Source organism: Alistipes timonensis JC136 (assembly GCF_900107675.1).
GTDB lineage: Bacteria > Bacteroidota > Bacteroidia > Bacteroidales > Rikenellaceae > Alistipes > Alistipes timonensis.
In genome coordinates, this window is record NZ_FNRI01000013.1 from 1 (window position 1) to 57,263 (window position 57,263).

Below are 57,263 nucleotides of genomic sequence, written 5' to 3' on the forward strand. Positions count from 1 at the left end.
ATTTTTGCGTGTTAAAAAATATCGCTAAAAAAAGTATTCATCTTACTTGGTTGATGAATCTATTTTTCGTGATTAAAACTGTTCTTCATTTATCGTTACCACATTTTTTGAGTGTGAAATGAAGATTTCCTATAAAGAATGTATTTCAGAATCAGAAAATGTGGAAGATTCCAATTAAGGAGATAGTAGGTTTTTGAATGACAGAATAGACAGTTGCTCAAATCTGTCCTATGCAAACTGCTCAAAAGTGTCCTATATATACATTACCTACTTATACACTACCTATTAAAGTCGTACCGACCATGTACTACCACATCAAAGACCGCAGGTGATTCGATAACCGCAAACAGGCCAAAGAACATTACGGCGTAGCCTGTTTCCGAAAACTACTGCACTTAAAAGAGATTATATTTACGAACAATCAAAATTCCATTGCTAACGATGAATTATACCGTAATCCCCAAATCAATCGTGAATTTTCAGACAGGCAACAGTAAGCCTATTGATATTTACGTGTGAGCGACCATTAAATATTGCTCTAACTACAAGACGAACATTTCCCATGTAACAGAAGAAAAGCTATCCTTACTGACGGGACTGGATGAACGAACCATACGACGGAGCATTAAACGCTTAAAGGATGCAGGTTATCTGACCGTGCAGACTACCATTAAAGAAGATGCAGACAGAGGATTTATAAAACGTAATTCTTACTTTATAAAGCCCGTTATTAAAGACTATTTCTTTTTGGATAACAGTTTCTTTAAGAGGAACTATTCCGCCAAGATTGCAGGGCTTCTGCTCTTATTAAAGGCAATCTGCCTTAATAATACGGATGCCATTCAATGAAGCAACAGCCAAATTGCAAAGAGTATCGGTTTATCCCGTAATACAACAACTGCATTATTAAATGAGTGTCTGCAATTAGGGCTTATTAAGCCTATTTCTAACGTCTACGAACTGACGGCAGGCTGTTTTATCAATTCCTCTGTTAAAAAGACAGATGCAGGGATTTATAAGGAGATATGCGATTTCTGCAAGGTGAAAGGTGTTGCTGTTCCCAAGTGGGATAAACGGGCTATGTCGGTCTTGCTTACAAAGTATAATGCGGTAGGCTTATCGAGAACAGAGCCAATAAGCATAACCTACCAACTCAATAAACGATGCAAGAACTTACCCGAAAAGGTATCGTTGCCTTACTTTATAAAGGCTCTCGATATGCAGAAACAATATAATGCGGTTATAGAACAGGCAGAGCAAAACAAATTCGATAAGGAGGATTTCAAAGGTTTTGCATTTGAATAACAACCAGCAAATAAAGAATCCATATACAGCCCTCATGCTTACGCATGCAGGGCTTTTCCCATTTAATAAGAGAATGACATATTTTGCGGATATTCGATTTATATAGACCTTTTAATTGTGTTATTCATCTTTATATGGCGTGCCGTAGGCACTCACTCAATAAGCCCAAGATTATAAAAATTGCATATATACTGCCCACGAACAGATACATGAACTAAAGCCCCCTCCCCTTATCTAATGTGAAATCAATAAAAAAGCCATGAAAACATTGGACAAAAAGGCGTCAGAAATCCTGCGTGGATTACTGGCTCTGCAAACAACTAAAATCGACAATACGGACGGGGCTTATATGCCTGTTCATATCGAAATCATCGACCGAACAGACAAGTACAACCACATTTCGCTGGCTCATTACGGCCAACAGAATGGAGATGCCATGCGTGACCCTGAAATGATTATCGCCCTGCACAAAGAAAGCCAGCAATTCGTTCCCTACTATTACCGCAACGATTATATGGGTATGGAGCAGTACAGCGTTAGATGGACGGAAGAAGGTGTTTTGCTGAACCGTCGTTTGCAGGCAGACCACACCGTATTTGCTAATAAATGGTTACGCAACATAGCCACACAACAGCACCTATTATGACAGCACGGCGATTAGTGGAGAACTGCGTACTGACGAATCAAACCGCAGTCGTGGATGAAATGCTGAATAAGAATTTGCTACCAGCAGAGTATATCTATCCGTTCTTGGGTGATGTGATGGAATGGTGGTTGATTGATTCGTGGTTAGCAGAACGTCTGAAACGAGAGAACCAAGTAATCATTGAGGAATACGGTTGCTGTTGGTGGGGCAGGTTAGCGAGTGGACAAGCTATCAGCATGGATAGCGTGATACGGAAGATTGCAGGAGAGTAAAACTCGGCCTGCATATCGACATAGCAAAACTGCAAATTACAGAGATTAGGGGTATTGCAATTCCGAGAAGATTTTGCAACCTCTAATTTCTGTTTTTATGCTGGCGTAAGGTCGATAATTGGATGCAATGGTTAATTGCAAATATCAATATCTGACTACAAGCAAGCGTAACAACAAAATCTTCTACCTCAAGTTACGAATAACAAAGTTTTGAATCCATAAGCCGTGCTATTGCAAGGAAACTTTGTTTTGACGAATTTTGATATGGCAACAACACCCCATTGGTAAGATGTTTTGCATTTTCCGCTGAATATGCTACTTTTGCAGTAACATATTGAATACACGGAAAGTGTAGCTTGTTCCTTTAGAGTGAACGTAGGAAATTCAATCTGAAGAGGGAATTAGCTGACATCTTACCGCGTCATATCCATCAATGGATATAGGCGTGGTGTTGTTGCTTATTTTATCTTCAAGGTTTCCTACGACCTACTCTAATAGAATAAGTTTTCAGCACCACGCTTTCTATTTTTATATGAACCACTATCGAGGTGCGGATAGTAAGATTTGAAAACATTGTTTAACCTAATAAATCTTACTATGAAAAAACTATTTTTATTTGCATTGTTTGCAATGATTATTTGCAGTTGTTCTGAGAATGACACAGACGATGGTTCTGCATCTGTAAGAGGAATTTATCTTTCCATTAGCGATTTAACCTTTGAATCGAAAGGTGGAACAGAGGCTATTTGGCTTTATTATGATTATATTGGAACATTACCAGATACACAATGGAAATTGACTGGAGGGGATTCTTGGTGTACTCCATCTAAAACCAGCGGAGGAAATGAAGATCAAATTGTTTTCAAGGTCGCCGAAAATAATGATCCAGACGAACGAAATACAACATTTACATTTACGTGTGGGATAGTTACGACCAAACTTGTTGTAACGCAAAAGCAAAAGGATGCTTTAACTGTTACATCCTCTAAAATCGAGATGGACGCAACAGGAGGTGTTGCAGATATAGAGGTTAAAGCCAACATTAAATTTGAATACGAGATTGCTAGAGAATGCAGAGATTGGATTACCTACAAAGAAACCCGTGCTATGCAGGCCGCAACGCTTGCGTTTGACATTGCTCAAAACACGAGTATGGAAAAGCGAGAGGGAACAATAATTATCTCCAGCGGTGAATTGTCAGAAACCATTACTATCATTCAAGCAGGTGAAACGCCAATGATTGCAGTCACTCAAAATAAGTACGATGTTTCGAGTGATGGTGAAACTATTGAGATTGAAATAAAAAGTAATGTAGAATTTGAAATTACAAAGCCAACAGTTAATTGGATAGAAGAAAGTAAAACACGTACTATTACATCTGATAAAAAATACTTTACTATCTATGCCAATTCGACAACACAACCACGGACAGGAGAGATTGAGTTTGCCAATGCAGTACACAATCTTTCTACGAAGGTTACGATTAACCAAGCAGCAGTTTCATATACCACTGTTCATGTTTCTCAAAAAGGAACTTTAGAGTCTGAATTAGTCAACAAAGGTTTGGATAACAATAGTTTGGTGTCTTTGAAGGTTACGGGAGAATTGAATGACGAAGATTTCTTGTCGATTAAACTTATAATGCCTAATCTTAAAAATCTTGATATTGCAGAGGTGAATATAGCAGAGTTACCGACAAAGGCATTTTATGAATCAAAAAATGTCGAAAATATAATCTTACCCATTACACTTACTACGATAGGAACAGAAATGTTTGCTAGGAGCAATTTAAGAACAATCATTATTCCGAATAGCGTGACAGAAATTGGAAGATCGGCTTTTCAATTTAGCAAATTGACATCTATAAAAATTCCTACGAATGTGAAAACAATTGGAACCGATGCGTTCTCTTACTGCTATTCGCTGACTTCCATTAACATCCCTGCAAATGTGGAAACAATCGGAAAATCTGCATTTCAGGGTTGTTCTAAATTAACAACAGTAACCTTTGAAAAAAAATCTAATTTGAAAACGATTGGAGGAGGCTATAATTCCTCTTTGGCTTATACTGGTAACCCCTCTTACGATGGAGCATTTTCAGATTGCGTATCTCTTACTACTATAGAAATTCCCGCAAGTGTTGAAACAATTGAATCTGCTGCATTTAAAGGTTGTGCAGCCTTATCTGCTGTAACTTTTGAGAAAAATTCTCGTCTTAAAATTATCAAAGGAGGGTCTGTTTCTTATAAAAATGATTCTTATTGGGAGTCTCCTTATTATCATTATTCTTACGGCGCATTTTCGGATTGTGCATCTCTAACCTCTATTGAAATTCCTGCAAGTGTTGAAATAATTGAAACAGAAGCATTTTATGGCTCTGGGTTAATCACAGTAACCTTTGAGCAAAATTCTCAACTTAAAACTATCGGAGGTAAATATATCCATTATTCTGGCCCTAATTCATCTTATCGAGAATATTATTATGGTGCATTCTCTGAACTTAAAAATCTGACCACGGTAGATATGTCGGGTTGTGCTCAAGTAGAATTACTGGAAACTGGTGCTTTTTATTATAATCCAGCACTTCAATTGTTTAAAATTGGTACAACAACACCGCCTGCGTGTGGAAACAAGGCCTTTTACTACCTAAATTCAAATGCTGTACTTCAAGTTCCAGCAGGATGCGCTACTGCATATAAAACCGCATCGGGATGGAATGGCTTTGCAACTGTATCAGTTATTAAATAATAAGGTAAAATGGATACTAAAACAACTACGGTAAAGATTTTGGATAAACTATATATAAACCAAAATCTGATATGCTTGATTGTGAGTTTTATATTTTTATGTTACACTGCGGAACAAGGTGCTCACAGCCTTATTAATAAGGCGTGTTATATCTTTTTTGGTCTATCTTTAATTTCAGTACTTGTAAGCTTAATATTTTATACTTGTGAATACTGCTCCAAAAAACATTTTCTTAAAAGGTGCTACAAATTGCGATTGGAGCATAGACAAAAAATTGCACAACAAGGCCTGTTACCTGCTGATAAGATAGATTCTATTCTTAAATGTAATTAGAGGAACATTAGGACAAACTTGTGCAGACGGTCTATATATTAACCTTTTTGCACAAGTTTGTCCTTTTTATATTACTTGCATATTTCATAAATTTTTACTATATTTACATCATAATCAAAGATTTAATCACAATATAAATTTTAGCTAAAATGAAAAGAAAAACACCAAAAATTGAATGAGAGACAAAGACGGAGACTGTCGATGATATTCAGTACTCCTATGTTGCCAAAGCCGTAACTTACGCACGGGATTGCAATGTCTGTCTATTCGTAGGACGCAAAACAGCAGAACCTACACCATTGAAATTCATTTATTATTTTGAACTCGACATCGACCCTGAAAAGGATATGGCGATTCGATTTTGCAAACGAGGGCAAGATATAACAGGTTTCTCCTTTCAGTTAGACCCGCAAGATTGAAAGGCAGGCATTTTTGTACTTCCTTTATCTAATCTTATAACATTTCCCAAGTCCAACCACACCCTTAATCTCTTTGATGCCCATATAAAGAGTGATACGGTCATATTCGACTATACGACCAAAGAGGGCAAACAGAACGTATTTCAATTCCCACTCACGGGTTTCAACGAGAAATATTTAGAGCAATTCATAGATTAATATTTGAGAATCTAATAAAAAAGGATTGTGCATTAACAATCCTTTTTCATTTTTTATAGCTATTTACTATTTAAAGCACTTGAAATGCCTTCCATTATTACAGCTTTAACATCTTTGTTTGCATTAACAAGTTTTACTCTATGGACAAATATATTTGCGCCAAGTTCACTATATAAACGTCCAAAAATCTGTTTTGCACAAAGAGTTACCATTGCTATAATCGGCCCTAAATCAACCTCTATTATCTCGTTATCTTGTAACTCTGATTTTAATAAAGAATATATTTCTGCTCCAATAGCATCATTGCTAATAATAGGTGCATATTGAGATAAAGTTATGCGTTTCATATCTATGCAAATATCTTTGAAAGATCTTGATTATAAGATAAAATATCGCTAGGAGTTGCAGGGTTTTTTGTTGGCAAATATATATAAAATATTGTTCCCTTCCAATATCCAGTGTTTCCAACCCTAATTTGATTATTTTTTAATCTAATCATTTTCCCTTCTGTAAAAACTATTATTTCACCTCCTGCTTTCATTGATATTTCTTTAACCATCCACAACCCACATCCCATATGATTAGATTGTACTTTGGATGTTACATTTTTTTTAAATGCACTTTTCAATATTTTATCATTTGACATTCTGGGAAAGATAGGAGCTAATGATGAAATAATCCCACAGCCATTATCAGCGCATGCAATTTCTATTCCATTTTTGTTGCCTTTTGCCATTATTATTGATTTTTCATCATCAATAGCGTGGGTCCAAAAATTTAAAACAATTTCACTAAAACAATGAAAAATCATACTAACTGTTCTTTCCTCCTGATAATATGCTTTGATATTAGGCATATATTTAGTTGATAATGCAACGTTTAAATCATCCCCTCTCAATAATGCTTGTGGTGCTATAATAAAATTTCTAGTTTGCGCTAACTTTAGATTTTTATAGTCTTTATCTTTTAATCTAATCCCTTTTATTAGGGAGTAAATCAAGTCTGAACAACCATAGTCTTGTACAGCCGATGCTATATATGTATTATCGATATGTATAATAGGCTTATCAAAAATAGAATGTTTTAATGAATAATCCATAAACTTATACAACAATAAAATCCCTGCAATATCAATTTTTCGAGTTCTTATTAATTCCAAGCCTACATTTTTCAGAGCCGCATTATGCTTTGAAAATATATCTTGTATCTCCCATAAAAAGGCAGAAATTCCATCTTTGCATAAAATAGATGGGGTATAATATATTTTCATATGATTAGGCTGCTAATTTTTTAAATTTATCCATTAAATCATCGCATATCTTAACATCTAATTCGGTCCCATTTGTCCAGTCTAAGAAATCCTTTATTACGGTTATCTTTTCTTTATCTAGATATAAACTCCTAATTGTCATATGAGCTCTCAAAGTCTTTTTCGCATCTTCTACAATCTGCGTTTCATCTGGAAATAAACAATATGTTCTAATTGTCCACATAGTAGCATATACTTCTGTGCATAAATCTATTCTCATCTTTTCTTTATGCTGAAAACTAAATAATTTTTTTTCTCTATTTTTAATCCATATTGGAATAAATATATTTGCTCCAGTTGCCAATAAATTCATAATCAACAAAATAACGATCAAGGTGAAATTTTGTGTTCCAATATAATCAACCACCGAATCTATAAATTCTCTGTATGCATTGTGATGAGCCAAAGAGTCAACCACCATATCGAAATTTAAAGTGTCTTGTGATATAAAAAGTATCATAATCGCTTAATTTACTACACAAATATATAATTTATTATTAGAGTTTCAGAATTATTCGTATCAGTTTTTTATATAAAGACAAAAGCAACACAACATTCTTAAAAGGAGAGAGCAGGGAGGAGGGGAAAATTTTCCAGCGCGTTTTTCTCAACAGATACGAGGACAGACTTTGCAAAGGGGGCTTAAATATACCCCCTTTGCAATGTTTGTCCTCTTTCATTCAAATATAAGATTATCAACTAATTTACTATTGTTTAACCAGCATTGGCTTTATGTAAATGTGTCAACCAATGTGTCAACCGAACGAACCGCCAGCGAAAAAAGATTTCCCAAAATGAATGGAGGACTTGCAGGAATGATTTATTTATCATACATTTGCACTCGCAATTCAGCAAAAGGGGAGCTTAGCTCAGCTGGTTCAGAGCGTCTGCCTTACAAGCAGAGGGTCGGGGGTTCGAATCCCTCAGCTCCCACGAGGTACAGCCATCTTGGAAGATGGTTTTTTTATGCAGGGAGCATAGCTCAGTTGGTTTAGAGCGCCTGCTCGACAAGCAGGAGGTCTGCGGTTCAAATCCGCATGTTCCCACCGATGAAAAAAGTCTTTCAGGATTTCCTGGAAGACTTTTTTGTCGTTCAATCCTTATTCCCGAGCCGCTATGAATACCATTTGGATCGTGCTTCCCATCCTGATCGTGCTGATGTTCCAGCTCGGTATCGAACTCGACCGGCAGGCTTTCGCCGGAGTGTTCCGCCGTCCCGCGGCCGTCGTCGCAGGGTTGGCGGGCCAGTTGTTGGTCCTGCCGCTCATCGCTTTCGGCGTGGCCCTGGCGTTCCGCCTGCCGCCCGTGTGGTTTATGGGGCTGATGCTGATCGCCTGCTGTCCCGGAGGCAGTTCGTCGAACGTATTTTCGATGCTGGCCAAGGGCGACGTGGCTTTGTCGGTGACGCTCACGGCGCTGAGCAGCGTCATTACGCTCTTCACGATTCCGGTGGTGATGGGTTTCGCGGCGCGCTTCGTCTCCGTGCATACGGAGGCGGCTATCGAACTCCCGGCGGGAAAACTGCTGATGCAGAATATTGTCCTGCTGTTTCTTCCGATGGCCGCGGGAGCTTTGTTCCGTCATTGGCGTCCGGATGCGGCCCGGCGGGTTCATGCCCTGCTGGGGCATGTGGCCTTTCCGGCGCTGATGTTGCTGGCCGCGGTCTTTTTCGTGCAGTACGCTTCGGCGATCCTCGAAAACCTCGGGACGCTGGGGTTGGCCGCCGGGGCGCTCATCCTGTTGGCCATGGGTGCCGGGTCGCTGCTGGCCCGGATGTTCCGCCTCGGGCGGGCGGCACGCAGGACCATCGTCATCGAGGTCGGAATGCAGAACGCCGCGCAGGCCATTGCCATCGCCGCCTCGCCGCTGATCTTCGACAACGGTGAAATGGCCGTTCCGGCCATCGTCTACGCTCTGCTGATGAACGTCATCCTGCTCGTTTATCTGAAATTACTGCCGAAATATTCCGGCGGAACGGTGGCGGATTAGCTCCGATCGGCTATATTTGCACCATGAAACTCCTGAAAGTTGCGATGTTGTTTCTGTTCCTGTCGGCGGCGACGGCCGTGCGGGGACAGCAGGAGACTTATGCCGTCAGCGGACGGGTGATCGACCGCCTGAGCCGCCGCCCCGTGGCTTATGCTGCTGTGGTGCTGGCCGGGCAGGAGCAAAAAGGCGCTTCGACCGATTCGCTGGGTAAATTTCGCATCGAGCGGGTGAAGCCCGGCATCTGGCGGCTGGCGGTCTCGTCGGTGGGGTATAAGAGCGTCACGACACCCGAATATATGGTGTCGGCCGCCACGCCGTTCATCGAGGTCGAACTGGAGGAGGACGCCGAACGGCTGGAAGCCGTGACGGTGCGTCCGTCGCCGTTCCGGGCCACGGTCGAAAGTCCCGTGAGCCTGCGGGTGATCGGCCTGCAGGAGATCGAGAAGAGCCCCGGCTCGAACCGCGACGTGTCGCGCATCGTGCGCTCCTATCCCGGCGTGGCCTTTTCGCCTGTGGGTTACCGCAACGACCTGATCGTGCGCGGCGGCGGCCCCGCGGAGAACCGGTTCTACATGGACGGGATCGAGATTCCCAACATCAACCATTTCGCCACGCAGGGCGCCACAGGCGGCCCGGTGAGTATCGTCAATGCCGACCTCGTGCGCGAGATCAGCTTCTATACGGGGGCTTTCCCCGCCGACCGGGCCGGGGCGCTGAGTTCGGTGCTGGATTTCCGCCTGCGCGACGGCAATGCCGAAAAGCAGACTTTCAAGGCCACGCTCGGGGCCTCGGAGGTGGGGCTGAGCGGCAGCGGCCACATCGGCGACAAGACCACATACCTGTTTTCGCTCCGCCAGTCCTATCTGCAACTGTTGTTCAAAATGCTGGGGCTGCCGTTCCTGCCCAACTACATCGACGGGCAGGTGAAGGTCAAAACATGCCTTTCGGAGCGCGACGAACTGACGGTGCTGGCCCTGGCGGGCTTCGACAACATGAAACTCAATGTCGACGAGAAGGGCGAGGACGCCGAATACCTGCTGAGCTACCTGCCCCGCATCCGGCAGGAGACCTTCACGGTGGGGGCTTCGTGGCGCCACTATGCCGGCCGCCACGTGCAGACCGTGACGCTGAGCCACAACTACCTGAACAACCGCAATCTCAAATACCTGCGCAACGACGACTCGTCGGAGGACAACCTGACGCTCCGGCTGCGTTCCGTGGAGCAGAAGACCGCGCTGCGGGCCGAGAACCGCTCCTACCTGGGCCGCTGGACGGTCCGCGAAGGCGTCGAGGTGAACTATTCCGACTATACGAACCGCACGCTGCAACGGCTCTACACCGACAAGTCGCAGCTCTCGGATTACAACACGCGGCTGGGAATCGTCGGCTGGGGGCTTTTCGCCGGAGCCGAGTACGCCTCGGCCGACAAGCGTTTCACCGCCTCGGCGGGACTGCGGGCCGACGGGTGCGATTACTCGGGACGTATGGCCCGGCCGTGGAACCAGCTCTCGCCGCGCGCGTCGGTCTCCTATGCGCTGGCTCCGGCGTGGTCGGTCAGCGGCAGCGCGGGGCTCTACTACCAGTTGCCGGCCTATACGGCGTTGGGATTCAAAGAGGAGGGCGGGTTGGTGAACAAGTCGCTCGACTACATGCGGGTCGGGATTTTCAGCGCCGGCGTCGACTGGCGGCTGCGCGACCGGCTGATCGTCTCGGTCGAAGGTTTTTACAAGCGTTACGGGGATGTGCCCCTGTCGGTCACGGACGGAATACCGCTCGCCTGCAAAGGCAACGACTACGGCGTGGTGGGCAACGAGGAGCTGGTCTCTTCGGCGCAGGGACGCGCCTACGGCGTGGAGGCGATGGCCCGCTGGCAGATTCCGGGGCGTGTGAGCGTCGTGGGGTCGGTGACCGTGTTTCGTTCGGAGTACCGCAACGACCGTTCGGCCCCGTGGATCGCTTCGGCGTGGGACAACCGGTTCGTGGTCAACGTCAGCGGCACTTACGATTTGCCGCGCCACTGGAGCGTCGGGGCGAAGCTGAGCGTCGTGGGCGGTGCGCCCTACACGCCTTACGACGAAGATAAATCGTCGCTCGTCGAGGCGTGGAACGCGCAGGGACGGCCCTATTACGACTATTCGAAATACAATGCCGGGCGGCTCGACGCCTTCGCCCAGCTGGACGTGCGCATCGACAAGGTCTTCTATTTCCGCCGCTGCATGCTGGGCATCTACATCGACCTGCAGAACGTCGCCGGGGGAAAACTCCGCCAGCCCGACGTGCTGATGTCCACGGGCGAGATCATAGACACCTCGCTCCCGGTCGCGGAGCAGCGTTACCGCATGAAGAAACTCGAACAGGTCAGCGGCACCTTGCTGCCGTCGCTGGGCGTCACGGTCGAGTTCTGACCCGCCCGCTTAAGAAGCGGGTTTTAGAGGGCGATGGACGGTCGCTGAGTTTCCGGTCCGGTTCTGCGCTGCATAGATTTAAAGGCGATGGACGGCCGCTGCGTTTCTGGCCCGGTTCTGTGCCTCTTCGGTTCTGCGTTGCGGGATACGCAAAAAAACAGCAGGGAATCGTCACGATTGCCTGCTGCCCCCGGAGGTTGCCCTCCTAAAACTACTAACCCAAACTTAAATAAATGAAGAAACCTCACTGCGGTTGCTGTGCCGCAGCTGATTGAAATAATCGCAAAGCCCGTGCCAAAGTCGGAGGGAGGTCGTCCGAAAACGGCTGGCCGGGGCCGAAAAGGCTTTTTGAGCGATTTTGAGGCCTGCAGGACAAATATTCCGCCGGATTCGTTTGCTTCCCGGCGGGAAAAGCCTATCTTTGTCCCCGCAATGGTTTCCCCTCGCGGGGAATTAAAAGGGAATGCCGTGTGAATCGGCAACAGTTCCCGCTGCTGTGAGTCCCGCCCGTCGAGGGCATGAAAGGATGCGACAATCTGAGCCACTGGTGAAAACCGGGAAGGCGCCGCATCCGGGACGAGTCAGAAGACCTGCCGTGCACGATAGAGAGTTTGCTCCTGCGGAGAAAGGGAGCGCCTGACATGCCGCCGGCATTGTGCCTGCGCGCAATTTGTTAACAGCTTTCGCTTTTTTCATTAGCAGCAAACCTCTTCGGACAGACTTTTTACGGTCGGATGAAAAGGTTGTCGCCATGCTTTGCCGGGACTTTCTGCTCCCGCTCCCGCCTGTGCGTATCTGCCGCCGTCGGGAAAGTCTGTCCGGACGGAACGGACAACACCACTTAACTAAAAAACAAAGCATGATGAAAAAGTTATTCGTAATTTGCGCCTGGGCGCTGCTCCTCGGCGGATGTGAAAGCGATTCGGGCAACGGTCCCGACGATGTACCCCCCCCCGCCAATCCCGTCTCCCCGGAATTGAAACAGAAGGCTAAAGACCTCAATGCCGGGCTCGTTACGCTCCGGGAACTGGCCGGGGCCATGTCGCGTTCGGCGGTCGGCGCCGTGACGGAGGGCGAAGCCGGAACGCTCATTGCGTTCCGCGACGGCACGGAGGTGATGGTTGTCTGCGATGCGGAGGCTGTCGAAGCCCCGCTGATCGGGATTGCCGCCGCTGAGGATATTTATTATTGGACGCTCGCCGCCGAGAAAGATACGCCGTGGCTGAAAGACGCTTCGGGGGAGCAGATGCCCGTTTCGGGTGCCGTGCCGGTGACGGATGTCGATGACGAGGGGTATTGGACCGTGACGACGGGCGAGGCGGCTCCGTGGCGAATCGTGGATGCCGCCGGGGAGCCGATCAAAGCGTCGGAGGAGGTGTCGGTGGTTCTGTTCCGTTCGGTGACGACGGCGGAGGGGCGTGTGAAAGTCACGCTGGCCGACGGCGGAGAGCTTTCGGCGGCGAAGGTCGACGACCTGAGCGCCTCGGGAACGGCCAACTGCTATGTGGTTTCGGCTCCGGGAACCTATGCGTTCAATGCGAAGGTGCGCGGAAACGGTGCGGGCGAAGCGGCTTCGGCGGGTTTCGACCCGGCGATCGAAATGGCCGACGGCATGACGGCCGACTGGATGTGGACCGACCGGGAAGGGCTGGTTTCGGACGTGGCCCTCGACAAGGAGTCCGGGGAGATTGTCTTCACGGTCGGTGAGGGCAAGGGCAACGCGCTGGTGGCCCTCGTGCAGGCGGGTGCGATCGTGTGGAGCTGGCACATCTGGGTGACCGACGTTCCGCAGACGATGGCTTATGAGAACGGCGTGGTCTTTATGGACCGCAACCTGGGCGCCGTGGGAACTGCCGTCGGCAGCACGGATGCTTACGGCATGTATTACCAGTGGGGGCGCAAGGACCCGTTCTACTGGGGAACGAAAACCTCGACAAGTACCACCGCTTTCGATGAGTTGAAAGAGCTTACTGTCGTAAATCCCGCCTATGAGTCATTAATGTGGGGCTTCTCCAAGGCGGCTGTGACGCATGAAACTGCTGCCGCGAATCCCATGACGTTTTATAATAATACGGTCGGGACCGGCTACAACTGGCTGGCGAAACCCAACGCGAAGTTGTGGGGCGAAACCAAACAGCTCAACGATCCGTGCCCTCCGGGATACAGGGTCCCGGGGATCGACGCGTGGGAGAATTTGAGTTCCGGACGCGACTACATCGACGGCGTTTCGGCATGGGATGTCGAGAACTATGGGGTGACCTACACCCACAACGGGCAGACGGCCTGGTATCCGGGACAGGGTTATCGCATGTACAGTTCCGGAGCTATTGTCGGCCAGCGGGCTGCGAGCGGCGGTTCGGGCGGTTACTGGTCGTCCGACGCGACGTCGGTCAAGTCCTATTACCTGTATATTAAAAAGCAGCTCAGTTCCTCCTCCGGTTCGATCAATCCGGAGCTGGATGTACACCGCTCCTACGGCTACACGGTGCGCTGCTGCAAGGAGTAGCTACGTGATATAATGAAAAATGCAGGGTCCCGCAAGGGCCCTGCATTTTGCTTTTCGGGAGGACGGCCTACCGGAACACGCCCGTGTAGGTCGAAGGCGAGAGGGCCCGCAGCTCCGCTTTGACCGATTCCGCCACGTCGAGCGTTTCGATGAACGCCGCGATCGATTCGCGGGTGATGTGGGCGTTGGTGCGCGTGAGGGCTTTCAGCGCCTCGTAGGGCTTCGGGAAGCCTTCGCGGCGCAGGATGGTCTGGATGCCCTCGGCCACGACGGCCCAGTTGTTCTCCAGGTCGTGTTCCAGCGCTTCGGGATTGAGGATCACCTTGTTGAGCCCCTTCATCAGCGATTGCAGGGCGATCACCGCATGGGCCATCGGGACGCCGATGTTGCGCAGGACGGTGGAGTCCGTCAGGTCGCGCTGCAGGCGCGAGACGGGGAGTTTCGACGCGAGGTGCTCGAAGACGGCGTTGGCAATGCCGAAATTGCCCTCGGCGTTCTCGAAGTCGATGGGGTTGACCTTGTGGGGCATGGCGCTCGAACCGACCTCCCCGGCTTTGATCTGCTGTTTGAAGTACTCCATCGAAATATAGGTCCACATATCGCGCGAAAGGTCGATGAGGATGGTGTCGATGCGTTTCATGTTGTCGAAGATCGCCGCCAGGTTATCGTAGTGTTCGATCTGCGTGGTGTACTGCGAGCGGCAGAGCCCCAGTTTCTCGCCCACGAAGCGGTTGGCGAAATCGACCCAGTCGATCCCGGGATAGGCCGCACGGTGGGCGTTGAAATTACCCGTGGCGCCGCCGAACTTGGCCGGCACGGCGATGTCGTGGAGCATGGCCAGCTGTTTTTCGATGCGCTCGACGAAGACCATGAATTCCTTGCCCAGCGAGGTCGGCGAGGCGGGCTGTCCGTGCGTGCGTGCCAGCATCGGCACGGCGCGCCACTGCTCGGCGAACGACGCCAGCTTGCCGCGGACCTCCTCGACGGCGGGGTAGTAGACCCCCGTCATGGCCTCTTTCAGCGAGAGCGGGATGGCCGTGTTGTTGATGTCCTGCGACGTGAGGCCGAAGTGCACGAACTCCTTATAGGCTTCGAGCCCCAAAGTGTCCATTTTTTCCTTAATGATGTACTCGATGGCTTTGACATCGTGGTTCGTAACCGACTCGATCTCTTTGACGCGTTGGGCGTCGGCGGTCGAGAAATCGGTGTACAGCGAGCGCAGGGCGGCGAATTTCGAGCGGTCGATCCCGGCAAGCTGCGGCAAAGGCAGTTCGCAGAGGGCGATGAAATACTCGACTTCGACGCGGATGCGGTAGCGGATGAGGGCCTGTTCGGAAAAATAATCGGCCAGTTTCTCCGTTTTATTACGGTAACGCCCGTCGACGGGCGAAATGGCGGTGAGGGAAGTTAACATATCGGGTTGTGATTTGTTTTTGCTTTCAACCGCCAAATTTACGACAATTAATTGAAATACGCAGATTTTTCCCTACCTTTGTGGGGATGTAAACCAGAATCGGAATGAATTTCTTCACGGCAATCATCGACTCGTTGGTGGGTTTCGTGCAGCGCAATCCGCTCACGACGCTCCTTATCGTCATACTGGCGCTCGGCGCCCCCGCGCTGCTGAAAGGCATCGCGTTATTTATATTGTACTTTCTTATGGGTATCGTAGTATTGGCAATCGTGCTGATGCTGGTCTTCCGCTGGCGGATCTACAAGGTCCGCAAACAGATGGAGGAGCAGTTCGGCGAAGGCTTCGGGGAGCAGACCCGGGGCGGATTCCGGCAGCGGAATTCCGGCTCGCCGTTTGCAGAGCGGGAGCGCAGGGGCCGCGAAGGCGAAGTGCGGGTGCACAAGACCGCCGGGACGCCCGAGAAACGCGTATCGAAGGACGTGGGCGACTACGTCGATTTCGAGGAGGAAAAGGAACAGTAGCCGCATGTTGAAGGTATTCGAACTCATAGGCCGCTATTTCATACTGATGGGAAAGGTTTTTTCCCGTCCGGAGAAGGCGGCGATCTACCGCCGGCGCATCGTTTTCGAAATGGAGGCGCTGGGCGTCAACTCGATCGGCCTGACGGCCATCATCTCGGTATTCATCGGCGCGGTCATCACGCTGCAAATGTGCATCAACCTCGATTCGCCGTTCATCCCCCGTTCGCTGGTGGGCTATGCCACGCGCGAGACGATGATTCTGGAATTTTCGTCGGCGGTCGTGGCGCTGATCCTCGCCGGCAAGGTCGGGTCGTCGATCGCTTCGGAGATCGGCACGATGCGCATCACCGAGCAGATCGACGCACTGGAGATCATGGGCGTCAATTCGGCCTCGTACCTGATCCTTCCGAAGATCGTCGCCGCGATGCTCTTCTTTCCGTTCCTCACGATCCTTTCGATCCTGATCGGCATCCTCGGCGGGTGGATCATCGCCGCCGTCACGGGCATCATGATTCCGGCCGACTACGTCGACGGCCTGCTGATGGATTTCAAACCCTATTCGATCACCTATACGCTCATCAAAACAGTCGTCTTCGCCTATATCATCACCTCGATCTCGGCCTTCTACGGCTACAACGCCCGGGGCAACTCGATGGAGGTCGGCGCGGCGTCGACGCGCGCCGTGGTGGCCAGCTGTGTGGTGATCCTGCTTTTCGACCTCATCCTTACGCAAGTCCTGCTTATATGATACGTGCCGAACATATCGTCAAATCGTTCGACGGGCGCGTGGTGCTCGACGATATCTCGGTGGAATTCGAGACCGGGAAGACCAACCTCATCATCGGCCGCAGCGGCTCGGGAAAGACCGTGCTGCTGAAAACCCTCGTGGGGCTGCACGAACCCGATTCGGGCGACGTGTGGTACGACGACATCAATTTCACGAAGCTCGGATTCCGCGACCGCAAGGCCATCCGCAAGGATATCGGCATGATCTTCCAGGGCGGGGCGCTGCTCGACTCGTCGACCGTCGAGGAGAATGTCCGGCTGCCGCTGGACCTCTTCACGTCGCAGAGCACGAAGGAGAAGATGGAGCGCGTGAATTTCTGCCTCCAGCGCGTGCGCCTCGAGGATGCCAACCGCCTTTATCCGGCCGAGCTGTCGGGCGGTATGATCAAACGCGTGGCCATCGCCCGCGCCATCGTGATGAATCCCCGCTACCTTTTCTGCGACGAGCCCAACTCGGGCCTCGATCCCCAGACCTCGGTCGTCATCGACAACCTGATTCACGAGATCACGCAGGAGTACGGCATCACGACGATCATCAACACCCACGACATGAACTCGGTGATGGAGATCGGCGAGAAAATTGTATATATCCACGGCGGCCGCAAGTGGTGGGAGGGAACCAAGGACGATATCCTCCACGCCGACAACCGCGAACTCAACGATTTCGTCTTCGCTTCGGCCATGGCCAAGCGGGCCAAGCAGGTCGCGCAATAGGACGCAAAGGGAATGCGGCACAGGTACGTATGCGGTTCGTAAAAAAATTTAATTTTTTATTTGCGTAAAATGTATAAAGTATGTACTTTTGTGCTGTGAAAAAAATAACGAAATCTTTTATTAACAAATAATTCAAATTATTATGGCAACTATTAAAATCGGTATCAACGGTTTCGGCCGTATCGGCCGTCTGGTGTTCCGTGCAGCCTGCACGAACGACAACATCGAAGTGGTGGGCATCAACGACCTGGTTCCCGTGGACTACATGGCTTACATGCTCAAATACGACACGATGCATGGTCGCTTCAACGGCACGGTGGATTTCAACGCCGAGAAGAGCCTGCTGATCGTAAACGGCAAGTCGATCCGCGTTACCGCCGAGAAGGACCCCGCAAACCTGAAATGGAACGAGGTAGGCGCCGAGTACGTCGTAGAGTCGACGGGTCTGTTCCTCACCAAGGAGAAGGCCGAGGCTCACATCGCAGCCGGTGCCAAGTACGTCGTTATGTCGGCTCCCTCGAAGGACGACACCCCGATGTTCGTATGCGGCGTGAACACCGACACCTACAAGGGTCAGACGATCGTTTCGAACGCATCGTGCACCACGAACTGCCTTGCACCGATCGCCAAGGTCCTGAACGACAAGTTCGGCATCACCGACGGTCTGATGACCACCGTTCACTCGACCACCGCAACGCAGAAGACCGTCGACGGTCCCTCGATGAAGGACTGGCGCGGCGGCCGTGCCGCTTCGGGCAACATCATCCCCTCGTCGACCGGCGCTGCAAAGGCCGTAGGCAAGGTGATCCCCGAGCTGAACGGTAAGCTGACCGGTATGTCGATGCGCGTTCCGACCCTCGACGTTTCGGTTGTCGACCTGACCGTGAACCTGGCCAAGCCCGCCAAGTACGACGAGATCTGCGCTGCCATGAAGGAGGCTTCGGAAGGCGAACTGAAAGGTATCCTGGGTTACACCGAGGAGGCTGTCGTTTCGTCGGACTTCCTGGGCGACGCCCGTACGTCGATCTTCGACAAGGCTGCCGGTATCGCACTGACCGACACCTTCGTAAAGGTCGTTTCGTGGTACGACAACGAGTGGGGATACTCGAACAAGGTCCTCATGCTCATCGAGAAGATGGCCGCTTTCAACAACAAATAATCGAAGCCATTCGACAGAAAAGGGACCCCGTCGGGGTCCCTTTCTTGTTTTCGGGCGGATAGGCCGCGTCGGGCCGCCGTCTATTTTTTCGTTTCCACGCGCATCTCGACCGAGGCGCCCGACCATTGGTTGATCGTCCGCTTCTCGGTGCGCAGCAGGCGTCCGGCATAGGAGATTCGCAGTTCGATCTCGAAAGGCCGTGTGGCGTCGATGTCGTTGCCGGCGGGCAGCGTGTGGGGGATGATATAGAGGTAGAGCAGCAGGTGGTCGCAGGCCATGGTCTCCAGCACCGCGCTGCGGTCGGCAGGAACGTCGGCAGGGCGTTCGGTGAGGTTGGCCCCTGCGGGGGCGACGGCTGATTCCGCCGAGGCGAATCCGATGCGCTGGTCCGCGGCGTCGAAACAGCCGCACATCAGCGCCGCGTTATACCGCCACCACCCGTCGTAGCGGCTCGTGACTTCGATGGTGAATCCTTTTTTGTCCATAAATATAGTAAGGTACGAAAGCGCCGGATGGGTTCAAAACCATATTGTGTGCGGTTTTGCAAAACATTCCGACTGGTAAAAGTGTCGTTACGACACCAAAGGTAGGAAAAAAGGCCGACGGATGCAAAACCATCCTGCGGCGGGCTCGCCGCAAAGCGTGCGGACGCGCTAAATCTCGCAGTTTTCTTTGCAAATGTCTTATTTTTTCGTAACTTTGCGCACTAAATGTGCATAAATGGGGGAAACTCAACGATATGCGATCCCTTATAAGGGGCTGAAGCCGGGCTGCCACGAATTTCGGTTCGAGGTGGACGGATCGTTGTTTGAGGAGTACCAGAGCACGGAGATAAAGGACGGCCGCTGTGAAGTGACGGTCGGAGCCGACCGCTCGGAGAGCCGGATCGTGCTCGACGTGGCGATTACGGGTTATGTCATCGTGGAGTGCGACCGCTGTCTGGAAGATTGCCGGATACCCATCGATTTCGAGGGGCAGCTCGTGGTGAAATTCTCCGAGGAGGTGCACGAATACGACGGCGAGGTGATGTGGATGCTGCCGGGCGAGGACCAGGTGGACCTCAAACAGTACATCTACGAGAGCATCGTACTGTCGCTGCCCTACCAGCGGGTGCATCCCGACGGGGCGTGCAATCCCGAAATGCTCGAACGTTTCCGCATCGTTTCGGACCAGGAGTTCGCTTCGATCGAGGCCCGGGCCGGAGGCGGGACAGAGCACAATGAGGGTGAATGGGCCAAACTGGCGGCTCTGCGCGAGCAGATGGAAGCCGACGAAGATGAACCGGAAAAGCCCCGCGGTACGAAATAACAAAAGCTAAAAATACGTTAAACTTATAATCTATACTGTAAAATGGCACATCCTAAACACAAAGTCTCGTCGACGCGACGCGATAAGCGCAGAACCAACTACAAGGCTACCGTTCCGACGGTGGTTACCTGCTCGAACTGCGGTGCAGCCGTCCTGTACCACCGCGTATGCCCCGAGTGCGGCTTCTATCGCGGAAAGCTGGCTATCGAGAAGAAGGCTGCCGAATAATTTCGGCGCTCAGAAGAGTGCATCCCGCCGGGTTTGCCTCTTTTTTTTATGTAATGAACTCCCGTTTCACCCGGATAAGGCCGGGCGTCACATGGTCGTTGCCGTATGTGTGGGTGGCGGAGAGCGAGATAACAACCAAATCGCACGAGTATGATAAAGATTGGTGTAGACGCCATGGGCGGCGATTACGCTCCCGAAGCGACTGTGAAGGGCGCTATTCTGGCGCTCGAGAAGGTCGGGTCGGACAGCCGTATCGTGTTGTTCGGCGACGAGCGGAAAATTAACTCCGTGCTCTCTTCGGAAGGGTGTCCGGCCGACAGGTTCGACATCGTTGCCACTACCGAGGTGATCGAGATGGGCGACCATCCGGCCAAGGCGTTTCAGGCCAAGGCCGATTCGAGCATTACGGTAGGCTTCGGCTACCTGGCCAAGGGCGCTGTCGACGGTTTTGCGAGCGCCGGGTCCACCGGGGCCATGATGGTCGGCTCGATGTATGCCGTCAAACCCATCGAAGGGGTCATCCGCCCCGCGATCTCATCGCTTATTCCCACGGTCACGGGGCATCCCGCGCTGTTGTTGGATGTGGGCCTGAACGTGGACTGCAAGCCCGAAGTGCTGGAGCAGTACGGACTGATCGGCTCGATTTACGCCGAGGCGGTGCTGGGCATTGAAAAACCGCGTGTCGCGGTGCTTAACATCGGCGAGGAGGAGACCAAAGGCAATGTCCAGACCAAAGCCGCTTACGAACTGCTGAAGGCCGACGGTCGCATCAATTTCGTGGGTAATATCGAAGCCTCGTACCTTTTCTCCGCGAAAGTAGCCGACGTGATCGTCTGCGACGGATTCGTCGGCAACACGGTGCTGAAGATGGCCGAGGGGCTCTACCGTATCAACAAGGCGCTGGGGTGCAGCAATGCTTTCTGGGACGCCATGAATTACGAAAGCGTCGGCGGCACTCCCGTTCTGGGTGTCAACGCGCCTGTCGTCATCGGCCACGGATGCTCTTCGCCCGAGGCGATCAAAAGCATGATCCTTTCGACCGGGCAGGTCATTCGGGCCGGCCTCACGGAGAAGTTGCAGCGTGCGTTCAAAAATTAATCCGAATTACGAATAGCAAAAGTTAAGTTAATGGGTAAGATTACAGCAGCGATAACGGGAGTGGGACAGTACCTTCCGGAGTATATCCTCACCAACGATGAGTTGAGCCAGATGGTCGACACCAACGATGAGTGGATCATGTCGCACACCGGTATCAAAACGCGCCACATCCTCAAAGGTGAAGGCGTCGGCAGTTCCTACATGGGAGCGCGTGCCGTCATCAACCTGCTCGACAAAACGGGCATCGACCCGATGTCGGTCGACGTGGTGATCTGCGCCACCGTGACCCCCGATATGTTCTTCCCCTCGACGGGTAACCTGATCGCAGACCAGGCCGGTTGCAAGAATGCCTTCGCGTTCGACGTTTCGGCTGCGTGCAGCGGATTCCTGTTCGCGCTGACGACGGGAGCCAAGTTCATCGAGGCCGGCACGAGCAAGCGGGTCATCGTCGTGGGCGCCGACAAGATGTCGTCGATCGTAGACTATACCGACCGTTCCACTTGTCCGCTCTTCGGCGACGCCGCAGCTGCCGTGCTGCTGGAGGCCAATGCCGATGGCTACGGCGTGATCGACTCGATCCTGCATTCCGACGGTTCGGGCGAGATGCAGCTCTACATGAAGGCGGGCGGTTCGCGCTACCCGGCTTCGGTCGAGACCGTGCAGAACAACTGGCATACCATCATGTGGGACGGACACGCCGTATTCAAGGCCGCCGTGTCGAAGATGTCCGACGTTTCGGTGGAGATGATGGAGCGTCACAACCTCAAGGGCGAGGATGTCCGTTTTCTGGTGCCCCACCAGGCCAACCTGCGCATCATCGACGCCACGGCGCGCCGCATGGGCATCACGCAGGACAAGTGCATGATCAACATCGACCGGAACGGCAACACCACGGCCGCTACGATCCCGACGTGTCTCTTCGACTACGAGAAGGAGCTTCGCAAGGGCGACAACCTGATTCTCGCAGCCTTCGGCGGCGGTTACACCTGGGGTGCGACCTATGTGAAGTGGGCTTACGACGGTGAGAAGGCGTAGCTTTCGGGCTGTAAATAGTTTTGCGGCGTCCTTCGGGACGCCGTTTTTTTTGCCCTCCGGCCGGAAAATGGCTATATTTGGCAGGGTGGGGAGCGCCGTTTCAGTTTCCTTTCGGATTCGGATGCTACCTTTCCCCCGGCTAAGAGCCGGGTTTTAGGGGGACGATGGCAGGTCGGCGGGTTGCGGACCCGGATTTGCGCCCTGCCCGGAAAAAAAGAGATAGATTATGAAAATACTGATTGTTGAAGACGAACCCTCCCTGCGGGAGATCATGGTCCGGACGCTGGTCCGCGAGCAATACGTCGTCGAGCAGGCCGCCGATTATGCCGCGGCCCTCGACAAGATCGCCGCATACGACTACGACTGCATCCTGCTGGACATCATGCTGCCCGGCGGCAGCGGCCTGCGGCTGCTCGAAGAGCTGAAGCAGCGGCGCAGCCGCGCCGGGGTCATCATCATCTCGGCCCGCGACTCGCTGGACGACAAGATCGAGGGATTGGAACTCGGGGCCGACGACTACCTGCCCAAGCCGTTCCACCTGGCCGAACTCAGCGCCCGCATCCGCAGCGTCCTGCGACGCCATCAGCGCGACGGGCACGAGAGCCTCGACGCCGGAAACGTGCATCTGTGGCCCGACAGCCGCCGCGTCGAGGTGGCGGGCCGCGAGGTGGAGCTGCTGCGCAAGGAGTACGACATCCTCCACTACTTCATGTCGCGGCCCAACCACACGGTCGACAAGACCGCGCTGGCCGAGGGGGTGTGGGGCGACCATATCGACCAGGCCGACAATTTCGATTTCGTCTATGCACAGATGAAGAACCTGCGCCGCAAGCTCCACGATGCGGGTGCCGACATCGAGATACGCGCCGTCTACGGCTTCGGCTATAAACTCGTACAGCCATGAAACTGGTTTACCGCATTCTGCTGCACCTGTCGTGGGCTCTGTCGCTGCTGCTGGCGGCCTGGGCGGTGCTGTTTTACGTCACGATGATCGACGAGATCAACGACGAGGTGGACGACTCCCTCGAAGCGCGCGCCGAGGTGATCCTGACACGGGTATTGGCGGGTCGGGAGCTTCCGGTGGCGGCCTCCGAGGGCAACAACGCCTATTTTCTCAACGAGGTGTCGGACGAATACGCCGCCGTGCAGCCGCGCGAGCGTTATTCCGACGAGGAGATTTTCATTCCCGAGCGGGACGACGAAGAGCCGGCCCGCGTGCTGCGCAAGGTGTTTCACGACCGCGACGGGAAGTGGTACGAGCTGACGGTGATGACGCCCACAATCGAAAAGGACGATCTCCGGGAGGCGATCCTCTACTGGATCGTCTGCCTCTACCTGTTCCTGCTGCTGCTGATCCTGCTCATTACGGTCGTGGTGCTGTACCGCACGATGCGGCCGCTGTATGCCCTGCTGCGGTGGCTGGACGGCTATACCGTGGGGGCGCGGAATCCGCCGCTGGCCATTGACACCTCCGTCACGGAGTTCCGGCGGCTGAACGATGCCGCGCGCCGCTATGCCGAGCGCGCCGAATCGACGTTCGAACGGCAGAAACAGTTTATCGGCAACGCCTCGCACGAGATGCAGACCCCGCTGGCGGTCTGCCGCAACCGGCTCGAAATGCTGGTCGACGATGCGCAGACGCTCACGGAGGAGCAGCTGGGCGAGATCGCCAAGGTGCAGCGGACGCTGGATTACCTCGTGCGGCTCAACCGCTCGCTGCTGCTGCTGTCGAAGATCGACAACGGGCAGTTCCCCGAGGCCGAGGAGGTCGACATCAACGCGCTGGTGCGCCGCACGGCCGAGGACATGGAGGAGATTTACGCTTACCGCGGCATGCGCTTCACACTCACGGACGAGGGGCCGCTGACGATGCGCATGAATCCCTCGCTGGCCGGAAGCGTGGTGGCGAACCTCGTGAAGAATGCCTTCGTCCACGGCGACGCCGGCGGGGAGATCGCGGTCACGGTGGCGCCGCGCAGGCTCACGGTTGCGAACAGCGGTGCGGGCGGTCCGCTCGATGCCGGGCATATCTTCGACCGCTTCTACCAGGGCGCGAAGAAGGAGGGTTCGACGGGGCTGGGCCTCGCGGTGGTTGATGCCGTGTGCCGCCTCTACGGGTTGAAGGTCGCTTACTCCTATATAAACGGGCGGCATTGCTTCACGGTGGAGTTTCCGGCGTGATTTTTTCGATTTTTTCGATTTTTTCGCTTTTTTCAGATTCGTTTCAGTTTCAGGCCGCAACTTTGCAGTAGAAAATCCGATTAAACCTGTAAAAACAAAAACGATTATGAAAAAGCTCACGATTATCTTCGCTTCCCTGGCCCTCATGGCCTCTTCTGTCTCCGCTTTCGCCGGTAACGACCGCATCATCACCGTCGCCGAACTCCCGGCCGCTTCGCAGCAGTTCATCAAAGCCCACTTCGCGGGCGTCGAGGTCTCCTACGCCAAGGTCGACGAGGAGATGTTCGACAAGGACTACAAGGTGGTCTTCGTCAACGGCTCGAAGGTCGAGTTCGCCAAGAACGGCCAGTGGACGGATGTCGACTGCAAGTACGGCGAGGTTCCCGCGGCCATCGTTCCGCAGCAGATCCGCGACCATGTGGCCAGGAACTTCGCAGGCCGCAAGATCGTCTCGATCGACCGCGACAAGCGCGGCTACGAGGTGAAGCTCGACAACGGCCTCGAACTGAAATTCGACCCGAAATTCCGCCTGGTCGAGATTGACGACTGATCCGCATTCTGCTGATAACCACCGACGGCGCCCGGATGAAATCCCGGGCGCCGTCCTATTTATATTTATAATGTCCGCCTATTGCCGTATAAAATAATATGATGGATATTTTTGTACAAATCACAAAAAACTATTGTATATTTGTATCACGAACAAACCGCAAACTTAAAGCAATACAGCCATGTTAAGCAAGAAATTACACGAAGCGATGAACGCTCAGATCAATGCCGAACTCTGGTCGGCTTACCTCTATCTTTCGATGTCGATGGATGCCGAGGCCAAGGGGCTGAAAGGCGTTGCCAACTGGTTCTACGTCCAGTTCCAGGAGGAGCAGGACCATGCGCGGATCTTTATGAACTACATCCTCTCGCGCGACGCCGAGGTGAAGCTGCTCCCGATCGAGGAGGTGCGCACCAAGTGGGCTTCGCCGCTGGAGATGTTCCAGGACACGCTCAAACACGAGAAAGAGGTTACGGCCATGATCAACAACCTGGCCGCCATCGCCGCCGAGGACAAGGATTACGCATCGTCGAACATGCTCGTCTGGTTCGTCGACGAGCAGGTCGAGGAGGAGGAGTCGGCACGCGACATGATTACCGCCTGCGAGGCCGTCGAGGGCAACAAGTTCGGGCTCTACATGCTCGACAAGGAGCTGGCCGCCCGCACCTACACGCAGGCTTCGCCGCTGGCCACCGCCAACGCTTAAACGAAAGTTATTTTTAATGGGTCCGGTCTCCGAAAGGGGGCCGGATTTTTTGGTTAGTCGGATTATTTGACTACATTTGCAATAGAATATACGATTAAAGGTTAAGACAACCTTTATGCCTATAGTAAACTTGCGACTGTCGTAGCAATACGACTTTATTCACGGTATAAAATTTGTCTGAAACCTAAGTCTTGTCCCTACCCGTTCGGGTAGGGGACAGGCTTGGGCGTAGGGAAAACTACCGTGAAGGGCTCGCAAGGCCTGCTATAGGGGTTGTACCTGCGTCCTTGCTTTTTACAGGAGGATCGCCCTGCGGGGCGTCGCCGTGAGAACGGACCGGGTACATGACTTGTGCGGAAGGAATGTAACCCGGTCCGGTTTTTTTGGAAATTCTTCATGGGATTTCCGGATAAAGCGAAAATGAGGCGTCACTGTTTGTTTGCCGGGCCGGGTTCCTTCCGCACGTTTTTTGTCCCTGCCGGCAGCTCCGGTCAGACGAGTTCCATGCGCAGGCGCACCATGTGGCGGCACTCGACGCCGTTTTCGAAAATCGGCTCGGGGCTGAATTTCCGAAAATAGTCTTCGTCGATGCCGCAGCGGACGAAGCCGCAGCGTTCGTAGAGGGCGATCTGTCCCAATCCCGAATCGCCCGTGCCGATTTCGAGCAGGCGGAACCCCGCCCGGCGGGCCGTCTCGGCGGCGTGGGCCAAAAGGGCCGTGGCGATGCCCTGCCGCTGGCGGTCGGGCACGACGGCGATATTCACGACCTCGGCCGTGAAGGGCCGCGTGTGGATCAGCACGTACTGACCGATGATCCGGTCGCCGTCGCAGGCGGCGTAGCACGTTCCGCGGCCGATGTAGTCGGCCACCGATGCCTCCACCTCGTCGGCCAGCAGCAGCAGTTCCCGCGAAGGGGTTTCCGTTTTGCGGATTTCCATATCAGAAAAGGGTTAAGGCGCCCTGAAAGGTCGCCAGTACGACAATGTAACGCAGGGTCTTGCCCGCGAGCATCGCGCCGCTCGTGAGCCAGACGTTGCTGCGCATCAGTCCCAGCACGATGGCGATGGCTTCGCCGATGGTGGGCAGGAATGCGAAGAAGGCCATCAGCGCCCCGCGTCCCGAGAGGAATTTCCGGGCCCGGGCCAGCTGGCGCGTCGAGACCCCCAGCCGGGTGATCCATTCGGTCTTGCCCAGCGTCCCGATCCAATAGCAGGTCATGCCGCCGAGCGTGTTGCCCAGCGCGGCGGCGACGATGCACCACACGGGGTCGAGGCCCATGCCCACGAGCACCACCATCACCGCTTCGGAGCTGAACGGCAGGACGCTCCCGGCGATGAGCGCCGAGAGGAAGAGGCCCCAGTAGCCCCAGTCGATGAGAAATTGAGTGATTGATTCCATGCGTGTCCGCGGGACCTTTTTCGGGGGCCCTCCGGACAAAGATAACGATTTTTTCGGTTGTTGCGTCTCTCCGGTCCGGGGTGCGAAATTCACGCCGTATTCCGGGGCATCCGGCGGCTATCCGATGACGGTCGCCACGATCCGGCGTCCCGAAGCCCGGTTGCGGAATTCGCAGAGGTAGATGCCCTGCCAGATGCCCAGTCCGAGGCGTCCGCCGACGATCGGAAGGGTGAGGCTGACGCCCGTGAGGGTCGATTTGGCGTGCGCCGGCATGTCGTCGTCGCCTTCGAGCGTGTGGGCGTAGTAGCTTTCGCGCTCGCGGACCAGCCGGTCGAAGATCGCCGCGAGGTCCTGCTGCACGTCGGGGTCGGCGTTCTCGTTGACCGAAAGTCCCGCCGAGGTGTGCTGGATAAAGAGGTGCAGAAGCCCCGCCTCGGGCAGCGGCGGCAGGTTGCGCACCACCTCGTCGGTGATGAGGTGGAACCCCCGGCTGCGCGGACGGAGCGTGAACTGCGTTTGTCGCGTCATCGTTTCGGCCGGAGTTTGCAGGCGATCAGGCTGTCGGCGGCGTAGCGGCCCGGTCCGGCGATCCAGAGCAGGACGAAAGCCGCGAGGTAGAGCATCGCCAGTTCGCGGACGGCGAACGGGTCGCCGCTGTGGACCGAGAAAAATGCGATGCACATGGTGAAGATCATCGGCAGCAGCGCCAGCCGGTAGAGCGTTCCGGTGATGAAGCCCAGCGGGCAGACGACCTCGCCGAAGATCGCCAGCGCGAGCGATGCCGGGCTGCCGACGCCCAGCGGGTCGGGGAACGTGGCGGAGAGGGTTTCGAAATTCTGCCATTTGGCGATGCCGTGGGTCATCAGCAGCGTGCCGAAGACGATGCGGGCCGCCAGCAGCAGCCACGAAGCCCCGGCGCCGGAGGGCGCAGCGGGGAAGAGAAACCGGAGGATTGCGTTCATGGTCGTTTTCCGTTCTTAATGGATACCGCAAATTTAATACCTTCGTTTGGTTCTTCAAAATTTGCCCCGGGTTCCGGTTTGTGTGGTCTTTGGCGCTGTTACGGCACCTTTGTCAGTTATGCCAATCCGGTTTTGGGGCCGTTCGACCTTTTTTCTATCTTTGTATCTATGAAAAAACGAGCGATTGTCATAGGGGCCACCTCCGGTATCGGCCGTGCCGTGGCCGAACGCCTCGCCGCCGCCGGATACCGGGTCGGCGTGACCGGACGGCGCGGGACGCTGCTGGACGAACTGGCCGCCGCGAATCCCGGCGCCTTTTGCCGCGCTGTGGCCGACGTCACCGATCCGGCGGCCTCGTGCGCCGCATTGGACGCCCTCGCCGGGGAGCTGGGCGGTGTGGATTTATGCGTGGTGAGCGCCGGGGCGGGGGAGCTGAATCCCGGGCTGGACTATGCGCTGGAAGAGCGGGCCATCCGCACCAATGTCGTGGGCTGGACGGCTGCGGTCGATTGGGCCTACCGTCTTTTCGAGCGGCAGGGCGGCGGACACCTGGTCGTAATCACCTCGGTCGGCGGACTGCGCGGCGGGGGCGGAGCCCCGGCCTACAACGCTTCGAAAGCCTATCAGATGAATTATGCCGAGGGGCTTCGGCAGAAGGCGGCCAAGTCCCGGCTGCCGATCTTCGTGACCGACATCCGTCCGGGATTCACGGCGACGGAGATGGCCAAGGGCGAAGGGTTGTTCTGGGTGATGCACGTCGATAAGGTGGCGGATCAGTTGTTGCGGGCCGTGCGGCGGCGGCGCCCCGTGGCGGTTGTCACGCGCCGCTGGCGGATCGTCGCATGGCTGCTCCGGCACATGCCCGGTCGGATTTACCGCAAAATGGGATAGCGATGCCGCCCGGGGCTACTGCTCCTCCTCGTAGTAGACTTTGTAGAACTTGCCTTTCTCGTCCTCGCCCTGCTCCAGCAGGCTGCGGTTGCCGTGGACGTAGATGTGGAAATTGCGGTCGAGTTTGATGACGCTCTTGTACGACCGCGCCTGCTTCTTAACCGCCGAATCCGAAATGCCGAACTCGTCCTCGATGCGGATGTCGCGGTCCTGTTCGTACTCCTGTTTGAAACGCGCGAAACTCTCGGCGACCTCCGGCTGGCGGATCACCTTCTCCGAGAACTCGTCGAGCGAAAAGTTGTCCTGCTCCTGGAAATAGTGGATCGTGTCGTTGAGCATCTCCGCCTGGTCGGCCTTCGAAACGTCGAACTCCTTCGAAAGATGCTTCGTGACGTACTTCTTGCACATCGCCAGGGCGTTGTGCGTGTTGTGGTAGTCGTCCTGACGCTGGCGCACGCGCAGGAAATCGTCGATCCAGTAGCGGGCCTCGGTGCGGTTGGTGTTGTCGACGATATGGACCGCAAAACCCGCTTCGCGCTCCACGTTGAAGATAACGGCCCCTTTGTCCAGCCGTTTGATGTCGATGCCCTCGCGGGCCGCGATGCGGACCCCTTCGGCCTCGTGGCCGACGTCGAGGAACGTGTCGCGCGTCTCGGATTTGAAAAGCCCCAGCGCATCGACCGGCTCGCCGCCGAAACGGCAGTCGGAGAAATAGACCGCGTAGAACTCCCCGCTTTTGATCTGCGGGTGCATGCCGCTTTCGTAGAGGTGTTTCGCAAGGCTTACCGAATGTTCGTAGAACGATTCCGGGTCGTCGAAGACCCGCCCCGCGAAGTTCCAGACCTCGTTGCACGTGAGGTCGGTCTCGTGGTAGAGGTTGTAGCACTCTTCGGATTTGAACCCGCCGAGGAAATAGGCTGTCAGCGTGCGCATGAGCCCCTCGTCGGCCACCTGCGGGGAGACATCGGGCGAGACCATGAGCGGTTCGTCCTTCGACTTGTTGCCGACGACATGCACGGCGAGCGTTTCGATACGGGTATCTTCGGAGTAGAGCATTTTTCAGATTTTTTGCGCCACAAAGATGCGCATTTTTCCCCGATTAGGCAAAACGTTCTATCAGTTGGGCAGATAATGCTATTTTTTGACTGGATAGCGATGGTTGTAATACGATAAACTGTTTAATTTTACAACCGGAATAAAAGAAACGGATATGAAAATAACGAAATTTTTGACCGCGGCGCTGTTTTTCGCCGGAACGGTATTTCAGGCCAATGCTTCGGATATCCCCCGCGGGGAGTATCCCCGGCCGCAGTTCGAACGGTCGGCGTGGATGAACCTCAACGGGGTGTGGGACTATACGTTCGACTTCTCCGCCTCGGGGTTGGAGCGGGGATTGGAAAAGGCGACCTCCTTCGAGGGCCGGATCACGGTGCCGTTCTGTCCCGAGAGCTCCCTTTCGGGGGTCGGGTACACCGATTTCATCAACTGCATCTGGTATCACCGCGAGGTGGCGGTTCCCGAAGCGTGGAGCGGAAAGGACATTCTGCTGAATTTCGGGGCTGTTTACTACAATGCGGAGGTCTATGTCGACGGGGTTTTCGCCGCCCGCCATATCGGGGGAAGTTCGTCATTCAGCGTCGACCTGACACGGCTGGTCACGCCCGGAAAGAGCCATCACCTGGTCGTGAGGGCCACGAGCGACGTGCGTTCGACGACGCAGGGCGCCGGCAAGCAGAACTTGCAATACGCCTCCTACAGTTGCAACTACACCCGCACCACGGGCATCTGGCAGACGGTGTGGATGGAGGCCGTGGACCCTGCGGGGCTGCTCTCGGCGCACGTGGTGACGGACATCGACCAGGGACAGTTGGTCATCACGCCCCGGTTCCGGTCGGAGAGCGGCAACACGTTGCAGATCACGGTAAAGGACGGTGGTAAGACCGTGGCTTCCGCGGCGGTGAGGGCCGCGAACAGTTCGGTCGCCGTGCTTTCGGTCAAACGGCCGAAGCTCTGGTCGCCGGAGTCGCCGTTTCTCTACGACATCAACTACCGGCTCGTGAATGCGAAAGGGGAGGTGCTCGACGAGGTGAACTCCTATGCGGGCATGCGCAAGGTCCACATCGAGGGGAACAAGATCTACCTGAACAACGAACCCTATTATCAGCGGTTGGTGCTCGATCAGGGATTCTATCCCGACGGCATCTGGACGGCCCCGTCCGACGCGGCGCTGAAGCGCGACATCGAACTTTCGATGGCCGCCGGGTTCAACGGCGCGCGCCTCCATCAAAAGGCTTTCGAGGAGCGTTTCCACTATTGGGCCGACCGCCTGGGTTACATCACCTGGGGCGAGGCTCCCAGCTGGGGCATGGATGCCAACGGCATCGAGGCGGCCCGCAATTTCCTGACCGAATGGTCGGAACTGGTGCTCCGCGACCGGAACCACCCCTCGCTGCTGATCTGGACGCCGATGAACGAGGAGTGGTGGCCCGACCGGGTGCAGTATCCCCGTTTTACGGCGGACCTCTACGACCTGACCAAGGCGCTGGACCCGACACGTCCTGTGAACGACGCCAGCGGCGGCGTCCATATCAAAACCGACATCTGGACCGTGCACAACTACGAGCAGGACCCGGCCCGGCTGAAAGAGATCATCTACAAGGACGGAGTGTTTTTCCAGACGCCGCTGCGTTCCGTCGGAGTCGTTCCGGCGAACATCGGGTTCAACGGTTTGCGCCTGAACGACCGCTACGAGTTCCCGTCGTATGACGGGAAGATGCCCTACTTCATCGACGAGGTCGGCGGCATTAAGTGGGCGAAAGATCAGGAACGCGAGTCGCAGACCGAATCGTGGGGTTACGGCAAGCCGCCGAAGAGCCAGGCGGAGTTCCTGCAACGGCTCGAAGGGCAGATCAACGGCATACTGGAACTGAAAGATCAGGTCTGGGGCTATTGTTATACCCAGCTCACCGACGTGGAGCAGGAGCAGAACGGCGTCTACTATTACGACCGCACGCCGAAATTCGATATGAAACTGATCCGTGCCATTTTCAGCCGTGATCCCGGGGACAAGTGATTGTGAGATTGATTACCGAACGATAAATACTAATCTGAAAAAATGAAACGATCAATTATTTTGCTGTGTGCAGCCCTGACGGCCGCATGCGCAGGTGGACAGCAGGACGGGCAGACGCTCTCCGGACTGAAACGAAGTGATTTCCAGAGCGAGGCGGACGGGAAGAAAACCGACCTGTTTGTTCTGAAGAACGACAAGGGCATGGAGGTGTGCGTCACCAACTTCGGCGGACGCATCGTGTCGGTGATGGTTCCCGACCGTGACGGCGTCATGCGCGACGTCGTGCTCGGATTCGATAACATCGGGGATTACCGGACGATTCCGACTGACTTCGGGGCTACGATCGGCCGCTATGCCAACCGCATCGGGCAGGGGCGGATCACATTGGACGGCACCGAATACCAGTTGCCGCAGAATAACTACGGTCACTGTCTGCACGGAGGTCCCCGGGGATTCCAGTACCGGATTTTCGACGCCGTGCAGAAGAGCGACCGCGAGCTGGAGCTGACCTATGCGTCGAAGGACGGCGAAGAGGGCTTCCCGGGGAATTTCGACTGCCGGGTGACGATGACGCTGACCGACGATAACGCCATCGACATTCGCTATGCGGCCGAAACAGACAAGACTACGGTCGTGAATATGACCAATCACTCCTATTTTAACCTCGACGGGGACCCCGCGAAGAACAATTCGGAATGGCTGCTGACGGTGAACGCCGACAGCTATACGCCGGTTGATTCGACCTTCATGACCACCGGGGAGATTGCTCCGGTGGCGGATACCCCGATGGATTTCCGGGCCCCGATGCCTATCGGCGAACGCATCGGGCAGGATTTCGAACAGCTCCGGAACGGCCACGGCATCGACCACAACTGGGTGCTGAACACCCGGGGCGACATTGCCGAGACGTGCGCTTCGCTGGAGTCGCCTGCCACGGGTATCCGGCTGGATGTTTATACGACCGAGCCCGGCATTCAGGTCTACTGCGGCAATTTCCTCGACGGAAGCGTCAAGGGGAAGAAGGGCGCCGTTTACGGATTCCGGTCGGCCGTCTGCCTGGAGACTCAGAAATACCCCGACACGCCCAACAAGCCCGAATGGCCCTCGGCCGTGCTGCGTCCCGGCGAGAAGTACGAGAGCCGCTGTATCTATAAATTCTCGGTCGGCGAGTGATTGCTGTTTTGACGACGAGATGGTTGTTTGGGGAACTTCCGTTCGCGGGTTCCTTAACATCCGCATAATGAACGCGAGGATGTCTGACCGACGTCCTCGCGTTTTACTTTCCGATGCAGAATTTCGAGAAGATATTCCGGAGCACTTCGTCGGGGGCAATGGCGCCACGGGCGGTAATGGAGCCGAGGGCATGGATGACCTGGCGGATATCTTCGCTCAGCAGGTCGGCGGGAAGGGCATTGCTCAGACCGTCGGCTGCCCGGTCGAGGGCTTCGCGGGCCATCGTGAGGGCTTCGTAATGGCGGCTGTTTGAAACGACCGGGTCGCCGTGGTAGAGTGCGTCGGTATCGACTGTCCGGCGCAGGGCCTCGCACAGCCGGTCGATACCCGTGCCCTGTTTGGCCGAGATGCCGATGATGTTTTCGGGTAGCGTCAGCGATGCGGGCGCCTGGTCGGTCTTGTTCGCGACGGTCAGGAGTTTCTGGTCGGGACGGAGCGTGAAATCGGGCTCGGGGATTGCTCCCGTGAGGGTTGGGGCGTCGATCATGTGGATCACCACCTGCGCCTTCCGGATGCTCTCCATCGTGCGTTCGATGCCCATGCGTTCGAGCCGGTCGTCGGTCGAGCGGATGCCCGCCGTGTCGAGGAACCGGAAGAGAATGCCGCCGATATTGGCCCGCTCTTCGATTACGTCGCGTGTCGTGCCGGCGATTTCCGAGACCATGGCGCGCTCCTCGTTGAGCAGGCGGTTCAGCAGCGTCGATTTTCCCACGTTCGGGGCGCCGGCGATCGCTACGGCGACACCTTCTTTAATGGCGTTGCCCAGCGAAAACGAGTTGCGCAGGCGGTCGATCTCGGCCCCGATGCGCTGCATCGTCTCGCGCAGCGCCGTCCGGTCGGCAAACTCCACGTCCTCCTCCGAAAAGTCGAGCTCCAGTTCCAGCAGCGAAGTGAGGTTCAGGAGCTTGTCGCGGAGGCGTTCCAGTTCGTCGGAATACCCGCCGCGCATTTGCGTCGAGGCCAGCGCATGTGCCGCGCGCGACGAGGCGGCGATGGTGTCGGCCACGGCTTCGGCCTGCGAGAGGTCGAGCTTTCCGGCCAGGTAGGCGCGGATGGTGAACTCCCCGGGCTGGGCCATGCGTCCGCCCGCGGCAGTCAGCAGGCGGAGGATTTCGGAAACGATGTAAGACGATCCGTGACACGAGATTTCGACCGAATCTTCTCCCGTGTAGGAGTGCGGCGCACGGAACACCGTGGCCAGCACGTCGTCCACGATGCGGTCGCCGTCGATGATCTCCCCGTAGTGCACCGTGTAGCCGTCGGCTTCGGAGAGCGGCTTCCGGCCCCGGAATATCCGGTCGCAGAGGGCGAAGGCATCCCGGCCGCTCGCGCGGATGACGGCGATGGCCCCTCCTGCGGCGGTTGCGGGGGCGACGATGGTATCGTAATCGGAGATCATTTTATCTGCCTTCGATGCGGAGCTTTTGCCCGATGCGGAGCTTGTGGGCGCTTTTGAGGTTGTTCCAGCGCATGATCTGCGCCGTCGTCACGCGGTAACGGCGGGCGATGGCGCCCAGCGTGTCGCCCTTTTTGACCACGTAGACCGAACCGCTGCGCTCCTGGCGTTTCTTGTCGAGGTTGGCCGGGTTTATATACTCTTTGAGGTAAGCCGAGTCTTTGGCGTAAATCTCGGGCTCGTGGGCAATATACTGCATGACATAACGCTGCGGCAGGACCAGCGTGTAAGGCTTGGTCGTCGCCGGGATGATGTCGAGTTTGTACTGCGGGTTGAGCTGGCGCAGGGTCTCGACCGGGAGATCGATCGTCGAGGCGATCTGCCCGAAGTGCATCAGCTTGTTGACCCGGATGGTGTCCACCGAAAGGGGAATCGGCGCCTCGGTAGGCTCGATGCCGTGCTGACGATGATAGGCATAGGCGTACGACGCCCCGATGAAGGCCGGCACATAACCGCGCGTCTCGCGGGGCAGGTAGTCGTAAATCTCCCAGAAATTCTTGCCTCCCGAGCGGGCGATGGCCTTGTTGACGTTGCCCGGGCCGCAGTTGTAGGCGGCGATGGCCAGCGACCAGTCGTTGTAGATGGCGTAGAGGTCTTTCAGGTAGCGGCAGGCGGCCTGCGTGGCGCGGTAGGGATCGCGGCGCTCGTCGACCAGCGAGTTGACCTCCAATCCGTAGCTCTTTCCGGTCGTGGGCATGAACTGCCACAGTCCGACGGCGCCCATCGGCGAGGTGGCCGTGGGGGAGAGCGCCGACTCGATGATCGGCAGTGCGCGCAGCTCGACGGGCAGCCCCTCGCGGAGCAGCTCCTCCTCGATGATCGGGAAGTAGTACTGCGACATGCCGAGGATGCGGCTAATCGTGCCGTAACGTGCGTTGGTGTAGCGGTTGATATACCCTTTTACGATGCTGTTGTAGGGGAACTGGATCGGCGATGCCAGGTCCAGCAGCCGCCGGGCGTAGACCGAATCGGGGGTCGTGTCCGCTACCTCGGTGGAGTCTTCTAGGATATATTGTTTGAAAAATTCGCTGTAAGCGTCCTGGCGCTGGCGTTCGCGCCAGACGGCCAGCAGCGAGTCGGTTTGCTCGGGGGTGAATTCCAGCGTCATGTCGTTGACGGGCGGCATCTCGGCGGGTTCCGGTTCCGGCTCGGGCTCCGGTTCCGGAGCGACGGTCTTTTCGACCGCCGGGGCAGGCGTCGGAGCGGGGATTTCGGTCTCGGCCTTTTTCTTGTCGCGGCGTTTCTTGCGGGGGCTGCGGCCGAAAGCCGACGCCTCGACGGCGACGGCCAAAAGCAGCGTTATGGTCAGGAATTTCTTCATCGTCTAAAATTTGAGGCTCAGGTTGAAGCCGAACACCGGGCGGTTGCCTCCGAGGGTGGGGATGTAGGTGTAGTCGATCAGCGGCTCGATGTTCATTGAGAGGTCGTCCGACACGTCGTAGTCCTTCAAATGGGCGTCGACGTGGGCGTCGACGATCTGCAGGACGTACAATGCGCCCGAGATGATGATACAGAGGTCGCGGTTGCGCCGGTAGTTGTTCCGCAGGTTGCGGATGAATGAGGCCGAATAGCGGCCGTGGAACTCGTCCGTCGGGCCGTCGGGGTATTTGTCCGGATTGTGTTCGTAGTCGCTCAGCAGGTTGTAGGCCTTTTTGAAGCGCTGGTAACCGCGGTTGTTCCAGTCGATGCAGTAGATCATCGAGGCGAAGCCGCCCACGACGAACGGCACTTTCCAGTAACTTTTATTATAGATCTGTCCCGCTCCGGGAAAGATGCAGGCCAGCGTGGTGGCCTTTTTGACGTCCGAGACGTCGTTGGTCTTGTAGCTTACGGCGGCGTCGCCTATGAAATAGATGTACGAGGCGATCGTAATCCCGAGGTAAGCCTGCCGCCGGGTGTTGCTGCGGATCATCTGCGATTGCAGAGCGTCGAGTTCCGGGGTGCGCGAAGCGCTCACGTCGGTATAGGATTCGTACTGCCGCTTGAGCGGTTTATAGGTCTTGTTCTCGTGGATGTAGAGCCCCAGTCCGGTTCCCACCAGTCCGTAGAGGATCGGCAGTTTCCAGTATTGCTTGTTGTAAATCTGTCCGTAGCCGGGCAGTACGGTCGAGAGCCAGCACACCTTCGAGAGCGACATCGAGTCGCTCATCAGCCATCCCTTTTTGAATACGCGGGGTTTGGTCGTGGTGTCGATGCCCAGCCGGGCGACGTCGAAATGAGCCAGCGCCACCGAATCGAGGTAACGGCGGTCGTCGGTGCGCAGGGCCGCGACGGCCGCAGAGTCGGCGAGGTAATCCGCCGTAGCGACCGAGTCGAACTGCTGGATGATTTTGGCAAGCTCCAGCGAGTCGCGCCTGGGGCGGAGCGAATCCGGTTTTTCGAGCATGCCGCCCCGGACGATGGTGCGCGCCCCGCGGTGGAGCTGGGCGCCGGCGGGCAGCCACAGCACGAGGGTTGCGGCGAGCAGCAGCAGTCTGGTCCGGATGCGTGTCATATCGGATTTCAGGAGCGTTTGGCGAAACGTTCGATGAACCGCTCGATGTCCTTGTCGTCGTCGAAGCCGATGACGATTTTGCCGCCGCCGTTCTTGGCGCGCTTAATCGAAATCTCCTGCGAGAAGAATTTCTCCAGCTGCTCGACCAGCCGCAGGTAGCTGTCGGGATACTCCTCGTCCTCGATCGGCTGTGCCGCGGCGGCCGGAGCCTCCGCGAGCGAGCGGGCCAGTTCTTCGGCCTGACGCACCGAGAGCCCTTTTTTGATGCATTTCTTCAGTACGCGCAGCTGTTGGTCGGCGGGCGTCCCGGCGATGGCCTTGGCGTGTCCCATCGAGATCAGCCCCTCTTTGAGGGCGAGCTGTACCTCGTCGGGGAGTTTCAGCAGGCGCAGGTAATTCGACACCGACGAACGCTTCTTGCCCACCTTTTCCGAGAGGGCGTCCTGCGTGAGGTTGCACTCATCGATCAGGCGTTGCATGCCCAGCGCGATCTCGATGGCGTTGAGGTCCTGACGCTGGATGTTCTCCACGAGGGCCATGGCGTGCAGGTTCTCGTCGTCCACCTCGCGGATGTAGGCCGGGAGGGTCTTCAGGTCGGCGCGCTGTGCGGCCCGCCAGCGGCGTTCGCCGCTGATGATGATGTACTTGCCGTCGTCGGCCTTCTTCACCGTCACGGGCTGGATGACGCCCAGCTGGCGGATCGAGTCGGCCAGTTCGTCGAGGGCCTCCTCGTCGAACTGCGTGCGCGGCTGTGTGGGGTTGGGTATGATGTCGGCGATTTCGATTTCAGCCATCCGGCTCATCGGTTTGAGCTTCGCATCGACCGGATCACTGCCGAAAATGGCATCGAGGCCGCGTCCTAATCCTTTCTGTTTCATGTCGGTATCGCTATTTGCTGCGTTTGCGGTTGCGTTTCAGGAACTCCCGGGCCAGGGTCAGGTAGTTTTCCGAACCCACGGCCCCGGCGTCGTAAAGCATGACGGGTTTTCCATGTGAGGGCGCTTCTCCCAAACGGATGTTGCGCTGGATTATTGTGTCGTAGGCCAACTCGCCGAAATGCTCGCGCACCTCGGTCACCACCTGGTTGTTCAGGCGGTTGCGCATGTACATCGTCAGCAGGAAGCCCTCGATGTCGAGGTCGGGGTTCAGCCCGCTTTTGACTTTGCGGATGGTGTTCAGCAGTTTCGAGAGTCCCTCCAGCGCGAGGTATTCGCACTGCACGGGGATCAGCACCGTGTCGGCCGCCGTGAGGATGTTGACCGTGGTGTAGCCCAGCGAGGGCGAGCAGTCGATGAAAATGTAGTCGAACTTCCCGCGCACCGAGTCGACGATGCGTTTCATCACGTGGTGGGCGTTCTCCATCTTGGGCAGTTCGGTGTCGGCGGCCACCAGGTCGATCGACGAGGGCAGCACCCAGAGGTTTTTCACATCGGGACTCCGGAGGATCACCTCTTCGGCCTGTTTCTGTCCGGCGATGCACTCGTAAATACCTTCGAGGTTGATGTCGAAGCCCAGTCCCGAGGTGGCGTTCGCCTGCGGATCGGCGTCGAGCAGCAACACCTTCTTGCCCAGCAGGGCCAATGAAGCCGCCAGGTTGATGGCCGTCGTGGTCTTTCCCACGCCGCCTTTCTGGTTGGCCAATGCGATTACCTTTGCCATAGATGAATTCGGTTTATAAGCAGGCAAATTTAATGAATTTAAATGGAAATCCATAACCGTACCGGAAAAATGCTTACCTTTGGTGTCGGAACGAATTGATAGTTACACGATACTATGGAAGAAAAAAAAACGACGGTTCCGGCTGCGGAGCGCGAAGCGGCTGCGGAGGCGCAGGCGGAAACCGGGACTGGGGAGCTGCACGACCGCCGCAAATTCCCGACCGTAGGCGATATGCTCGCCTTGTTGGGCATCGGGCTCGGCGCGCAGATCGTCGTGGGCACCGCGGCGGTGCTCTTCATGCTTTTGGCCGGACACGGATTCGATTATAAGGCGATGGAGCCCGCCGCCCTGGGCAAACTGATGGCGGCGCTCTATTTCTGCTCGATGTCTCTTGTGCTCGCCGGCATCCTCTATTACCGGCGCGCGCGGGGCGGCAGCGGTCCGTGGGCGCGTTTCTCGGTCCGTGGGCTCAACCCTGCGCTGTTGTTGTGGGCCTTCGTGCTGATCTTCGCCGTCGGCGTGGTGCTCGAACCCCTCCTGAACCTGCTGCCCGAGCTGTCGCTCAATGTGGGACGCGGATTCTGGACCATCCTTTCGCTGGTCGTCTTCGCCCCGGTGTTCGAGGAGCTGATCTGCCGCGGCGTGGTGCTGAGTTCGCTGCGTGCACGTTACGGCGTGGTCACGGCCTGGCTCGTGTCGTCGCTTTTCTTCGGGGTGCTCCACGGGCAGCCCGCGCAGGTCATCGGCGCTTCGGTTATCGGGCTGATACTCGGCTACGTCTACCTGGCGACCGATTCGATGTGGTCGGTGATGATCCTCCACGCCCTGAACAACGCCGTGGCCTATCTGGCGATGGTCACCGGGCACGGCAACGCCCTGCTGATCGAACTGGTGGAGAGCCGCACGCTCTACGTCCTGATCTATATCGCGGCGCTGGCGCTCACGGCCGTCTCGGGTTACATGATGCTGCGTACGCTGCGGCGGATGAAAAATCCGTCCGCGGCGTAATAATCCGGCCGTTCGCTGCGTTACTTACAAGTAAAAAACGTATCTTTGCCCTTCGGAATATGAATTTGCGAGCGAAAATAACGGTCGCGGCGGGTGTGCTGCTGCTGGCGGGTTGCCGGGAGCTGCCCCGTTATTTCGCGAGCGGTACGACCATTGCGCGCGCCGGCGGCAAGGAGTTGAAAATGGGCGATGTCCGCTCGGTGGTTCCGCAGGGGCTCACGGGCGACGACAGCGCGGCCTTCATGCGGGTTTACGTCGACCGCTGGGTGGTCAAACAGCTCAAACTGCAGGAGGCGGGGACGCTCTTCTCCTCCTCGGCGGCCGATATCGACAAAATGGTCGAGGAGTACCGGCAGGCGTTGCTGATCCGCAAACTGGACCAGCATTACGTCGACCGCTCGATCGACACGGTGTTCACCGCCGACGAGATCGCGGCCTACTACAACGCCCATAAGGCCGACTTCAAACTCGACCGGACGATCGTCAAAGGCCGCATCGTCCGTTTCGCCGAGGGGTACCGCCAGGCCGCGAAACTCAAAACGCTGATGGCTTCCAAAACGGAGGCCCAGCAGCAGGATTTCCGCGACATCTGCGAGAAAAACGGATTTACGGTCAGCGACTTCCGCGACCAGTGGGTCGATTTTACGGATTTCCTGAACTACCTGCCGACGCCGCGGTCGCAGTCCTATGACCCGCTGCTGGCCTCGACGGCCGTGCAGGAGATGCGCGACAGCCATTCGCACTATTACTTCCAGATCGAGGACGTGCGGCGCGAGGGCGAGCCGATTCCGCCCGAACGGCTGCGGGGGACCATCCGCCGCATCCTGTTCAACCAGCGGCAGGGCGAGATCATCCGCCGGCACGAGGAGGAGCTTTGCGCCCGGGCTGCGGAGAACGGCGAAGTGAAAATCTTCGACGACGGGAACGGGAAAAAAGAAGACAATTGAATAAAAAACGATAAACGAAACCGAGATGTTGAAAAAAGGTATATTGGCCGCGGCGCTCGCCCTGCTGTTCGCAGGGGCCCTTGCGCAGAAACGACAGGTGATGCTCGACAAGGTGGTGGCCGTGGTGGGCGGTTCGTCGATCCTCTACTCCGAGGTGGATGAATATGCGCGCCAGCTCACCGAACAGCGCCGGCAGGAGGGCTATACGTCCGACCGCGATCCGATGAACGAGGCGCTCGAGGCGCTGATGACCCAGAAATTGCTCTACAATCAGGCGCAGATCGACTCCGTGAAGATCAACGACGGCGACATCATGTCCCGCGTCGAGGAGCAGGTGCAGCAGATGGTCGACATGGAGGGCTCGATTCCTGCGCTGGAGGCCAAGCACCACATGCCGATCTTCAACATCCGCGAGATCATGCGCCAGCGCTACGAGGAGCAGTCCTATGCCAACTCCATGCAGAGCGAAGTGGTGGGCAAGGTTTCGGTGATCCCGGGCGAGGTCGAGCGGTTCTACAAGTCGATTTCGAAGGACAGCCTGCCGACCATCGCCGACCAGTACGTCTATGCGCAGATCACCAAGTTCCCCAAGTCGATGACCGCCGCCAAGCAGCGCACCCGTGAGCGTCTGCTGGATATGCGCGAGCGTGTCATCACCGGCTCGGCGAAGTTCGAGAACCTCGCCCGCATGTACTCGCAGGACCCGGGTACGATGATGCGCGGCGGTGAGATGGACCCCTCGCCGCTGGCCAGTCTCGACCCGTCGTTCGCCGCGGCGCTCGAGAACATGAAGCCCGGACAGATCTCCGAGGTCGTCGAGTCGCAGTTCGGATTCCACATCATCCAGTTGTTGGACAAGCGCGGCCAGTTGTACCATTTCCGCCACATCCTGCTGCGCCCGGTCTATACGACCGAGGAGTTGGGCGAGTCGCTCAACCTGCTGGACAGCATCGCCAACCTGATCCACAAGGATTCGCTCTCCTTTGAGAAAGCGGCCCTGCAATACTCCGACGACGCGCAGTCGAAGATGAACGGCGGCATCGTTTCGAACCACGACATTCTGGAGCGTTTCAACGCTTTCGACGCCAAACTGACCGTCACGAAGTTCCTCAAAGAGGATTTCGGCCGCTTCAAAAGCCTCGACGACTACAACGCCCTCAACCGGCTGAAACCCGGAGAGGTGTCGGACGCCTACCTCACGGAGGACATGCTCGGCAACCAGATGGCCAAGATCGTCAAACTCGTGGAGATCATCCCCACGCATACGGCCTCGCTCAACGAGGACTACCTGCGGCTGGAGGAGATGGCCCTGCAGGACAAGCAGGAGCGCGTCTTCCGGGAGTGGCTGTCGAAGAAGATCGACGGCATGTACGTCTTCATCGATCCCGAGTTCCGCGACGGGGAGTTCGAGAACAAACACTGGGTGAAATAGGCCGTGCGCAGGCTCGTGTCCATAGCCGCTGTGGCGCTGGCTGCCGCCGGCGTGCTTTCGGCGCGCAGCGGCATGCAGGCCCCTGCGGAGCCGGAGGGCGAGAAGAAGCTCATCGACCTCAAATCGGACCTGATGGGCCCCATCGCCCCGGGCGATTCGGTGGTCTTCCTGGTGGGCAATTTCGCCGCCCAGCACAACGGCGCCGTCATCACCTGCGACTCGGCCGTCCGTTATTCGGACATGCGCATCGAGTTCTTCGGCAACGTGCTCATCAACAAGAATACGACCTACATTTACGGCGACCGGGCCGAGTACGACGGCAATGTGAACGAGGCGCGGGTCTATTCCGACATCATTAAGGTCGTGGACGGCGATGCGACGCTCTACACCTATAAATTCCTCTTCAACACCAAGAGCAACGTCGGTGAGTTCGACAACGGCGGCGTAATGCTGAACCGCGAGAACCTGCTCGAATCGGTCCGCGGATTCTATTACGCCGATACGAAGGAACTGATCGCCGTCGACCGTGTGGAGATGCGCAACGACGAGTATGAACTCAAAGGCGATTCGGTGGTCTACAACATGGCCACTGACAATGCCTTCTTCTTCGAGCACACCAATATCTGGAACAAGGACGGCGACTATCTTTATGCCGACCGGGGCTCGTACGACAAGCTCGATACGCTCTATATCGTTACGCGCAACGGCTATATTCTGACCGAGAAGCAGGAGATGTGGAGCGACAGCCTCGATTTCTACCGCGCCAAGGACCACGTGATTCTGCGGCATGACCTTCAGTTGGACGATACCGAACACAAGGTGCTGGCTTTCGGCGACTACGGCGAATACTGGAAGGAGCCGGGCAACGCGATCCTGACGCGGCGGCCTGCCGTGGTGAGCTACGACCTCTCGCAGGGCGATTCGCTCTTCATGCGCGCCGACTCGATGTTTCTCTTTACGATCAACGAAAATGCCCTGCGCCGGGCTGCCGAGGCGGCGAAAGCCGACTCACTGGCGCTTCTGTCCCCCGATTCCACGGGCGGACGGCCTGTTCACGGGGTCGATTCCCTGTCGGTCAGCCGGTCCGTGACGGACTCGCCCGGACACACGGAGCCCCTCTCCGGGGCCGATTCCGTGGAGCGGTCCCGAATGCTCGACTCGCTGAGCCGTCCCGAGCTTCCCGATTCGCTGCGGGGGACCGACTCGCTGGCTGTTCCGGCGATCAATCCCCTCGACACGCTGGTCGGCGACGCCCGGAAAGCCTATCTGAAAGAGCAGGAAATCAAAGCCAAAGCCGCCCTGAAGGCTGCCGAGGCCAAAGCCAAAAAGGAGAAACTCGAACAGATAGCCGCCAAGCGGCAGGAGAAGGCCACGGCCAAACTGCTGGCCCAGAAGGAGCGCGAGGAGAAGCGCCTCGCGGCCCGCAAGCTTAAAGCCGAGTCGAAACTCCGCGCCCGTCAGGCCCGTGCGGCGCGCAAAGGCAAGGTGATGCCGATCGACTCTACGGCGCTGCACGAGATCGACTCGCTGATCGACCGCAATGCTATGGAGATGGATTCGCTGCTGATGCAGACGGCTGATTCGCTGGCCGCCGACTCGCTTGCGATGACGATTCCCGCCGATTCGATCGATTCGCTGGCCATGCCGGCCGATTCGGTCTACCGTCTGCTGAAAGGCTTCCGCGACGTGCGCATTTACCGTTCGGACTTCCAGGCGGTCTGCGACTCGATCACGGCCATCAGCACCGACTCGACAATCCACATGTACATCGATCCCGTGCTGTGGAACCAGTCCAACCAGATCACCTCCGACGTGATGGATATTTTCACCGAGAACCAGCAGATCACGCGCGCCGAGTTCGTCGGCAGCCCCATGATGGTCTCCGAACTGGATACGCTCCATTACAACCAGGTGGCCGGCAAGCAGATGACGGCTTATTTCCGCGACAATGCCATTTACCGCAACGATGTCAACGGCAATGCCCAGACGATCTACTACATGCAGGACGGTGAACCGCCCCAGATCACGGGTGTCGGCGTCATCGAGAGCGGCGACTGCTCGTTCTACATCGAGGACAAGCAGGTCATCACGATTGTCTACCGCAAGGACCCCGACTGGAACATCTATCCGATGGACAAGATTCCGCCCGATCAGGAGCTTTTCCTCAAGGGCTTCAAGTGGGAGGGAGCGCGGCGCCCGACGCAGGCCGACGTTTTCGACCGCAGGATACGTCCGTCGCAGCGCGAGGCCAGGTCGCTGTTGCCCCATCCGGATTTTCCGTTGCTGAAGAACCTCGAAGAGCGCAAGAAAAAGCTGATCGAGGAACGCCGCTGGGCCGACCGTAACGAGCTGGTCGATGCCGCCACCGTGGAGTGGATGCGGGTGCTGGGCTTCGAGGTGGGACAACCGCGGGAGTCGGGGCCCAAGCTTTGAAAAATTGAAAAAAGGTGAAAAGTCGCAAAAACTTTTCACCTTTTTTGTGCTATTTTTGCAACCGGTTAGTTGTTAATGCATATCTTCCGATGAAAAAAAGTCTGATTGCCCTGGCATTCGGGACGCTTGCGCTCGGCATGGCGGAGTTCGTGATGATGGGCATTCTGCCCGACATCGCCCGCAGCCTCGGCGTCTCGATCCCCGAGGCGGGACACCTGATCTCCGCCTATGCGTTGGGCGTCTGCTTCGGGGCGCCCCTCACGGTGCTGGTAGCCCGCACGCGGCCGCTCAAGCATATCCTGCTGGTCCTCACAGGCCTGATTATCCTCGGAAACGCCTGCGCGGCGCTTGCACCGAATTACTGGACCCTGCTGGTCATGCGTTTTGTCTCGGGACTTCCCCACGGAGCTTTCTTCGGCGTGGGATCGATCGTCGCCGAGCGTGTCGCCGACAAGGGCAAGCGCGCCGAGGCCGTGTCGATCATGGTCGTGGGTATGACTGTCGCCAACCTCTTCGGCGTGCCGCTGGGAACTTATATCAGCGGCGCCGTGACATGGCGTGCCACGTTCGGCATCGTCGCCGTATGGGGCGCCGTGGCCATGCTGCTCGTGAAATTATGGGTTCCGGCCCTGCCTGCGCTGCCCGACACGGGATTGAAAGGGCAGTTCCGGTTCCTGAAAAGCGCTGCTCCGTGGCTGGTGCTGGTGTCGGTGATGCTCGGCAACGGGGGCATCTTCTGCTGGTACAGTTATGTCAGTCCGCTGATGATTCACACTTCCGGATTCCGGCCCGACGACCTGACGCTCATCATCATGCTTGCCGGCTTCGGTATGTTCGCGGGCAACATCGTCGGCGGCCACTTTGCAGACCGCTTTACACCCGAGAAGGTTGTGCGCTTCACGCTCGGCACGGCCTGTCTGGCACTCGTCGGCATCTTCTTCGGGGCGCATGTCCGCTACCTCTCGCTGGCGCTGATGTGCCTCACGACGGCCTGCCTCTTTTGCGTGTCGTCACCCCAGCAATTGCTGATCCTCGAAAATTCGCGCGGCGGCGAGATGCTCGGCGCGGCCCTCGTGCAGGTGGCTTTCAACCTGGGCAATGCCCTGGGGGCCTACGTCGGCGGTCTGCCGATCGAGCATACACTCGGTTACGAATACACGGCGCTCCCCGGCGCGGCTTTCGCGCTGCTGGGCATGGCTGCCGTGATGATCTACATCCATAAATATCCCCGTCATGAACTGCGATAACAGCGAAGAGATTTTTCCCGTCGTCGATGCAGCCGGAACGGTCGTCGGCAGCGCCACGCGCGGCGAGTGCCACGGCGGGTCGATGCTGCTGCATCCGGTCGTGCACCTTCACGTCTTCAATTCGAAGGGAGAACTTTATCTGCAGAAGCGCCCTGCCTGGAAGGACATTCAGCCCGGGCGGTGGGACACGGCCGTGGGCGGGCATGTCGACTATGGCGAGACGATTGCCGAAGCCCTGCGGCGCGAGGTCCGCGAGGAGCTGGGCATCACGGAGTTCACGCCCGAGGCGGTCGCCGTCTATGAGTTCCGCTCGGAGCGCGAACGCGAACTGGTCCATGTCTACCGCGCGGTCTGCGACGGTCCGGTCCGTCCGAGCGGCGAACTCGACGGCGGACGTTTCTGGCCTGTGTCGGAGATTCGCGAAAATCTGGGCAAAGGGATTTTTACACCCAATTTCGAAGGCGAGATCGGGTTGATCCTCGGCTGATTCCGTTGTCCGAACCGGCGTTGTTTCCGGGTTTTCGGCCGCAATTCCGCCTAAGGCCCGAAAATTGATACGGGCCGGGTATGCAAACACATCTGAAACGTTGGACCGACTCCCTGCTGGAGTGGCTGGGGGCGACGTCGGCTGCCGATGACGGTTGGGATCACTGGGTGGCCTTTGCGCTGGTCGTGCTGGCAGCCGTGGTTTTCGACCTGCTGCTGCGGTGGGGAATAGTGCGCGGCGTGCGCAAGCTCGTCACGCGCACCCGGGCCAAATGGGACGACACGCTATTCAGCGTTCCGGTCCTCAACCGCATGTGCCATATCCTGAGCGCCATCCTGCTGGCGGTTATGCTGCCGGTCGTTTTCGAGGAGAAATCCACCGAACGCGTCATCGTGATGCGGCTTATGGAGGTTTATATCGTCGTCACGGTATTTCGCTTCGTCAATGCCCTGCTCTACGCCGCCTTCCACCTCGCCGCATCGCGCCCCGCGTGGCAGAACAAACCCATCAAAGGCCTGCGGCAGACGGCACAGGGAATCGCCGCGCTGATCTGCACCATCCTGATCGTCTCGATCCTTATGAACAAGTCGCCGGCCATCCTGCTCACGGGGCTGGGCGCTTCGGCGGCCGTGCTGATGCTGATTTTCCGCGACAGCATTCTCGGATTCGTGTCGGGCATCCAGCTTGCGGCCAACGACATGCTTAAAGTCGGGGACTGGATTTCGGTCCCGAAGTACGGCGCCGACGGAAATGTCGAGGAGGTGTCGCTCACGACGGTCAAAATCCGCAACTGGGACAACACGCTCGTCATGCTGCCGCCCTACCTGCTGACGACCGACTCCTTTACGAACTGGCACGCCATGCAGCTCTCGGGAGGCCGCCGCGTGATGCGTTCGGTGTCGATCGACATGACCAGCGTGCGTTTCTGCACGCCCGAGATGCTGGACCACTACCGCACCATCGACCTTATCAAAGACTATGTCGACGAGACCGAACAGCGGATCGAGGCCTACAACGCCGCGCACGGTATCGGGACCGCCGAACGGCGGGTCAACGGACTGCACCAGACCAATCTCGGGGTCTTTCGCGCCTACCTGGTGCGCTACCTGCAGAACGAGGTGCCGGTGAACAAATCCATGACGCTGATGGTGCGTCAACTGCAGCCGACGGAAACGGGACTTCCGATGCAGCTCTATTTCTTTACCGATACGGTTGTCTGGGTGGATTACGAGGGGATACAGTCGGATGTTTTCGACCATGTGCTGGCCGTGATCCCGGAATTCGGGCTGCGGGTCTTCCAGAATCCTTCGGGCGAGGACATCGCGTCGCTGCGCGCTCCGGCGCCGCAGGGCGATGTGCCGCCTGCATCGCAAAACACGCCGTCCGTGCCGCAGGGCACTCCGCCGGAGGCTAAAGCACCAGCATCAGCATCACCTGAATGATAATCACGCGCAGGAACATGCAGACGGGGTAGACCGTGGCGTAGGAGACCGAGGGGTTGTCGCCTTCGATGGTGTCGTTGGCATAGTTGAGGGCCATGGGGTTGGCCATGCTGCCGCACAGCAGGCCCGACACCGATCCGAAATCGACTTTCAGCGCCCGGAGGGCGAACAGTCCGACCAGTACCACCGGTACGAAAGTCAGCACGAAGCCGATGGCGATCCACAGCGCGCCTTCGGGCCGCATGACGGTCTCGAAGAAGTGCGCCCCGGCGTCGAGTCCGAGGCAGGCGAGGTACATCGAAAGCCCCAGGGCGCGCAGCATCAGGTTGGCGCTCTGTGTGGTGTAGGTGATCATGTGGAGTCGGGGGCCGAACGTGCCGATGAGGATGCCGACGATGATCGGGCCGCCCGCGAGTCCGAGTTTCACGGGGATCGAAATGCCGGGGATCGCGATGGGGATGCTTCCGAGCGTCAGGCCGAGGATCAGGCCGATGAAGACCGCCACGAGGTTGGGTTCGTTGAGGCTCTTCACGGCGTTGCCGAGGATTTTCTCGACGTTGCGGATCGCCTGCGCTTCGCCCACCACCGTCAGGCGGTCGCCCATCTGGAGCCGCAGGTCGGGCGTCGCCAACAGTTGTACGCCCGAACGGTAGACGCGGCTGATGTTGATGCCGTAGTTGTTCCGCAGGCGCAGTTGCGAGAGCTTCTTGCCGTTGATCTCGGGGCGCGTCACCAGGATTCGCTGCGAGATCAGCTGGCGGTCCACGGCGTTCCAGTCTATGTTTTCCTTGTTCCAGTCCTTCTGCTCCTGCTCGCCGAAGATCAGCCGCAGGGCGTCGGCATCGCCGGGGGTGGTGATTACGAGGATCACGTCACCCGCATCGAGCGTCATGTCCGACGTGGGGATCGACACCCGCCCGTCACGCCACAGGCGCGAAATGACAAAATGGTGGTGGCTGTGGGCCGCGATCTCGTGCACGCTCTTGCCGAAAACGGCGGGGTTGGTGAGGCGGTAGCTGGCGATGAAGACGTTCTTGTGGTGTTCGGCGTCGGGACCCGGCATGTCCGCGGGACGCACGAAGAGTTTGCGCAGGAAAACCATGGCCAGAATTACGCCCACGACGCCCAGCGGGTAGGCCACGGCACAGCTCAGTGCGGCGCCGTTGACGTCCATTCCCATCTGTTGCAGGGCTTGCTGCGCAGCGCCCAGCGCAGGAGTGTTGGTCGTCGCGCCGCAGAGGATGCCCGACATGTCGGACATCGGGACTTTGAATGCGTAGCTCAGTCCCACGGCCAGCGCCGTGCCGAGCAGCACGACGGCGATGGCCGGCGACATCAGCCGCAGTCCGTCGACGCGCATCGAACTGAAGAAGCCCGGGCCCACCTGCAGGCCGAGGGCGTAGACGAAGATCACCAGTCCGAAGCTCTCGGCGTAGGTCAGCATCGCCGGGTCGAGCGACAGTCCGAAATGCCCGGCCATGATCCCCACGAAGAAGATGAAAGCCGTGCCGAGCGAGATGCCGAAAAAGCGGATCTTGCCCAGACCGATACCGATCGTCGAGATGAGCGAGATCACCACGACGGCCTGCAGTGCCGAGTGCTCGACGAGCAATTCTTTAAGCCATTCCATCTGTTTGCCGTTGAAATCGCTGCAAAAGTAGGGCAAATTTTCCGGATTGCCGCCTTTTTGCCGTACGAAAAGTATTCTGTGTATAACAATTCGGTCGGCAATGGAAACAAAAACGCCCGACTGCTTGTGCGATTAAATATTTTATTTTACCTTTGTATTGCTGGGATAAACACAGATTTCAGTGACGCACGAAGGGCTTTCCTGCCGGAGGAAGCCTGGGACCTACTACCGGAGACTTCCCGGGACTTTGTTGGGACTGATGTCCCGGAAAGCAATAGGGCGACCGTTTCAGGTCGTCCTATTTGTTTGAAAATGTTTATCCGGCACCCTCTTTTTCAGAGTTGCAGCGGCTTCCCGCGGTAGAAGTCGAGTATCTTCGAACGGAATACGAACTCGTATTTGGCCTGCACGGCGTCGGCCTCGGCCTTCTCCATGCGCGTTTTGGCATCGTTGAAGTCGAACACTGTCGAACGGCCCGCTTCGGCTTTCCGCTCCTCGTAGGCAAAGGCGATCCGGGCCGACGCCGCGGCGGCTTCGGCCGACCGGTACTTGGCGTAGGAGGCGTCGGCGTTGTACCACGCCTGTTCGATGAGTTTGCGCAGTTCGCGTTCGGCCTCGGTGACGGCCAACTGCTGGCTGCGTACGGCGATCTGCGCCGTGCGGATGCTGTTGCGCGTGGCCCGGCGGTTGAAGATCGGGACGTTGAGCGAGACGCCGACGTATTCGCGGCTGTTGTGGCGCATCTGGGTCCAGAATTTGTCCTGATCGGCGCTGTAAACTCCCGTGCCGTAGCCGCCCGAGAGCGACAGCGAGGGGTAGAGGGCCGAGCGGGCGATGGCTGCCGAATGTTCCGAACTCTCCAGTCGCAGCCGTTCGGCGCGGATGTGGGGACGGTTCTCGGCGGCGTAGGCGTAGACATCGTCGGCCGAACCGAGGCGGTGGAGCGCGGCGAGCGCCACGCTGTCGAGTGCCGGATCGACGATGTCGAAACCGGCGGCGCTTTCGCGGTTGAGGGCCTGGCTCAGGTTGAGCAGCGCCAGTTGCAGGTCGTTACGGGCCTGCGTGAGGGTCATGCGATTGCTGGCAACGAGGGCGTCGCTCTCGTAGACGGTCGATTCGGGCTGTTTGCCCGCGGCCGCCAGCGCCCGGCTCCGCTCGGCCTGCTGTGTGCTCAGCGTCAGCTGGCGTTCGGCCACGCCGACCATCTCCTTGTTATAAAGCACCTCCAGATAGAGCGTCATGACATGGATCGCCACATCCTCGCGGGCCCGCTCCAGGTCTTCCACGGCAGCCGCCAGGTCCAGCTTTCCGGCTTTGACCTGATGGTTGATGCGCATGCCCTGGAACAGCGGCACGGAGGCCGAGACGTTGAGCGATCCCGAGGTCTGGTTCTTTGTCTGGTAGGTGTTGTCGCTCGAGAGCACGCGGCCGAACGAGGCGTCGGCGCCGACCGAAGCGTTCAGGTCGGGCAGGCGGCTGTATTTGGCTGTCGAGAGTTCCACGTCGCTCTTCTCTACCTGCAGCGAACGTCGCTGAACGTCGAGATTATTGCGCTGGGCAAAGCCGATGCAGTCGTCGAGCGTCCAGGGAATGCCCGCCGCGGGCGACTGTCCGGGGCTCTCCGGGGCCGCACCCTGCGCACAGGCCGCCGTGGCGGCGAACAGGGCCGCGAGTAAGATGCCGGTTTTCATCATGCGGTATTTTTGCGGTTACTTTTTCTTTTTGTCTTCTTTGACGCCGCGGATGTTGTCCCCGGCGGTCACGCCCTCCTTAATCTCGATGTTTATGCCGTCCGAAAGGCCGATTTGCACCTCGCGTTTGTCGAAGGTCTGCTCCTCGGCCCCCTCGGCGCTGGTCAGCACATGGACATAGCTCTTGCCGTTCTCGAACTCCACGGTGCTCTCCGGGAGAGTCAGCACCCCTTCGCGGCTCTCGATCATCACGCTGGCGTTGGCGCTGTAACCCGCCCGCACGAAGACCTTGGCGGGCACCGTCACGGCGGCTTTGACCTCGAAGAGCACCACGCCGTTGTCTTCAGTGGCTTTCGGCGAGACGTACTCCAGCCGGGCGTCCAGTTCGACGTTTTGCAGCGCTCCGATGGTGAGTTTTACGGGCATGCCCTCGTTGAGCTTGCCCACGTCCGTCTCGTCGACGTTGCCCCGGAAGAGCATGTTCGACATGTCGGCCACCGTGGCGATCGTCGTGCCGTCGTTGAACGTGTTGGCCTGGATCACCGAGTTGCCGACTTTGATCGGCACGTCGAGGATCATGCCGTCGATCGTCGAACGGATTTGCGTGTTGCTCAGTTCTTTGAAGCGGCTCGAGATGCCGTTCTTCACGATCTCGAGGTTCTCCCTGGCGTTCTGCAGCTCCTCTTCGGCTTTTGCCAGGGCCGTGCGGCTCTGTTCGGCCTCCTCGTTCGAGACGACGCCCTTCGCGTGCAGGGCCGTCGTGCGGTCGTGCTCGCGGCGGGTCTGCGCCAGCGAAATCTCGGCCACCGACACGCGCGATTCGGCGCTCGAGAGCTGGCCCATTTCGGGTACGACCTTCACCGTGGCGATCACCTCGCCTTTGCGCACCGACTGCCCGGCCTCCTTGTAGACGTCGGAGATGATGCCCGAAATCTGGGGTTTTATCATCACTTCATCGCGCGGCTCGACCTTGCCCGTGGCCACCACGAACTGTTTGAGCGTGTCCAGTTTGGGCTGTACGATCGTGTAGACGACCTTCACCGGACGGGTTTTCTGCCACAGGAACCAGAAGGTTCCCAGTAAAAGCGCTGCGAAGAGCACTCCGGCAAAAATCTTCAGAAACTTTTTCATAGGGCTGTGTATTGATATTTGTTCTTATTCTTCGCGTATGGCGTCCACGGCTTTGATTTTCAGGGCGCGGGTCGCGGGGATGACGCCCGCCAGCAGACTGCCTGCCACGAGGATCACGAGGGCGAGCATTCCCGTGCCGAACGAGATCATCCACGATATCTCGAATCCGTCCTGCGCCACGGTGACGGCCTGGTAGTAGATCGAGTCGACCACCGAGAGCACGCCCACGGCCGTCGTGAGCCCCAGCACTCCTGCGATGAACGTGAGCACGAAACTCTCGGAGAGTATCTGTCCGATGATGGCCCGGGGCGGGGCGCCCAGCGCGCGGCGGATGCCGATCTCCTGCGTGCGCTCCTTCACGAGCACCAGCATGATGTTGCTCACGCCGACGATGCCCGCCAGCAGCGTTCCGAGTCCCACGATCCACGTCAGCAGCGCGATGCCGTTGAACAGCCCCATCACCTTCTCGAAAATCTCGGCCGTGGCCATCGACCAGACGGCTTTTTCGTCGTCCGGGGAGATGATGTGGCGTGCGAAGACCGCTTCGCGGCACGCCTTGTCGACCTCCTTGCTCGGAGTGTCGTCGCGGCCCGCCACGGCGAGCATGTCGATGCCGTTGCCGCGCCCGAACATCTGCTGCGCGAGCGACACGGGGACCACGATCGTGCGCTCGACGTCGCTGAACGACATCGCGGTGCTCTGTTTGCGCAGCACGCCGACCACCCGGAAATAGGTGTTGCTCAGTTTGATGATCCTGCCCGTGGGGTCCTCTCCGCCGGGGAACAGGTCCTTGCAGACCTGGGTGCCGATGACGCAGGATTTGCGTTTCTGCACCATGTCGACCTCGTTGATAAAGCGTCCGTAGAGGATTTTCTGAGGATTGATTTTCTGGTAGTCGGGGGTGTACCCCATCAGCGTGTAGTCGCCCTTGTGCTCCCGGTAGCTGGCGTGGACCTCGCGGCCCCAGAGCACCGCCGAGGCGTACTGCACCTGGGGCAGCCGCTTCACCGTCTCCACATCCTCGTTGTTCATCCACCACCAGCGGTTTTTGGGCATGCCCTTGTAGGGGATGCCGGTCTGCTGGGGCTGCATGAGCAGCGTGTTGGTCGACATGTCGCCCAGCTGCGCCCGGAACAGACGTCCCAGACCCATCCCCGCGCCCAGCATCACCGTCAGCATGAAGATACCCCAGAAGACCCCCAGCGCAGTCATGATACTGCGCTTGCGGTTCCGGGCGATGGTCTGCCAGATTTCGTTCCAGCGGTCTGTGTCGAAAAAGGACATGGCTTTATTTGTTGTAACGCAGAGCGTCGATCGTTTTCAGTTGTGCCGCGCGGTAGGCGGGGATGTACCCGGCGATGAGGCCCGCGGCGACCAGTACCACCGTGGCGCTCACGGCTACGCCCAGATCGAGCGTCGGGTCGAGGAACACCGAATTCATGCCGCCCTCGGTCTGTTGCGACGGCATTTGGTTGAGCAGGTAGTTGACCGTCTCCATCACGGCCACGCCCAGCACCATCCCCAGGTAGCCGAACGCCGCGGTGATCAGGACCGATTCGGTGAGGATCAGGCGGATGATCGACGCCGGTCTGGCCCCGAGAGCCTTGCGGATGCCGAATTCGGCGGTGCGCTCGGTGACGGTTACCAGCATGATGTTGCTCACGCCGACGATGCCCGCCAGCAGCGTCCCGAGGCCGATGATCCAGACGAAGAGGTTGATGCCCCCGAAGACGACCATCATGTTCTTGTACATCTCCATCGTGTTGTTGATCCAGATGGCGCTCCGGTCGTCCGGGGCGAAGTGGTGTTCGGCGGCGAGGCGGCTGATGAGGCGTTTCTCGAAATCCTCCATCTGTTCGTCGGTGTCGACGCCCCGCAGCGTGAGGATGACGTTGTTGACCTCGGGATTGTTGGCCGTGTAGATGAGCTGTCCGGTCGTGAGGGGGATCGTGCACGAGGAGTTGTTGCGCTGGGCGTCGCCCTTTTCGATGCCGATCACCGTGAAGACGAGGCCCCCGACTTTGATCTGCTTGCCCAGCGGGTCGGCGCCTTTGAAGAGGATGCGGCGCATCGGTTCGTCGATGACGATGACCTTGCGGTAGTTCTTCACGTCGGCGTCGTTGATGTAGCGTCCGGCCGAGAGTTTGATGCCCTCCATCTGCTGCACTTTCGGGAGCGATCCCCGCAGCCAGACTTGGGTGAACTCGCGTCCGTAGGTGGCTTTCTTGCCGTCGAGCCATTTGTTGGCCGAGACCTCCTCGACCTCGGGGAACTCCCGTTTGAGGATTTCCAGGTCGCTGTTCCACATCCGTATGCGGCGGCCTTTCTCGTAACCCATCCACGGCTTGGAGGTCCGGCCGCCGTAGAGGTCTATGGAGTTGGTGGCATAGTCGTCGAAGTTGGCCAGCACGCCGTTCTTCAGTCCGTTGCCCGAGCCCAGCAGGATCACCAGCATGAAGATGCCCCACGCGACCGAGAAGCCCGTGAGGAACGTGCGCAGCTTGTTGCGCCGCACCGAGGTCCAGATCTCCAGCAGCAGTTCCCTCATCGTTTTCCGAGGCCCGTTTGGTCGATGCTGCTGATGACGCCGTCCCTGAGGCGGATGATCTTGTCGGTCTGGTCGGCGATCGACTGCTCGTGGGTGACGCAGATGATGGTCATGCCCATGTCGGTGTTGACCCGCCGCAGCAGGTTCATCACCTCCTGCGAGGTGACGCTGTCCAATGCACCCGTAGGCTCGTCGGCGAGGATGATCTCGGGCTGGTTGATGAGCGCCCGGGCAATCGCCACGCGCTGCTTCTGGCCGCCCGACATCTCGTTGGGCATGTGTGCGGCCCAGTCGCGCAGGCCCAGCATGTCGAGGTATTCCAGCGCTTGCGCATTGCGTTTGCGGCGCGCGACGCCCTGGTAATAGAGCGGCAGGGCGACGTTCTCGACGGCGTTTTTGTAGTTGATGAGGTTGAACGACTGGAAGATGTAGCCGATCATCCGGTTGCGTGCGGCGGCGGCCTGCGTTTCGTTGAGGTTCTTAATCAGACGCCCCGCGAGGTAGTAGTTGCCGCTGTCGTAGTCGTCGAGGATGCCGAGGATGTTCAGCAGGGTCGATTTGCCCGAACCCGAAGCTCCCATGATCGACACCAGTTCGCCCTTGCCGACCTCGAGGTCGATGCCCTTCAGCACGTGAAGCGGCGAGCCGTTGTTATAGGTTTTGTTGATGTTTTCCAGTTTGATCATAGTTTGTCCGCAGTCGGGTGAGGGTTGCCGGGTAACGGTTTGTTACGCACTTGGGGACAAATATAGGGATTAATTTTTGAAAAACAATTTATTTTTATCGAAAATCAATAAAATAGACCCCCTCTCCGACTGATCGGTGCTTACAGTTTGTCAGCCGTTCCGGCGTCCGGCCGGAGGAGCATCCGGCGGAGCGGCCCGGGTCGGGGTTACGGTTTGAGCCGCAGGAACGAGTAGCCGAAGCGCTTCGCGGCGGCGCGTTCCAGCTCTTCGCGGACTGAAGGGTGGGCTATGGCGATCAGCGCCCGGGCCCGCTCGGCGAGGTTGCGGCCCCGCAGGTGCGCCACGCCGTATTCGGTGACGATGTGCTGGACCATGTGGCGCGTCGTGACGACCCCCGCGCCGGGCGTCAGCAGCGCTTTGATCTTCGACTCGCCTTTGGGCGTGGCCGAGGGGATGGCGATAAAGGTTTTGCCCCCTTCGGACAGCGCTCCGCCGTACATGAAGTCGTGCTGACCGCCTACGCCCGAGATGATGCGTTCGCCGACCGAGTCGGCGCACACCTGACCCGTGAGGTCCACCTCCACGGCCGAGTTGATGGCCATGACCCGGGGATTCTGCCGGATGCGGAACGGATCGTTGGTCCACGCCACGTCCTTCATCACCAGGTCCTTGCGGTAGTCCATGTAGTCGTACAGCCGGCGCGAACCCAGGGCCAGCGACGCCACCGTCACGCCGGGCATCACCGCTTTCTGCGAGTTGTCGATCACGCCGCTTTCCAGCAGCGGCAGCACGCCGTCGGTCATCGCCTCGGTATGCAGTCCCAGGTGCTTGTGGCCGCGGAGGGCCCCCAGCACGGCGTTGGGGATGCCGCCGACGCCGATCTGGAGCGTAGCTCCGTCGGGGATCAGTTCGGCGATGTAGTTTCCTATTTTGAGCTCGGTGTCGGTGGGCACGGCCGTCGGGACCTCCACCAGCGGGGAGTCGACCTCCACGGCCGCGGCGAAGCGCGAGGAGTGGATCACGGCGTCGCCGTAAGAGTAGGGCATCGCCTTGTTGACCTGCGCGATAATGGTCTTCGCACACTCCACCGCCGACACCGCCAGATCGGCCGAGACGCCGAACGAGCAGTAGCCCTCGGCGTCGGGCGGCGAGACGTTGATGAGCGCGAAATCGAGGGGCAGCGTGCCGTCGCGGAACAGCCCCGGAATCTCGCCCAGAAAGGCCGGGATCGACTGTCCGCAGCCGTCGGCCAGCCAGCGGCGGATGTTGTTGGCCACGAAGAGGCTGTTCACGAGGAACGAATCGCGGTATTCGGGCCGGCAGTAGGGTGCCTCGAAGGCTCCCACGGCGAAGGCCGAGTAGACCTTCACGCCCCGGAGTTCCGGGCCCCGGTCGGCCATCGCGGCCACGAGCACCTCGGGAATCGAGGTGCTGCCCTGAATGTAGACGCTGTCGTTGGATCGGATGAGTTTTACCGCCTCCGCGGCAGTCGTAAAGCGCATGGAATCGTCTATTTATGGGTTTCGGCGAATATTTGCAAACGTTCTTCGAGCAGGTCGAACTGTTCGGGACGGTTCAGTTGCGA

At 57.1% G+C, this 57,263-nt stretch carries 52 protein-coding genes, 2 tRNA genes and 1 riboswitch (1 of these 55 running past the window's edge); of the genes, 31 read left to right on the forward strand and 23 right to left on the reverse strand.

Annotation, left to right across the window (positions count from 1 at the left end; all coding sequences use genetic code 11):
* Positions 1-525: 525 nt before the first annotated feature.
* From BLU78_RS14375 to BLU78_RS13380, 4 genes are all read left to right on the forward strand, one after another.
* A complete protein-coding gene (locus BLU78_RS14375; protein ID WP_390620238.1) occupies positions 526-849 on the forward strand; it encodes a helix-turn-helix domain-containing protein in 324 nt (107 codons plus the stop codon).
* 715 nt (positions 850-1,564) lie between these two features.
* Entirely contained in the window at positions 1,565-1,951 is a 387-nt protein-coding gene (locus tag BLU78_RS13370) for a DUF6908 domain-containing protein (protein ID WP_010264601.1), read from the forward strand.
* Entirely contained in the window at positions 1,948-2,223 is a 276-nt protein-coding gene (locus BLU78_RS13375; RefSeq protein WP_010264598.1) for a hypothetical protein, read from the forward strand. The genes BLU78_RS13370 and BLU78_RS13375 overlap by 4 nt, the downstream gene beginning before the upstream one ends.
* 597 nt (positions 2,224-2,820) lie before the next feature.
* Positions 2,821-4,971, forward strand: coding sequence for a leucine-rich repeat protein (locus tag BLU78_RS13380; RefSeq protein ID WP_074712142.1), 2,151 nt, complete (start codon positions 2,821-2,823; stop codon positions 4,969-4,971).
* A gap of 1,009 nt (positions 4,972-5,980) precedes the next feature.
* Here the strand turns inward: BLU78_RS13380 and BLU78_RS14030 are convergent.
* The 3 genes from BLU78_RS14030 to BLU78_RS13390 are packed head-to-tail and all read right to left on the reverse strand — an operon-like array spanning position 5,981 to position 7,690.
* Positions 5,981-6,268, reverse strand: a complete 288-nt coding sequence (locus tag BLU78_RS14030) for an STAS-like domain-containing protein (RefSeq protein WP_143029414.1) — start codon at positions 6,266-6,268, stop codon at positions 5,981-5,983.
* A 2-nt stretch (positions 6,269-6,270) separates the two neighbouring features.
* Complete coding sequence (locus tag BLU78_RS13905) at positions 6,271-7,191, reverse strand: ATP-binding protein (protein WP_081504102.1); 921 nt, start codon at positions 7,189-7,191, stop codon at positions 6,271-6,273.
* Positions 7,192-7,195: 4 nt separating this feature from the next.
* Entirely contained in the window at positions 7,196-7,690 is a 495-nt protein-coding gene (locus tag BLU78_RS13390; protein WP_010264594.1) for a hypothetical protein, read from the reverse strand.
* A gap of 398 nt (positions 7,691-8,088) precedes the next feature.
* Here BLU78_RS13390 and BLU78_RS13395 point away from each other — a divergent pair.
* The 5 genes from BLU78_RS13395 (at position 8,089) to BLU78_RS13415 (ending at position 14,130) form a co-directional block, all read left to right on the forward strand.
* A tRNA-Val gene (locus BLU78_RS13395) sits at positions 8,089-8,163 on the forward strand.
* Between the two features lie 38 nt (positions 8,164-8,201).
* A tRNA-Val gene (locus BLU78_RS13400) sits at positions 8,202-8,276 on the forward strand.
* Between the two features lie 70 nt (positions 8,277-8,346).
* Positions 8,347-9,219, forward strand: a complete 873-nt coding sequence (locus BLU78_RS13405) for a bile acid:sodium symporter family protein (protein WP_010264591.1) — start codon at positions 8,347-8,349, stop codon at positions 9,217-9,219.
* Positions 9,220-9,242: 23 nt separating this feature from the next.
* Positions 9,243-11,624, forward strand: coding sequence for a TonB-dependent receptor (locus BLU78_RS13410; protein ID WP_026020783.1), 2,382 nt, complete (start codon positions 9,243-9,245; stop codon positions 11,622-11,624).
* Between the two features lie 416 nt (positions 11,625-12,040).
* Positions 12,041-12,236: riboswitch (cobalamin riboswitch) on the forward strand.
* Between the two features lie 250 nt (positions 12,237-12,486).
* On the forward strand, positions 12,487-14,130 hold the full coding sequence (locus BLU78_RS13415; RefSeq protein WP_231290919.1) for a PL29 family lyase N-terminal domain-containing protein: 1,644 nt from the start codon (positions 12,487-12,489) through the stop codon (positions 14,128-14,130).
* Positions 14,131-14,197: 67 nt separating this feature from the next.
* Here the strand turns inward: BLU78_RS13415 and purB are convergent, their stop codons facing one another.
* Positions 14,198-15,544 (reverse strand): adenylosuccinate lyase, encoded by a 1,347-nt coding sequence (purB, locus tag BLU78_RS13420; RefSeq protein ID WP_010264582.1) that lies wholly within the window; start codon positions 15,542-15,544, stop codon positions 14,198-14,200.
* Positions 15,545-15,648: 104 nt separating this feature from the next.
* Between purB and BLU78_RS13425 the strand changes: the two genes are divergently transcribed.
* From BLU78_RS13425 to gap, 4 genes are all read left to right on the forward strand, one after another.
* On the forward strand, positions 15,649-16,065 hold the full coding sequence (locus BLU78_RS13425) for a DUF4834 family protein (protein ID WP_010264577.1): 417 nt from the start codon (positions 15,649-15,651) through the stop codon (positions 16,063-16,065).
* A 4-nt stretch (positions 16,066-16,069) separates the two neighbouring features.
* Positions 16,070-16,813 (forward strand): MlaE family ABC transporter permease, encoded by a 744-nt coding sequence (locus BLU78_RS13430; RefSeq protein ID WP_010264573.1) that lies wholly within the window; start codon positions 16,070-16,072, stop codon positions 16,811-16,813.
* The gene (locus tag BLU78_RS13435) at positions 16,810-17,565 is read left to right on the forward strand and encodes an ABC transporter ATP-binding protein (protein ID WP_010264570.1); all 756 of its coding nucleotides are present in this window, start codon (positions 16,810-16,812) and stop codon (positions 17,563-17,565) included. Before BLU78_RS13430 ends, BLU78_RS13435 begins: the two co-directional genes overlap by 4 nt.
* Before the next feature lie 142 nt (positions 17,566-17,707).
* A complete protein-coding gene (gap, locus tag BLU78_RS13440; protein ID WP_010264566.1) occupies positions 17,708-18,724 on the forward strand; it encodes a type I glyceraldehyde-3-phosphate dehydrogenase in 1,017 nt (338 codons plus the stop codon).
* Between the two features lie 80 nt (positions 18,725-18,804).
* On the opposite strand, the gene BLU78_RS13445 is transcribed toward gap, so the two are convergent.
* Positions 18,805-19,209, reverse strand: coding sequence for a hypothetical protein (locus BLU78_RS13445; RefSeq protein ID WP_010264563.1), 405 nt, complete (start codon positions 19,207-19,209; stop codon positions 18,805-18,807).
* A 235-nt stretch (positions 19,210-19,444) separates the two neighbouring features.
* Here BLU78_RS13445 and BLU78_RS13450 point away from each other — a divergent pair, with 235 nt between their 5' ends.
* The 8 genes from BLU78_RS13450 to BLU78_RS13485 all read left to right on the forward strand — a co-directional run bounded on the left by BLU78_RS13450 (position 19,445) and on the right by BLU78_RS13485 (position 25,830).
* Entirely contained in the window at positions 19,445-20,032 is a 588-nt protein-coding gene (locus BLU78_RS13450) for a YceD family protein (RefSeq protein ID WP_010264560.1), read from the forward strand.
* Between the two features lie 42 nt (positions 20,033-20,074).
* Positions 20,075-20,260 (forward strand): 50S ribosomal protein L32, encoded by a 186-nt coding sequence (gene rpmF, locus BLU78_RS13455; RefSeq protein WP_010264557.1) that lies wholly within the window; start codon positions 20,075-20,077, stop codon positions 20,258-20,260.
* A gap of 150 nt (positions 20,261-20,410) precedes the next feature.
* Positions 20,411-21,358: a phosphate acyltransferase PlsX gene (gene plsX / locus BLU78_RS13460; RefSeq protein ID WP_074712147.1), complete on the forward strand. Its 948-nt coding sequence runs from the start codon at positions 20,411-20,413 to the stop codon at positions 21,356-21,358.
* A gap of 30 nt (positions 21,359-21,388) precedes the next feature.
* A complete protein-coding gene (locus BLU78_RS13465) occupies positions 21,389-22,393 on the forward strand; it encodes a beta-ketoacyl-ACP synthase III (protein ID WP_010264549.1) in 1,005 nt (334 codons plus the stop codon).
* Between the two features lie 226 nt (positions 22,394-22,619).
* Positions 22,620-23,297, forward strand: a complete 678-nt coding sequence (locus BLU78_RS13470; protein WP_010264546.1) for a response regulator transcription factor — start codon at positions 22,620-22,622, stop codon at positions 23,295-23,297.
* Positions 23,294-24,574, forward strand: coding sequence for a sensor histidine kinase (locus tag BLU78_RS13475; RefSeq protein WP_010264542.1), 1,281 nt, complete (start codon positions 23,294-23,296; stop codon positions 24,572-24,574). Before BLU78_RS13470 ends, BLU78_RS13475 begins: the two co-directional genes overlap by 4 nt.
* Before the next feature lie 106 nt (positions 24,575-24,680).
* Positions 24,681-25,124, forward strand: a complete 444-nt coding sequence (locus BLU78_RS13480; RefSeq protein ID WP_010264539.1) for a PepSY-like domain-containing protein — start codon at positions 24,681-24,683, stop codon at positions 25,122-25,124.
* A 181-nt stretch (positions 25,125-25,305) separates the two neighbouring features.
* Complete coding sequence (locus BLU78_RS13485; protein ID WP_026020782.1) at positions 25,306-25,830, forward strand: ferritin; 525 nt, start codon at positions 25,306-25,308, stop codon at positions 25,828-25,830.
* 491 nt (positions 25,831-26,321) lie between these two features.
* Here BLU78_RS13485 and BLU78_RS13490 read toward each other — a convergent pair whose 3' ends face one another.
* The 4 genes from BLU78_RS13490 to BLU78_RS13505 form a co-directional block, all read right to left on the reverse strand.
* On the reverse strand, positions 26,322-26,768 hold the full coding sequence (locus BLU78_RS13490) for a GNAT family N-acetyltransferase (RefSeq protein WP_010264533.1): 447 nt from the start codon (positions 26,766-26,768) through the stop codon (positions 26,322-26,324).
* A 1-nt stretch (position 26,769) separates the two neighbouring features.
* On the reverse strand, positions 26,770-27,228 hold the full coding sequence (locus tag BLU78_RS13495; RefSeq protein WP_010264530.1) for a YqaA family protein: 459 nt from the start codon (positions 27,226-27,228) through the stop codon (positions 26,770-26,772).
* 117 nt (positions 27,229-27,345) lie between these two features.
* Positions 27,346-27,756 carry a secondary thiamine-phosphate synthase enzyme YjbQ gene (locus tag BLU78_RS13500; protein ID WP_010264529.1) on the reverse strand — a complete coding sequence of 137 codons (411 nt, stop codon included), beginning with the start codon at positions 27,754-27,756 and terminating at the stop codon, positions 27,346-27,348.
* On the reverse strand, positions 27,753-28,190 hold the full coding sequence (locus tag BLU78_RS13505; protein ID WP_010264526.1) for a DoxX family protein: 438 nt from the start codon (positions 28,188-28,190) through the stop codon (positions 27,753-27,755). The genes BLU78_RS13500 and BLU78_RS13505 overlap by 4 nt, the downstream gene beginning before the upstream one ends.
* A gap of 168 nt (positions 28,191-28,358) precedes the next feature.
* On the opposite strand from BLU78_RS13505, the gene BLU78_RS13510 reads away from it, so the two are divergent.
* Positions 28,359-29,081 carry an SDR family NAD(P)-dependent oxidoreductase gene (locus BLU78_RS13510; RefSeq protein ID WP_010264524.1) on the forward strand — a complete coding sequence of 241 codons (723 nt, stop codon included), beginning with the start codon at positions 28,359-28,361 and terminating at the stop codon, positions 29,079-29,081.
* Between the two features lie 15 nt (positions 29,082-29,096).
* On the opposite strand, the gene BLU78_RS13515 is transcribed toward BLU78_RS13510, so the two are convergent.
* Entirely contained in the window at positions 29,097-30,137 is a 1,041-nt protein-coding gene (locus BLU78_RS13515; protein ID WP_010264522.1) for a nucleoid-associated protein, read from the reverse strand.
* A gap of 154 nt (positions 30,138-30,291) precedes the next feature.
* Here BLU78_RS13515 and BLU78_RS13520 point away from each other — a divergent pair, with 154 nt between their 5' ends.
* Both BLU78_RS13520 and BLU78_RS13525 read left to right on the forward strand, forming a co-directional pair.
* Positions 30,292-32,154, forward strand: a complete 1,863-nt coding sequence (locus BLU78_RS13520; protein WP_010264519.1) for a glycoside hydrolase family 2 protein — start codon at positions 30,292-30,294, stop codon at positions 32,152-32,154.
* Positions 32,155-32,196: 42 nt separating this feature from the next.
* A complete protein-coding gene (locus BLU78_RS13525) occupies positions 32,197-33,327 on the forward strand; it encodes an aldose epimerase family protein (protein ID WP_026020781.1) in 1,131 nt (376 codons plus the stop codon).
* Between the two features lie 103 nt (positions 33,328-33,430).
* On the opposite strand, the gene mnmE is transcribed toward BLU78_RS13525, so the two are convergent.
* The 5 genes from mnmE to BLU78_RS13550 are packed head-to-tail and all read right to left on the reverse strand — an operon-like array spanning position 33,431 to position 38,996.
* Positions 33,431-34,786: a tRNA uridine-5-carboxymethylaminomethyl(34) synthesis GTPase MnmE gene (gene mnmE, locus BLU78_RS13530; RefSeq protein ID WP_010264515.1), complete on the reverse strand. Its 1,356-nt coding sequence runs from the start codon at positions 34,784-34,786 to the stop codon at positions 33,431-33,433.
* Position 34,787: 1 nt separating this feature from the next.
* Complete coding sequence (locus BLU78_RS13535; protein ID WP_010264513.1) at positions 34,788-36,164, reverse strand: lytic transglycosylase domain-containing protein; 1,377 nt, start codon at positions 36,162-36,164, stop codon at positions 34,788-34,790.
* 3 nt (positions 36,165-36,167) lie between these two features.
* Entirely contained in the window at positions 36,168-37,337 is a 1,170-nt protein-coding gene (locus BLU78_RS13540) for a DUF5683 domain-containing protein (protein WP_010264511.1), read from the reverse strand.
* A gap of 8 nt (positions 37,338-37,345) precedes the next feature.
* On the reverse strand, positions 37,346-38,215 hold the full coding sequence (locus BLU78_RS13545) for a ParB/RepB/Spo0J family partition protein (protein ID WP_010264508.1): 870 nt from the start codon (positions 38,213-38,215) through the stop codon (positions 37,346-37,348).
* 10 nt (positions 38,216-38,225) lie between these two features.
* Positions 38,226-38,996 carry a ParA family protein gene (locus tag BLU78_RS13550; protein ID WP_010264505.1) on the reverse strand — a complete coding sequence of 257 codons (771 nt, stop codon included), beginning with the start codon at positions 38,994-38,996 and terminating at the stop codon, positions 38,226-38,228.
* A gap of 114 nt (positions 38,997-39,110) precedes the next feature.
* On the opposite strand from BLU78_RS13550, the gene BLU78_RS13555 reads away from it, so the two are divergent.
* The 7 genes from BLU78_RS13555 to BLU78_RS13585 all read left to right on the forward strand — a co-directional run bounded on the left by BLU78_RS13555 (position 39,111) and on the right by BLU78_RS13585 (position 47,992).
* Positions 39,111-40,004, forward strand: coding sequence for a CPBP family intramembrane glutamic endopeptidase (locus tag BLU78_RS13555; protein WP_020692873.1), 894 nt, complete (start codon positions 39,111-39,113; stop codon positions 40,002-40,004).
* Between the two features lie 59 nt (positions 40,005-40,063).
* Positions 40,064-40,951, forward strand: a complete 888-nt coding sequence (locus BLU78_RS13560) for a hypothetical protein (RefSeq protein WP_010264499.1) — start codon at positions 40,064-40,066, stop codon at positions 40,949-40,951.
* 25 nt (positions 40,952-40,976) lie between these two features.
* Entirely contained in the window at positions 40,977-42,383 is a 1,407-nt protein-coding gene (locus BLU78_RS13565; protein ID WP_010264496.1) for a peptidylprolyl isomerase, read from the forward strand.
* A gap of 3 nt (positions 42,384-42,386) precedes the next feature.
* Positions 42,387-44,816, forward strand: coding sequence for an OstA-like protein (locus tag BLU78_RS13570; RefSeq protein WP_026020780.1), 2,430 nt, complete (start codon positions 42,387-42,389; stop codon positions 44,814-44,816).
* An 89-nt stretch (positions 44,817-44,905) separates the two neighbouring features.
* Positions 44,906-46,063: an MFS transporter AraJ gene (araJ, locus tag BLU78_RS13575; RefSeq protein WP_010264489.1), complete on the forward strand. Its 1,158-nt coding sequence runs from the start codon at positions 44,906-44,908 to the stop codon at positions 46,061-46,063.
* Positions 46,050-46,550, forward strand: a complete 501-nt coding sequence (locus BLU78_RS13580; protein ID WP_010264486.1) for an NUDIX hydrolase — start codon at positions 46,050-46,052, stop codon at positions 46,548-46,550. The genes araJ and BLU78_RS13580 overlap by 14 nt, the downstream gene beginning before the upstream one ends.
* Positions 46,551-46,630: 80 nt before the next feature.
* Complete coding sequence (locus tag BLU78_RS13585) at positions 46,631-47,992, forward strand: mechanosensitive ion channel family protein (protein ID WP_010264483.1); 1,362 nt, start codon at positions 46,631-46,633, stop codon at positions 47,990-47,992.
* Here the strand turns inward: BLU78_RS13585 and BLU78_RS13590 are convergent.
* From BLU78_RS13590 to BLU78_RS13625, 8 genes are all read right to left on the reverse strand, one after another.
* The gene (locus BLU78_RS13590; RefSeq protein ID WP_010264480.1) at positions 47,961-49,622 is read right to left on the reverse strand and encodes a putative transporter; all 1,662 of its coding nucleotides are present in this window, start codon (positions 49,620-49,622) and stop codon (positions 47,961-47,963) included. The two genes, BLU78_RS13585 and BLU78_RS13590, sit on opposite strands and share 32 nt — an antisense overlap.
* 335 nt (positions 49,623-49,957) lie before the next feature.
* Positions 49,958-51,316, reverse strand: coding sequence for a TolC family protein (locus BLU78_RS13595; protein WP_010264477.1), 1,359 nt, complete (start codon positions 51,314-51,316; stop codon positions 49,958-49,960).
* A gap of 15 nt (positions 51,317-51,331) precedes the next feature.
* Positions 51,332-52,444, reverse strand: coding sequence for an efflux RND transporter periplasmic adaptor subunit (locus tag BLU78_RS13600; RefSeq protein ID WP_010264474.1), 1,113 nt, complete (start codon positions 52,442-52,444; stop codon positions 51,332-51,334).
* Between the two features lie 24 nt (positions 52,445-52,468).
* Positions 52,469-53,728 carry an ABC transporter permease gene (locus BLU78_RS13605; RefSeq protein WP_010264471.1) on the reverse strand — a complete coding sequence of 420 codons (1,260 nt, stop codon included), beginning with the start codon at positions 53,726-53,728 and terminating at the stop codon, positions 52,469-52,471.
* A gap of 4 nt (positions 53,729-53,732) precedes the next feature.
* Positions 53,733-54,992 (reverse strand): ABC transporter permease, encoded by a 1,260-nt coding sequence (locus tag BLU78_RS13610; protein WP_010264468.1) that lies wholly within the window; start codon positions 54,990-54,992, stop codon positions 53,733-53,735.
* A complete protein-coding gene (locus BLU78_RS13615; protein WP_010264465.1) occupies positions 54,989-55,678 on the reverse strand; it encodes an ABC transporter ATP-binding protein in 690 nt (229 codons plus the stop codon). Before BLU78_RS13615 ends, BLU78_RS13610 begins: the two co-directional genes overlap by 4 nt.
* Before the next feature lie 206 nt (positions 55,679-55,884).
* Complete coding sequence (locus tag BLU78_RS13620; protein WP_010264463.1) at positions 55,885-57,180, reverse strand: acetyl-CoA hydrolase/transferase family protein; 1,296 nt, start codon at positions 57,178-57,180, stop codon at positions 55,885-55,887.
* 8 nt (positions 57,181-57,188) lie between these two features.
* Positions 57,189-57,263, reverse strand: partial view of an aminotransferase class I/II-fold pyridoxal phosphate-dependent enzyme gene (locus BLU78_RS13625; protein WP_010264461.1) — the 3' portion only. 1,236 nt of this gene lie beyond the right edge of the window; 75 of the gene's 1,311 nt are visible here — the last part of the coding sequence; the start codon falls outside the window, past its right edge; the stop codon is at positions 57,189-57,191.

Excerpts from the sequence above, each read along its gene's own strand:
- BLU78_RS13370 (WP_010264601.1), top strand. The coding sequence starts at position 1,565 with ATGAAAACATTGGACAAAAAGGCGTCAGAAATCCTGCGTGGATTACTG.
- BLU78_RS13375 (WP_010264598.1), top strand. The coding sequence starts at position 1,948 with ATGACAGCACGGCGATTAGTGGAGAACTGCGTACTGACGAATCAAACC.
- BLU78_RS13380 (WP_074712142.1), top strand. The coding sequence starts at position 2,821 with ATGAAAAAACTATTTTTATTTGCATTGTTTGCAATGATTATTTGCAGT.
- BLU78_RS14030 (WP_143029414.1), bottom strand. The coding sequence starts at position 6,268 with ATGAAACGCATAACTTTATCTCAATATGCACCTATTATTAGCAATGAT.
- BLU78_RS13905 (WP_081504102.1), bottom strand. The coding sequence starts at position 7,191 with ATGAAAATATATTATACCCCATCTATTTTATGCAAAGATGGAATTTCT.
- BLU78_RS13390 (WP_010264594.1), bottom strand. The coding sequence starts at position 7,690 with ATGATACTTTTTATATCACAAGACACTTTAAATTTCGATATGGTGGTT.
- BLU78_RS13405 (WP_010264591.1), top strand. The coding sequence starts at position 8,347 with ATGAATACCATTTGGATCGTGCTTCCCATCCTGATCGTGCTGATGTTC.
- BLU78_RS13410 (WP_026020783.1), top strand. The coding sequence starts at position 9,243 with ATGAAACTCCTGAAAGTTGCGATGTTGTTTCTGTTCCTGTCGGCGGCG.
- BLU78_RS13415 (WP_231290919.1), top strand. The coding sequence starts at position 12,487 with ATGAAAAAGTTATTCGTAATTTGCGCCTGGGCGCTGCTCCTCGGCGGA.
- purB (WP_010264582.1), bottom strand. The coding sequence starts at position 15,544 with ATGTTAACTTCCCTCACCGCCATTTCGCCCGTCGACGGGCGTTACCGT.
- BLU78_RS13425 (WP_010264577.1), top strand. The coding sequence starts at position 15,649 with ATGAATTTCTTCACGGCAATCATCGACTCGTTGGTGGGTTTCGTGCAG.
- BLU78_RS13430 (WP_010264573.1), top strand. The coding sequence starts at position 16,070 with ATGTTGAAGGTATTCGAACTCATAGGCCGCTATTTCATACTGATGGGA.
- BLU78_RS13435 (WP_010264570.1), top strand. The coding sequence starts at position 16,810 with ATGATACGTGCCGAACATATCGTCAAATCGTTCGACGGGCGCGTGGTG.
- gap (WP_010264566.1), top strand. The coding sequence starts at position 17,708 with ATGGCAACTATTAAAATCGGTATCAACGGTTTCGGCCGTATCGGCCGT.
- BLU78_RS13445 (WP_010264563.1), bottom strand. The coding sequence starts at position 19,209 with ATGGACAAAAAAGGATTCACCATCGAAGTCACGAGCCGCTACGACGGG.
- BLU78_RS13450 (WP_010264560.1), top strand. The coding sequence starts at position 19,445 with ATGGGGGAAACTCAACGATATGCGATCCCTTATAAGGGGCTGAAGCCG.
- rpmF (WP_010264557.1), top strand. The coding sequence starts at position 20,075 with ATGGCACATCCTAAACACAAAGTCTCGTCGACGCGACGCGATAAGCGC.
- plsX (WP_074712147.1), top strand. The coding sequence starts at position 20,411 with ATGATAAAGATTGGTGTAGACGCCATGGGCGGCGATTACGCTCCCGAA.
- BLU78_RS13465 (WP_010264549.1), top strand. The coding sequence starts at position 21,389 with ATGGGTAAGATTACAGCAGCGATAACGGGAGTGGGACAGTACCTTCCG.
- BLU78_RS13470 (WP_010264546.1), top strand. The coding sequence starts at position 22,620 with ATGAAAATACTGATTGTTGAAGACGAACCCTCCCTGCGGGAGATCATG.
- BLU78_RS13475 (WP_010264542.1), top strand. The coding sequence starts at position 23,294 with ATGAAACTGGTTTACCGCATTCTGCTGCACCTGTCGTGGGCTCTGTCG.
- BLU78_RS13480 (WP_010264539.1), top strand. The coding sequence starts at position 24,681 with ATGAAAAAGCTCACGATTATCTTCGCTTCCCTGGCCCTCATGGCCTCT.
- BLU78_RS13485 (WP_026020782.1), top strand. The coding sequence starts at position 25,306 with ATGTTAAGCAAGAAATTACACGAAGCGATGAACGCTCAGATCAATGCC.
- BLU78_RS13490 (WP_010264533.1), bottom strand. The coding sequence starts at position 26,768 with ATGGAAATCCGCAAAACGGAAACCCCTTCGCGGGAACTGCTGCTGCTG.
- BLU78_RS13495 (WP_010264530.1), bottom strand. The coding sequence starts at position 27,228 with ATGGAATCAATCACTCAATTTCTCATCGACTGGGGCTACTGGGGCCTC.
- BLU78_RS13500 (WP_010264529.1), bottom strand. The coding sequence starts at position 27,756 with ATGACGCGACAAACGCAGTTCACGCTCCGTCCGCGCAGCCGGGGGTTC.
- BLU78_RS13505 (WP_010264526.1), bottom strand. The coding sequence starts at position 28,190 with ATGAACGCAATCCTCCGGTTTCTCTTCCCCGCTGCGCCCTCCGGCGCC.
- BLU78_RS13510 (WP_010264524.1), top strand. The coding sequence starts at position 28,359 with ATGAAAAAACGAGCGATTGTCATAGGGGCCACCTCCGGTATCGGCCGT.
- BLU78_RS13515 (WP_010264522.1), bottom strand. The coding sequence starts at position 30,137 with ATGCTCTACTCCGAAGATACCCGTATCGAAACGCTCGCCGTGCATGTC.
- BLU78_RS13520 (WP_010264519.1), top strand. The coding sequence starts at position 30,292 with ATGAAAATAACGAAATTTTTGACCGCGGCGCTGTTTTTCGCCGGAACG.
- BLU78_RS13525 (WP_026020781.1), top strand. The coding sequence starts at position 32,197 with ATGAAACGATCAATTATTTTGCTGTGTGCAGCCCTGACGGCCGCATGC.
- mnmE (WP_010264515.1), bottom strand. The coding sequence starts at position 34,786 with ATGATCTCCGATTACGATACCATCGTCGCCCCCGCAACCGCCGCAGGA.
- BLU78_RS13535 (WP_010264513.1), bottom strand. The coding sequence starts at position 36,164 with ATGAAGAAATTCCTGACCATAACGCTGCTTTTGGCCGTCGCCGTCGAG.
- BLU78_RS13540 (WP_010264511.1), bottom strand. The coding sequence starts at position 37,337 with ATGACACGCATCCGGACCAGACTGCTGCTGCTCGCCGCAACCCTCGTG.
- BLU78_RS13545 (WP_010264508.1), bottom strand. The coding sequence starts at position 38,215 with ATGAAACAGAAAGGATTAGGACGCGGCCTCGATGCCATTTTCGGCAGT.
- BLU78_RS13550 (WP_010264505.1), bottom strand. The coding sequence starts at position 38,996 with ATGGCAAAGGTAATCGCATTGGCCAACCAGAAAGGCGGCGTGGGAAAG.
- BLU78_RS13555 (WP_020692873.1), top strand. The coding sequence starts at position 39,111 with ATGGAAGAAAAAAAAACGACGGTTCCGGCTGCGGAGCGCGAAGCGGCT.
- BLU78_RS13560 (WP_010264499.1), top strand. The coding sequence starts at position 40,064 with ATGAATTTGCGAGCGAAAATAACGGTCGCGGCGGGTGTGCTGCTGCTG.
- BLU78_RS13565 (WP_010264496.1), top strand. The coding sequence starts at position 40,977 with ATGTTGAAAAAAGGTATATTGGCCGCGGCGCTCGCCCTGCTGTTCGCA.
- araJ (WP_010264489.1), top strand. The coding sequence starts at position 44,906 with ATGAAAAAAAGTCTGATTGCCCTGGCATTCGGGACGCTTGCGCTCGGC.
- BLU78_RS13580 (WP_010264486.1), top strand. The coding sequence starts at position 46,050 with ATGAACTGCGATAACAGCGAAGAGATTTTTCCCGTCGTCGATGCAGCC.
- BLU78_RS13585 (WP_010264483.1), top strand. The coding sequence starts at position 46,631 with ATGCAAACACATCTGAAACGTTGGACCGACTCCCTGCTGGAGTGGCTG.
- BLU78_RS13590 (WP_010264480.1), bottom strand. The coding sequence starts at position 49,622 with ATGGAATGGCTTAAAGAATTGCTCGTCGAGCACTCGGCACTGCAGGCC.
- BLU78_RS13595 (WP_010264477.1), bottom strand. The coding sequence starts at position 51,316 with ATGATGAAAACCGGCATCTTACTCGCGGCCCTGTTCGCCGCCACGGCG.
- BLU78_RS13600 (WP_010264474.1), bottom strand. The coding sequence starts at position 52,444 with ATGAAAAAGTTTCTGAAGATTTTTGCCGGAGTGCTCTTCGCAGCGCTT.
- BLU78_RS13605 (WP_010264471.1), bottom strand. The coding sequence starts at position 53,728 with ATGTCCTTTTTCGACACAGACCGCTGGAACGAAATCTGGCAGACCATC.
- BLU78_RS13610 (WP_010264468.1), bottom strand. The coding sequence starts at position 54,992 with ATGAGGGAACTGCTGCTGGAGATCTGGACCTCGGTGCGGCGCAACAAG.
- BLU78_RS13615 (WP_010264465.1), bottom strand. The coding sequence starts at position 55,678 with ATGATCAAACTGGAAAACATCAACAAAACCTATAACAACGGCTCGCCG.
- BLU78_RS13620 (WP_010264463.1), bottom strand. The coding sequence starts at position 57,180 with ATGCGCTTTACGACTGCCGCGGAGGCGGTAAAACTCATCCGATCCAAC.